Source organism: Nesterenkonia sp. AN1, from assembly GCF_000582475.1.
GTDB classification, from domain to species: Bacteria; Actinomycetota; Actinomycetes; order Actinomycetales; family Micrococcaceae; genus Nesterenkonia; species Nesterenkonia aurantiaca.
In genome coordinates, this window is sequence record NZ_JEMO01000008.1 from 1 (window position 1) to 52,947 (window position 52,947).

The following is a 52,947-nucleotide window of genomic DNA, read 5'->3' on the forward strand; positions in this document are numbered from 1 at the left end:
CCAGCTCAGCCTCCAGAGGTGCGATCAGGTCATAGGTGGGAAGGTTGGTGCAGCTGACCACGATCGCCTCGGCATCGGGCGTGTCCGCCTGGCGGATCAGTTCTGCGGTCTGCGCGTAGGGCACCTCCCAGATGTGCCGATCGAGCCCGAGCTCCGCGCTGCCGGTCACGCCGACGCCGTACTCGTTGAGGAAGGACTCCATGAGGAGCGAAAGTGAGGGCAGATAGGGCGTCGCCGTCGCGACGCGTCGGATCCCGAGGGCGCTGAGCGCTTCAACGACGGCGCCGGACGCGGTCACCGCCTCCCGCGAGCCGGCATCGTTCATCGCACGCACGAGCTCTTCCTGCCCTGCGCGACCGCGCACGAAGCTGCCAGAGGAGCAGGCGTAGAGGACCACATCCGCACGTCCGGCGGTGACGCTGCGAACGCCATCGGTGACGATTCCTGCCTGCGCGACCTCCCGCGCGAACTCCACCGTGACGACGTCGTCCAGGAACGGTGTCCGGGTCAACAGCAGATCGACGTCGGCGGGGAGCCAGCGCCACAGCTCGGCGTCGAGCTCCATGTCAAACGGGATGACGACGCCGAGCGCGCCGCGGGGAGCCGGGCCGAACAGCGGGCCCTGGGTTTCCGGTGTCATGTCTGCTCCTATAAATCGCATGATGTGGCGTGACAAATACGACATTCCTCAGAGGTGCGCCATGACGACTCAACCGCACTGGGTGTGATGGAAACTCCGACTATAGGGGGTTCCGGCTGCTTGTGGGGGCTCCACCCGCTCGGTGATTCTGGTGGTCGAAGAACACCGGCGCGCAGCTTCACATCAGTCCGTCTCGGCGCGGGCGAAGCTCAGGGTCTCCCCGCGAGCGCCACCCATCCAGACGTCCTGGCACGCGGCCGCGAGCTCCTCGAGTCCCTCCTCGATCGTGGCGAAGACATTGCCCGGAACCCACCCGACGTCACCGTTGATCAGCAGGTTGTTGCGTCCATAGAACACGGCCAGGTCGATCAGCAACCGGTTCTCGGCGGTCCCTGCGGAGGCGTCGTATCCGTAGGCGGGGTTGTCCAGCACGCCCTCGAAGGTGAAATAGCAGAGGTCCCCCGGGATCGGCGTGACCGTCTGATTCTCGGGGCCGGGTTCCTCGGCGGCGAAGGCCGGGACCAGGGCGTAGATCTCATTGCGCGCGAACTTGCCGTGGAACACCTGTCCGGCCTGAGGCAGGGCCTGCCACACCGCCTCCGCGGTGCGCGGGGCCTCGTCGTCGAGCAGTCGCGCCCGTGCGGTGACGCCGCGCTTCTCCAGGGTGATGGTGAGGTACCGGGTCATCAGTAGTCTCCATTCGGTGAGCTGCAGGCGCCAGGGAACGATCTCTTATGATTGTCTACAATCTACCTGTAGATTTCTTGAGGACGCACCACGCACCACGAGAGGGACCTCCACCACCATGTACACCCTCGCCATCCTCTACCCGGGATACAGCGCGGAGGACGAGTTCCCCGCCCTCGAACAGCTGATCCCCGAGACCTCGTTCCGGGTGATCCACACCTGGGAGGGCAGCACCGACCACGATGTCGACGCACTGCTGACCCTGGGATCTCGGGCCAACCTGGTGCCCTCCGCCGAGAGGGCCCGCAAGCTCTCCCCCGACGCGGCGATGTGGGCGTGCACCTCCGGCAGCTTCGTCTATGGCCGGGAGGGCTGCCGAGAGCAGGCGGGATGGATCGAAGAGGCCGCCGGTGTCCCGTCCTCCTCCACCTCACTGGCCTTCGCCGAAGCGGTGCACCACCTGGGACTGGACAGGGTCGCGGTGGCCGCGACCTACCCGGAGGAGGTTGCCGCCCACTTCGTGCAGCTTCTGGAAGAGGACGGGATCACGGTGACCGCGCTGTCCACCTACGACGTGCCCAGCGGCGAGGACGCGGGCCGGTTGGACGCCGAGTGGGTGCTCGAGACCGCCCGCGCCGCCGACCTGACCGGCGCGCAGTGCCTGCTGATCCCGGACACTGCGCTGCATACGATCGCCGTGCTGCCCCGGCTCGAGGAGGCCCTGGGGGTTCCCGTGCTCACGGCCAACCAGGTCACCGCCTGGCAGGCGCTGCGGCTGGCCGGCCACCCTGCTGCCGCCGAGGGGCTCGGGGCCCTGTTCAGCCGCTGAGCAGGACATCGGCGCCTCGCGATATGGAGGTGCTCAGTCGAACCTCAGGAACGCTCGGATCGGCCCACCCTGGAACTCATCGGACCTGGTGTAGCCCAAGGCCTCGTAGAACGCCCTCTGCTGAGGCTCATCATCGGTGATCAGGACCTTCTGACGGACATGCGGGTATTCGGCGAGCGCCCGCTGCGCCAACGCTCGGCCCACCCCGGCTCTGCGGTGTGAGGGCAGAACCAGGATGTCTTGGAGATAGCAGATCGAGCTTCCGTCCGAGATGACCCGGGCCAGGCCCACCAGCAGCTGGTCATCGTGGGCGGCGACCAGGGTCGATGACCCTTCTAGGGCATGCCGGAGACTCTGAGGGTCGTCCGTGTAGGCGGTCCACTGCACTGCCGTATAGAGCGCAAGCACCTGATGGAAGGCCAGGTCCTCGGCTGCTACTACCTCGGTGGTGATCATCTGCTCATCGAACCACACGGGGTGGACGGCTGACCTGGTTGCGGCAGCGACACGGGCCACGATCGCGAGTTCTAGAGCACCGCTCTTCCACACCAAGACCCCCGGCAGATCGCGAAGACTGCGATTTGAATCTAGACCACCCAGTTGTAGCCATGCCCGACCACGAACAGAGGAACGGACGGCTCGATGCCCCCACACAGATGAAACGGAGCCGGGTGCCCAGCATCTGCTGCGGCAGTGCTCGGAATGCGTACTCCTCCCCGGGCACGTTGCGGGGCACCAAACCAGCGGATCACCGGGACGAGCAAGATCGTCGAGACTCCGTCAATCGATGTGGGTCCCGGCTTGATCGCACCTTATGGGCTTAATCGCACCCCGGCATGCGCATGAACTCCTGTGCAGAGTGATTGCTGTCCTGCCCAGAAACGTCGTTCACTACGACCGTGTCCAGCTCCGGGACTTCTCGACAGGTCATATTGAAGAACCAGCGCCCCATCTGCTCCCGTTCTTCGTCAAACATGGCTTCCTGGACATGGACCCGGACTGTCGAGTCGGACATCGTTTCGATGTCTGAAATTGCGTAGTACGGCGGGAGCGACAAGTCGTACCCATCCTGACTCAGGAGACCGGTGAATGAATCAACGTTAAACCCGCGCAACGCCGCTTCCGTTACGCGTTCACCGAGGTCGCCACCATCGCTCTCTTGTTGTTCCGGGACTCGATCCTCACGTTCCTGCTCTTCCGCGGCTTCAGCTTGCTCAGCCTGCTCTCGACTCTGCCGTGCTTCCTCGGCTTCGGCCTCCGCACGCTCCGTCTCTTCTGCAGCTTCTTGCTCGGCATCCTCCGCTGATTGAAGATCCGCTTCTTCTTCGGCTTCTTGGGCAGAAGCATCAGCATCCTCGTCGGCAACCGGGCGGATCAGGTTGACGATCACCTCGTCCTCCTCTTCCACCTCTATGCCCGCCTCAGGGTCGGTGGACTCGACTTCCCAGTTCGAAGGTTGCCACACCGATGACTCTGCGGCCTCGAGAGATGGCTCGAGTCCAGCGGCTTCGATAAGGTCACGGGCTTCGTCGCCGGGGAGGCCAAAAACATCTGGGACCGTCAAAGGCTCATCCTCAGTTCCGCCGCAGCCAACCAGCGTTATTGAGAGCGCGAAAATGCCGACGAAGGAGAAGTTCTTGAGAGTCATGCATTTAAATATACACAGCAGCAATGTGCGGCCTATACCCAGCCTTTTAAATCAATGTCCTCCCAGGCTCCAACCGGCACCGCAAGCGAAAATTTTATCCCTATTCAAAGAAGAGGAGCTAGAACTCCGTGCTCACTCGGGCACTCCGCGCTCTGCGATGCCCACACGGAAGCGCGGGTCAGCCTAAGTGCACCGGCGTCCGAAAGAACATCGGGAGGGTCTGGGAACCTCGACAATGATGCTCCCCCGCTGCCCTCGGGGCTTTTCGGCAGCCCTGGTTGGAGCCGCTTCCACTTCTGCGCCCTCAACGAGATCGAGAAGGCCCTTACGCCTCATCCGTCGCATGGCTATGCCATGTCCCACCGCTATTTCCGTCCATAGGGATGGGACATGGCATAGGGATGCGACAAACGGGCTCGAGGGCCCGGTGGCTCGGGGCTCGGGGGCCGGGGAGCTCGACAGCCCTGGGGCTCACGGGCCCGGGGGCCTAGCTCAGTGCGCGGCCTCGTGCCAGGAGGAGCCCACGCCCACGTGGACATCCAGCGGGACATCAAGCTCGGCGGCGGCACCCATGTGGGTGGTCACCAGCTTCTCCAGGGCCTCGCGCTCCCCCGAGGCCACCTCGAAGATGAGCTCATCGTGGACCTGCAGCAGCAGCCGGGACTCCATGCCCTCGGACCGCATCGCCGAGTCCACGCCGATCATCGCCTGTTTGATGATGTCGGCCGCGGACCCCTGAATCGGGGCATTGAGCGCGGCACGTTCGGCCATCTGGCGCAGCTGCCGGTTCTCGCTGGAGAGGTCCGGCAGGTAGCGGCGCCGGCCGAACAGCGTGGAGGTGAACCCGTCCTGCTTGGCCTGGGTGACCACCTCACGGAGGTAGTCCCGCACCCCGCCGAAGCGTTCGAAGTACTCGTTCATCAGGTTCCGGGCCTCATCGACCCCGATGCCCAGCTGCTTGGAGAGCCCGAAGCTGGAGAGCCCGTAGGCCAGCCCGTAGCTCATCGCCTTGACCTTGGACCGCTGCTCGGGGGTGATCTCCGAAGCCTCGACCCCGAAGACCTTGGCGCCGACGAAGTTGTGCAGGTCCTCCCCTGCCCGGAACGCCTCGATCAGCGCCTGGTCTCCGGAGAGGTGGGCCATGATCCGCATCTCGATCTGGGAGTAGTCCGCGGTCAGCAGGGTCTCGTAGCCGGGGCCGACCACGAAGGCGTCGCGGATCTTCCGACCGGCCGCGGTGCGCACCGGGATGTTCTGCAGGTTCGGGTTCAGCGAGGAGAGCCGCCCGGTGGCGGCCACGGTCTGCGCGTAGGTGGTGTGGATCCGCCCGTCACCGTTGACCGCCTCCGTCAGGCCGGTCACGGTCTGGCGCAGCTTGGTGGAGTCCCGGTGGTTCATCAGGTGCACCAGGAACTCGTTCTGGGTCTTGATCAGCAGCGACTGCAGGGTCTCCACGTCGGTGGAGTAGCCGGTCTTGTTCTTCTTGACCCCGGCGGTAGGCAGCTCCAGCTCCTCGAACAGCACCGTCTGCAGCTGCTTGGGCGAGCCGAGCTTCACCTCGTGTCCGACCACCGCATAGGCCTCCTGCGCGGAGGCCTCGATGGCCGCGGCGAACTCCGCGTCGAGCGAGTCCAGCTTCTTCGGGCTCACCGCGATGCCGGTGAGCTCCATCTGCAGCAGGATCTCGGCCAGCGGGATCTCCATCTCGCGCAGCAGCTTCTCGCCGTTGCGCTCGACCAGCTGTTCGCCCAGCGCCTGGGAGAGCTGATGCAGCAGCATCCCATGCAGCGCGGCAGTGTCCAGGTCCTCGGCGGTGACCCCAGGGAGCAGGTCCTGGGAGGAGAACAGGTCCGGCCCCTGAGCGCCGGGGGCCTCGGCGTCCTCGGTGCTGTGACCGCCGAGGTAGGCGGCCGGGTCGGTGGAGACGCCCAGGTACTGGGTGACCAGCTCGGTGAAGGCGAAGTTCCGCCGGTCCGGCTGGATCAGGTAGCCGCTGATCAGGGTGTCCTCCACGGCGCCGCGCAGGTGCAGCCCGCGCCAGGCCAGCCGTTTGCCGGCGTCCTTGATGTCGTGGACCAGCTTCGGCGCCTCCGGGTCACCCAGCCATTCGGCGAGCACCGCGTCGGCGGCAGCGTCGAGCGAGGTCAGCGAGAGCGCCAGCGCGGGGATGCCGGTCGGCTCGGGAGCCGAATCGGCGTCGTCGTCGGTCTTCGCCGCATCGGCGGCACCTGCCGCATCAGCGGCATCGGCAGCATCGGCAGCATCGGCAGCACCAGGCACGTCCCCGGAAGCTGAGGGCACCAGCACGACGGCGAGGGCCTCGGCCACACGGGCGGCCTCGTCACGCTTGGGCTTGGTGGTCAGCGATTCGCCGCTGCGGTCCAGGCAGACCGCGATCGCCATCGGGGCTCCGGCGTGGGCCTTCAGGAAGGTGCTGAGCTTCTCGGCCTCCTCGGTCACGGTGACCTCGGGCAGCGCCTCGGTCGGGGTGGGAGCGACCACGGTCTCCGGGAAGCGGGCGGAGAAGGTCTCGAAGAGCCGCTCGCGGATCTGGTTGAACTGCAGCGCGTCGAAGAGCGGGTCCAGCACCTCCCGGTCGGGGACCTGCAGCTCTGAGTCCTCCAGGGCCACCGGCAGCTCCAGGTCGCGCAGCAGCAGGTTCAGCTCCAGGTTGCGCTCCACATCGGCGAGAGCCTCGCGCAGGTTCTCCCCGGCCTTGCCGCCGATCAGGTGGGCGTTCTCGATGATCCCGCGGGTGGAGCCGTATTCGGCGATCCACTTTGCGGCCGTCTTGGGTCCCACCTTGGGCACGCCGGGCAGGTTGTCCGCGGACTCCCCCACCAGCGCGGCGAGGTCCGGGTACTTCAGCGGCGGGACCAGGTACTTCTCCTCCACCGCGGCCGGGTCGAGCATCGCGACCTTCGAAAGCCCGGAGGTGGGGTACATCAGGGTGGTGCGCTCGGTGACCAGCTGCAGGGTGTCGCGGTCACCGGAGACGATCAGGGTCTCCCAGCCGGCGGTGTCGGCCCGGGTGGCGTAGGTGGCGACGATGTCATCGGCCTCGTAGCCCTCTGAGGTCACCACGGCGATGTTCATGCCCTCGGCGACCTGCTTGATCAGGTCGATCTGGCCGCGGAACTCCTCGGGAGTCTTCGCGCGGCCCCCCTTGTACTCGGCGTAGGAGGTGTGCCGGAACGTCGGGGTGTCCAGGTCGAAGGCCAGGATCACGTGGGTGGGGAGTTCCTCACGGATCAGCTTGAGCAGCATGTTCGTGAAGCCGTGCACCGCGTTGGTGTATTGGCCGGAATCCGTCAGGAAGCTCTCGGTGGGCAGGGCGTAGAACGCCCGGAACGCCATGGAGTGACCGTCGATGACCAGGAGTTTATTGGGCTTAGTTGACACGCCCTCCAGCCTATCGCGAGCCCCGGGTTCACCCCAGACCTGCCCCGGCTGAGATGCCGGGCGCTGCGCCCGCGGGCATCTAAGCTGGAGCCCATGACTTCTCAGCATGACGCCACCACCACGAGCCACCCGGACGCCTCCGGGGATCCCCTGGCGCAGAACCCGCTCTCGAACCACCCCGTCCCCGGCGCGCCACCCCCTTCCCTGAGGAGGAGGAGCGGATCGCCCGGATGGACGCTGCGAACATTCCCGAGGAGTACCGGAAGTGGACCGGCCCACACGGGACCACCCCGCTGGGCGCGAAGATGGGGCTGCGCTACCTGCAGATGGGCCCGGACAAGATGGTCGCCACCATGCCGGTGGGAGGCAACGAGCAGAACGTGGGCCTCTTCCACGGCGGCGCGCACATGGTGCTCGCCGAGACGCTCGGATCGATCGCCGCGATCCTTCACGCGCGGGTCAACTTGGGCATAGACAACGCCGTGGTGGGCACCGAGCTCGGCGCCACCCACCACCGCTCGGTCACCGAGGGCACGGTCACCGCGACCTGCACCCCGATCAACCTGGGCCGGCAGCTGACCAGCCACGAGATCGTGATGACCGACGACGCCGGCCGCCGCCTCTCGACCGCCCGGATGACGAACATGATCCTGCCCAATCGGGACTGAGGAGCCTCTTCCAGCCAGCTCCCGGTCGATTCGTCGCATCCCTATGCCATGTCCCAGCTCTCCGGAAGCCGCCGAGGATCCCTGACCCGCTCCCGACCGCGTCCTTCCAAAAGCTTTGTCCGCATCCCTATGCCATGTCCCATCGCTATATCCGTGCATAGCGATGGGACATGGCATAGGGATGCGACAAAGCTTTTGGAAGGACGCGGCGGGAGCGGGTCAGGGATCCTCGGCGGCTTCCGGAGAGCTGACCACGCCGTCGGCGGCCCCGGCAAGCTCCGTGCGCGGAGAATATTGCAGTCTTGCAATAGCCATATAGGCCTCCAGGAACCTGCATTTCCCAGCGGATCGATGAGCCGAGCAACTTTTTTTGAGATTTCACCATCCGATCCCGATCCGGCTCCGAACAGTGCCTACGTGGAGTGATCGAGACCACGTTTACAAGTTGCACGACTACATCACCTTGACGAGGAGTCCCTTATGCGTACCTCCAAATTCTTTGCTGTTCCCACACTCGCTCTTGGCGCGCTGCTGCTCAGCGCAGCCCCAGCCATGGCCCACTCAGACCACGGCGGAGCCTCCGACGGCGTCGCCACCGCTGACTCCAGCCAGTCCTGGTCCTTCCAGACCAGCCTGGACCCGCTGAACAACTCCGGCACCGTCGGCGACGTCCTGATCGAGGGCCAGGGCAACCAGGCCACCGTCTACATGACCGTCGACGGCGCAGCCGAGACCTTCATGGATGGACCTCCCCACGCCCAGCACATCCACTTCGGCGCCCAGGGCCAGTGCCCCGGACCCGACGCTGACGTCGACGGCGACGGCGCCATCAACGTCGAAGAAGGCGCACCCTTCTACGGCGGCATCGGCACCTCACTGACCACCGAAGGCGACACCTCACCAGACTCCGGCCTGGCCGTGGAACGCTTCCCCGGTGGTTCTAGCTACACCTACGAACGTGACCTCGAGATCGCCGATGACGTGCTGGCCTCCATCGTYGATGGCACCGGCGTCATCGTGGTCCACGGCGTGGACCCGACCCTGCTGACCGAGGAAGCCGCGAACAAGCAGTCCGAGCTCGATGAGTCCCTGCCCAACGCAGCGACCCTGCCAGCAGCCTGTGGCACCCTGACCGCCTCACAGATGGACGGGATGCCTGAAGGCGGCGCCGACACCGGCGTTGCCGGCGGGTCCCAGGGTGCAGGCATGGCCATGGCCGCCGGCGGCGGCGTGCTCGCCCTCGGCGCGATCGGAGCCGGCGCATACTTCATGCGCCAGCGCCCCACCGAGTCCTGATCACGAGACGCAGAACGTAGACCCTCTGATGGTGAACCAAGTCATCTGAGGCGAATCGAATAATCGCATGTACGAGGCGGTGGCCCTGTGAGACTTTGTCGTCCTGCAGGGCCACTTCCATGCCCGCAACTTCGCGGCATGCTCGCTGGTCCGTTGTCGAAACGTCCCTGACCTCAGCGCCTTCTGCCGAACTCCCCCGGCTGCTGAGCCCCTCAAGGCCCACATCAGAAGCTCATCATCACGGCGATGACAGCCCCCAGAATCATGGAAGGTCCAAACGGCACGTCCGAGGTCCGGTTCCCTCTCCCGCTGACCAGGATCGCCAACGCCACCACTCCGTTGATGACGAAACCAAGCACCGTGCCCACAGCAACTTCCGCCCAGCCGAACCAACCCAGGAACGCTCCCACCACGACTGCAAACTTCACGTCACCGAGCCCGAGCCCATTCGGCGCGATGAACGCCAGCAGGAAGTACCCGGCAAGAAGGACGACGGCGGAAAGTATGCTGCGACCGAACGAGGACCACTCATCTGTCATGGCGGCCGCTGACGCCAGCGGGAGCAGCAGCGCCACAGCCGTACCTGCCACCAGGACGTCGGGCAGCCGGCGCACCAGCAGATCGGTCACCACCAGAAGTGCGCACCCCACTCCGACGGCGGTGAAGGCGACGAGCTCCGAGGCATTGCCAGCGATGCTCGCGGCGCCGAGGCCCGCCAAGGCTGCAAGAGCCGCTGCAGGAACACGTAGAAGACACCCAGTGCGCTGTGAATCTTCCTCGAGGAACGGGTGCAGGATCGGGGTGAGCAGCCAGGCCGAAAGTGCGGAGACCAGTGCCGTCACCAGTGGACCCAGCAGAGATTCACTCATCACATGCCGCTGAGGGAGTCCACGATGTTGATCGCAGCCGGGCCCATGACCACGATGAAGATCACGGGCAGGATGAACAGCATCAACGGAGCCAGGACCTTCACGGGAATCTTCTGAGCCTTCTCTTCTGCGCGCTGGCGCCGCTTGAGCCGCATCTCATCTGCCTGGGTCCGGAGCACGCTTGCAATGGAGACCCCGTAGGCGTCCGCCTGGATCACGGCGCGGACGAAGCGGCGCAGATCCACGACGGTGGTGCGGACGGTGAGTGCTTCGAAGGCCTGCCTGCGCGAATTGCCCATCTGGATGTCCTGCAGGGTGCGGACCAGCTCATTGGCCAGCGGTCCCTTCCCGTTCTGTGCGGCACGCGCCATGGCGGAGTCGAACCCCAGGCCGGCCTCCACAGCGATGGTCATCTGATCCAAGGTGTCGGCGAGCTCAAGCTCGATCTGCTGGTTGCGCTTGGTCCCCTCACTGTTGAGCAGCAGCTCCGGCAGGAAATACACCACCACAAAGACGCCCAGTGTCATCATCGCAAGAAGAGGTGGAGGCCCAGAAAAGAGGATGAGAGCGCTGATCGCCCCGGCGATCACGAGCCAGCTCAGCTTGAGCGTGAGCAGCTTCTCCACGGTCCATGCGCCCGGTCGTCCGGCCAAAGTGTGCTGTCGGTCCAATACCCGCACGACGAGGGCCGGGGTCATCCGCTTCGCGAGCGCCGAGAGAGACACATTGGGTGCCGTGGTGGATTGACCGCTCGTCGCGGCGACCAGTGTCACTCCCCCGCGACGAAGATTCGCCTGGGCTCCGCGACGGACGGGGTCTATTCCGGTCCACGCCAACCAGATGCAGGTGCCCACGGCAAGGGCCGCACAGAGCGCTGCGGAAACGATGAAGGGATCAATGGTCATCAGAACTTGATCTCCACTACTTTGCGAAGCCACAGCCCGCCGATGCTGAGCATGACAATGGCAAGGATCATCAGACCATAGCCGATCGTGGTCTGGGTGAAGGGGGCGAGATATGCGGGGTTGCTCATCAGGAGGAAGCCGGCAAGTCCGAAGGGAAGCACCATCAGGATCAATGCAGAGAGTCGTCCTTCGGCGCTGAGGGTCGCCACTTGGCGACGGATCTCATTGCGCTGCCTGATGGTGTTGGCCACGCCGTCGAGCACCTCGGCGAGGTTTCCACCGACCTCACGGTTGATCGCGATCGCCTGGGTGATCCAGGAGAAGTCCTCACTCGCCATGCGGGCCGCGGTCATGTCCAGGGCGACGCCGAGGTCCCGTCCCACCCGGGTCTCGTTGACGATGCGCACGAACTCATCTGAGGTGGGACTCTCTGCCTCCTTGGCGACCGAGGAGAGTGCCTGCGGCAGGCTGTGCCCGGCGCGTAGATTCGAGGCCATCAGCTGCAGCGAATCATCAAGCTGCTCGGCGAACTGCTTCTGCCGCTTCGAGATCCGCATCCCGAGCAGGAACTTCGCGCCCAGCGGGACCACGGCGGCGAAGAGGACTCCCAGCAGTCCCCCGCTGAGCACGAGCCCCAGAGCGAAACCGACCACCGAGCCCACAAGGACCAGGAATACGAAGTCCTGCGGTCGCAGCTTCACCGCGGCGAGCTCCAGCGTCGAAGCGCCCACCGGGGTCCCCCGTCGGTGGATCAGCCGCTCGACCAAGGCCGTGGCGGCGCCAGCTCCGCGCTCCAAAGCGCTGGGCCTCGGGACATGTCCGGGTTGTCGGCGCTCCAATGGCACACGCACGGGACCAGGAGAGAGCAGCAGGTAGGCAAGGACGCCCACGGCCGATGCCACGATCAGTACCGCACTGGCGAGGAGCCCGTGCTCGGCGAAGAGGTCGATCACCGGACCGATCACGGCACCGTGCCAGTCTCTGGGCGGGAGAAGATTCCCGGGGAGACCGTGATGCCCAGATCGGCGAAGCGCTCGGTGAACCGCGGGCGGATGCCGGTGGAGACGGGTTTCCCGAGGAACTTGCCGTCGTCGTCGACTCCGGCCGCGTAGTCGAAGAGGAAGACATCCTGGAGGGTGACCGTCTGACCCTCCATGCCGTGGACCTCGGTGACCGCGGTGACTCGGCGCGTCCCGTCCCGAAGACGTGTGAGCTGCACGATCAGATCGACCGCTGAGGCGATCTGTTCCCTGATGGCTCGCAGCGGCAGATCCATTCCGGCCATCAGCACCAGCGTCTCCAGCCGGGCAATCGCATCGCGGGGCGAGTTCGCATGGACGGTGGAGAGGGATCCGTCGTGGCCGGTGTTCATCGCCTGGAGCATGTCGAGGCTCTCTCCGCCGCGGACCTCGCCGACGACGATCCGATCCGGTCGCATGCGCAATGAGTTGCGCACCAGATCGCGGATGCTGACCTCGCCCTTGCCCTCCACATTGGGGGGCCTAGACTCCAACCGGACCACATGGTCCTGCTGAAGCTGGAGCTCCACCGCATCTTCGATGGTGACGATCCGCTCGCCCTCCGGGATGAAGGAGGAGAGCACATTGAGCAACGTGGTCTTTCCTGAACCGGTGCCACCGGAAACGATGACATTGAGCTTGGCCGCCACGCAGGCGTCCAGCAGCTCAGCCATCTCCGGGCTGAGCGTGCCGAAGCGGACAAGGTCGGCCACCTTGAAGGGATCCTTGCTGAACTTCCTGATCGTCAGCGAGGACCCGTTGAAGGCCAGCGGCGGGATCACGGCATTCACGCGCGAGCCATCCAAGAGCCGGGCGTCGACCATCGGTGCGGACTCGTCGATCCGACGTCCGATCCGCGAGACGATCCGTTCGATCACCAGCCGCAGATGCTCCTCAGAGGCGAAGCGACTCGCTGCCCGCTGCAGCTGTCCAGACTTCTCGATGTAGATCATGTCCGGTCCGTTGACCATCACCTCGGTGACGGTCTCGTCATCGAGCAGCCGCTGCAGCGGTCCGTAGCCGAGCACGTCGTCCTGGACCTCGGCGGTCAGCCGCTTGCGCTCCTCGGTGCTCAGCGGAATGGAGGACTTCTCGATGACGGCGTTCAGCTCCGCCCGCACCAGGGCATGAAGCTGGCGCTCATCCAAAGACGGGTCATTGAGCCGGGCCCCGATCCGCTGGAACAACGTCGCGGCGGCGCTGTCCTTCAGGCGACGCAGCGCATCGTCGGGCTCCTCAGGACGGGCCGGAGCGGGAGGACGTTCACGGGCACTGGCGACAGTCCGGCGAGTAACAGGCTGCGCGGGAACCGGGGTAGGGGCCTCGTGGACGGGCGAAGGTTCCCTCACTGTCGGCGCAGGAGCGGCGCGGACCGGTTCAGCCTGGGACTGCTGACCCCCCTGAGCCGCTTTCAGCCGTTCAGAGAGGCTCATGTCTTCTTCCCCTTTGCGCGCAGCCGCCCACGCCTGTCCAGCGTGGTTCCTGCGGGGAGCAGCATGTTTGCCAGCGATACCAGCGATCTCACGAGCGGATCCCGTGTCTGTGACTGCAGGAGCGGGGCCCCGATGTTGATCGAGGCGGGTGCTCCCTTAGACCGAGGTATGGCGGTGCCCACCGGGACGCCCAGTGTCTGTTCCACATCCTTCAACGCGACCCCGTCGGCGGCATCAGAGTGGTTGACCACCACGTGATACCGCTCGGTGAACATCTGAAGCACCGACAGCGTGTCGACGATCTTGCGCAGCCCGCTGAGTGCGGGCACGCTCAGGGTGGTGAGCAAGAGCGGATCGGTGGTGTGATCCAACGCCCCCAGTGTGTGGTCAGCCAACCCTGGGGATGTATCGACCACCACGTAGGGGAACTCCTGGGTCAGCACCTGCAGCAGCTGACTGATCTGGGCGCTGGTAATGCCGTCGGCGGCGGCGGGATCCGCAGGCGCGGGCAGCACGTAGAGCCCGGTCTCGTGCAGCGTCAGACGGGTCTTGAGCGCAATGGTGTCTCCGGTCGCCACGCTCTGCAGCGCGTCCGGGAGGAAATGCTCCGGCGAGAGGCTCAGCGCCGTGGCGACATCGCCGAACTGCAGATCCAGGTCCACGATCACCGTCGAGTGCGGCACGGCCTGAGCCAGCGCGACAGCGAGGTTGGTCGTCACGGTCGTCTTGCCCACGCCTCCCTTGGCGGAGACGACGGTGATCACCCGGCCGCTCGGACCCTTGGGCGAGGTCTCGGCACGACGGGCCGCAAGAGCTTCGGCCTGTTGCTTCGCCTTGCCGAGGGCCCGACTGACCTGCGACAGGTCGGCCCCCGGGGAAAGCAGATCGGTGACCCCGGCGCGCATGGCCCCAAGACCGAGCGCTTCGGGCTGATCGGTGACCAGCAGCACCACGGTGTCCGGATGCTCAGTGTGGAATCGAGCCGCCAGCGCGAGGCAGAGATCAGGGTCGCGCCGGGAGTCCATCACCATCACGCCCGGAACCGAGCCTCCCTGGAGTCGTCCAAGCAGGTCTGCTGGATCCTCCGAATATGGAACGCGCAGAGAAAGGTATCCGGCCCCGGCTGCCTGCGTGTAGACGGCTTCGAGGTCGACATCCGCGCCGGAGAACGCGATGCGGATCATCGCAGCACGTCCTGGACTTCTGCGGAACCGGACTCAACTTCAGGGCCCGATTCGGGCTCAAGCGAGAGCCAGACTCCATGGAACTCCGCAGCGTGAGCAACAAGCCTGGCATCGCTGGCTTCCACGGCAAGGGTCACCATGAGAGTGTCTGCTGCAGGCGTGGTGGTCTCAACCCCTTCATCGTCGACGCCCTCGGTGACTCCACCGTCCACTCGGGTGACGAGGACCTTCTGCAGCGTCAACTGGGTCTCCTGGGGATCAGAGGCACTGACGAAGAACCCGACAGTATCTCCCGGCGTCAGGTGCCCGCCGATCACCCTCGTGGTGGGCAGTTGGACGGTGATCTCGTGGAAGCCCTCAGGGGCATCGACCTTCATCGGATCTTCGAGCTCTTCCGGCGATGCGAAGCGGCCCTCGACCAGCTGTTCGCCCGGGTAGAGCGTCGTGGTCGTCAGCTCTCCCGCCACATCCTCGAGTGAGCCGATGCCACCGGGGATGACGGCCGAGCTGGGCACCTCATCGGTGGACACAGAGTCGGTCATCTCGCTCACCGGGGTGCCTTCTGGGACCGATTCGGTCACCACCAACACGGACTCGGGTGACATGTCCGCCATCGCCCGTTCATCCGCAGTGTTGACATACCTGACCACCAACAGAGCGGCAAGACCAGCGAGGAGGACTGCAAGGACAGCGGCGATAAAACGACGGGACAATGAACAGCCCTTACTCGGTCAGGGCCACGACAGCAGCACCCATACGGGGCCCGCTGGGGCTGTAGTCGAAATTTTCGGTCAGGTCCACGAAACGGTCAAAGCTCCCCCGGATACACCGTTCGCTGCCGCCGCAGGGAGCTGGGGATGGATGACTGTACTGGCCAGCGAAGTAGTAACCGGAAAGGGTGAACGCCGCATACCAGAACACACGGTACTCACCGCTGTTGCCAGTTCCTCTGGTCTGATCAAAGATGGGCAGAAGAACAGTTTTGCCCAACCACTTCTGGAACTCGGCGTTGTTGCAGGGCGACGGGACGTTATTACCCGTGTCAGACCCCACCCACCCGCCGATGATGGATTCGGTTTTTCCACAGTTGGTGGAACTGGGCGTCAACCAACCGAAGCCACCTGGAACTGCATTGCCGGAAGGCCCCGTACACGTAGTGGCGGACGACTTGGTGAAATTAATGGTGCGCTGAGCGCTCGTTGACGGCATATTTACCCCGATCACAGTTCCGTTTGGATCCCGTAGAACCGTGATTCCAGCTTGTGCCGTCAAAGCACACCAGGAGAAGGCCACCGGAAGAACTGCGGTTCCCCCAGTGGGATACCCCCACCGGGCACCAGACTGGGCCTGCAGCCGAGTGGAGTTGATCCCGACGATTGGGGCGAACCAGTGCTCGCGGACGGCGCTTGTCTGGACTTTCACCTCGCCAGCGGTTTCATCCAAGGACTCGATCTCACCGATGGCACCGGCTGCATTGAGATTCGCCGAGGCCATGCTCTGGGCCGTGGCAGCCGTGGTGGCGCAGTCATCGCGCGCGCAGTCCTGGGCGACGGCGAGGGCCCCAGCATCGGCACCGGTCTGGAGTTGCTGCTGCTCGGCGTGCATCGCGCCGACGTCGATGGCCAGTGCTGCCAGGATCATGATCGGGACCATCATGAGCGCCGTGATGACCGCCGAGGCGCCCCGGTCGCGTCCCTTCTCCAGGCGACTCGTCAGGGTCGCGAACTGGGCCCTCAGCCGTTGCATCGCATAGTCCCCTTGCCCGTAAGTGTGACCGTTCCGATGCCGCCCAGAAGCTGCATCGGATAGCTGATCGTCACCGTGGCGGTACCTGGACCCGAGGTGCCAGCCGCCTCACAGGTGGCGGGGGTGATATTGATCTGCCCGGCGGAGAGACTCGCAGAAGGTGCTGCCGAGGCGATCGCGGTATCTCGGGCGGCTGTTCGGGGGTCAGTCCCGCCGGATGTGTCTTGCAGGGCCATCACTCGTACGCCATCACGGGCAGCATTGGACAGTGCGGACTGGACATGGAAAGCGTGACCGAACGCGATGATGCCAAGCAGCATCAGCACCAGAATCGGGGCAACGAGGGCGAACTCCACGGCAGAGGCGCCGCGATCACGCTCTCGTGCTCTCATGTCTTGCCCCTTCTGCGGGATTGACGCAACAGTGCCTGTAAGACCCAAGTTGCCGGTGGAACCCCCTGAGGGCGCCACCGGCAACTAGTCATGGGAAGCGGTTATTAGCCCCCGACACCTTCGAGATCGGTGTTCACGCCGGTGAAGAGGTCGTTTAGTGTGCCACCGAGAGCAAGAACAGCACCAATAATCACCACAGCGATCAGCCCCACCAGGAGCCCGTACTCCACGGCGGTGGCACCCTTGTCTTTACGTCCTTCGAAGCGATCAGTCATGAAGGACTGAAGAGTGGCAATGAGAGCGAATGTGCGAGTCATAACGATTCCTTACTTCAAGTAGGGCCTTTTGGCCTGATTCTGAGAGGCCCTCGTCCAACAGGAATCGGTGCCTGGAAATGAGTCTGACAGCACTTTGCAGGCTCTTCACACTTGGATCGCGAATCTCCCGACCCAGCCCGCACTCCCGTCTAGGCCGCCGCACCGCAGTTCGAATCACCAATGCGGCACATCATGTCAAGACTGCATGGCGGGTCAGCACGCGCAACTGAGCGCTCACCGCCTGCCTCTCCCGTGATGACTCTAAGAGTTTTGGCACCGGGGAAAGTTTCCCACTTGCAGGGAGCAACGTGCGCTCGTCTCGGCATGTGCACTGAATGCGCCTCTCACGCCCTAGTTTGATTGTTTCCGACCTGTCGGAAACGGTATCCTCTCCGAGATAGCGGCTGGCCTGCGGTCACCAGTCGCAGGCCTCAGGCGGAACCGCGCGCCGACGTAGTAGGCGGTAGATCGCATGAAGCTCCTCAACTTTTTCGGACGCATAGTCATCCGATACCCGGCCTGACGAACACCTGATCAATGATCGCGTGTCAACCTCAAGCACGTACGAACATCAACGGGGACGCGAAGGTGACAAGCGGTCTGTCGACGCGCTCCTCGACCTGTCTGCATGGAGAATCAACTCAGAAATGCACCGAATGACCGCTGCCATACCGGCTTGACTGACTGCTCCGCATCACCTCGGCCACTGAAGGATCTGGTCCAGTTACACCGGCGCATCCTGAAGCTGCGACTCAAAGACGTCCACCACCTGGATTTTGGATTTGAGTCTCAAACTTGCAAGATCCGATATATTTCGTTTTAGGAGTATTGCTATAGAAGAAGAGAGTTGGTCCCATATGACACCGGAGGCATCTTCTCGGCGAGAGGAGCTGATCGCCGGCGCGCTCACGGATGATCTCAGCGATGCTGAGTGGGAAGAGCTCAACGATGCCCGGACAGCAGACCCCTCGATAGATGTCGAGATCGCGGAGCTTCGTGTCATCGCCAAACGCCTGGATGGACGGAGCCTGACCTGGCGTGAGGAGAATCCCTCTCGAGACCTCGAAGAACGCATACGCGCCGCCACTTCCCAGACCGAACCCTATAAGGACAACAAGTAAGAGCTGCTGGCCGGATTCCACGGCGATCGGGCCACCGGCGTAATCCATGCCTGTAAGCCCCTCACTCCCCCAGCCTCACGGGGAACCCATCGGCGACTGTGGATACTCCATGCCGGTGGAGCAACCTGATGCCCTGGTGGAGAAGCTGCAGGTTCATCTCGCCAGCTCGGTTCAGTTAGAGGACATTCCCAAGACGTGGGTATCAGCTAGACGGTGCGAGAATGTCAAGAGCTCAGGCGATTCCGCTCTCGCAACTTTGTTTCTGAATGGACTCAAGCACACAGCAGTCACTGCGGTCCTGATCGGTCCCGAAACGGCCCATCGGGAATGGATGCAGTATGAGATCCGCTCCACCCTGAAGCGTGGCAACGGGTTGCTCGGCATCTACATCCACAACATCTCGGACCAAGACGGCAGAACAGCTCCCCAAAGGCCCAAACCCGTTGCCGCCCGGCACCCCACCTACGACCGGGTGTTCGACCACGGGAACCACAACCTGGGCAAGTGGGTCCAGGTAGCGCACTATTCACCCTGGGCCGCTGGAGTCCGGTTCGGTGTCGCGTTCTTGCTGTTCGGCCTTGGGCTGGCCGTCTACGGAATCTACGGCCGTCAGCCCCCTGAGATGGCCGGCAGAAGGGTCCGCGGACGGGACCCAACGCCACCCGCCGGAGCACTCACCCCCGCTTGGCGCGGGCGAGCAGTCGATCCAGCGCATCTTCGATCGCCTCGGCGTGCTTCTCCGCCGTGTAGCGCTCCCGCACCACAGCGAGGCTGGCCTCCCCCAGCTGACGCAGCTGGGCCGGCGCGGCCAGGAGCTCGGCGAGTACCCGGCGCAGCGAGCCGGCGTCGCCGGTCTGGTAATACCGGCCGGTCACTCCCTCGACCACGGCCTCGATCTCGGGGCTGGAATCGGGGTTGCCGTCCTCGGCGAGCACCGGCACCCCGAAGCTCATCGACTGGGTGACGTTCAGCCCGGCTCCGCCCACGGAGACCGCGAGGTCGGCCCGGGCGTAGAGCTCGCGCAGCTGCTCATAGTCATAGACGGCGCCGAGGAACTCCGCGTCCACCCCGTGTTCGGCGAACACCTGCTCGAGCCGGGGACGCTCGGCACCCTCCCCCACAATGAGCAGCTTCGGCCTCGCGGCGGCGGGCATGCCTCCCAGCGCTTCGGCGAGAAGGTCCAGACGGTGCCGGGTGGTGAGCCGGGAGCTGTAGATGATCGTCGGGTTTGCCCCGTCGTCGTCGGGGGCCTGCCCGGGGTGAGCGGCACTCTCCCGCGCCATGGTGGTCAGCGCCTCCGGGTAGATGCTGTTATAGATGACCTGGATCTTCTCGGCCGGGACCCCGTAGGAGCTGCCGAGCTCCTTGGCTCGGTCACCGTAGACCAGCAGTCCGTCAGTCAGTCGGTAGAAGGCGAGCCGGACCCGGCGTTTGAGCCCGTCCTCGGGCCGCTTCCAGCCGTGACCCCACATGATCAGGGTGCGTCCGCGCAGCGCGGCGACCGCACAGGCGGCCCAGGCAGAGACGGTGGGGATGCGTCCGGCGATCACGTAGGCGTCGTGCGCGCCCGCCCAAATCTCACGAACCTGACCATGCTCCCACCAGTATCCGCGTATTTTCGAGAACGTCAGCGGCCTCACCTTCGCGAGGACCTCGTCGGCGGCAGAATGGATCTCGTCGACAGCAGTAGATTCCGAGTTCTTGAACCGTCCGACCAGGTCAAAGTCATAGCGGGTGGATTCCAGCAGCCGGCGCAGCAGCGGCTCGCGGTAGTGCGCCACGGTGGGCTGGACCACGAAGTAGATCCGGGGACGCGCCATGGGTTCCTCACTCTCGAGCCGACTCTGCGGCAGATACACAAAAAGCCCCTCCTGCTGTGACCGAGAGGACCCGATCACCGGGAGAGGCTTGGAAGTGACTGGAGGGGATGACGGGAATCGAACCCGCATCGTTGGTTTGGAAGACCAAAGCTTTACCACTAAGCTACATCCCCGCTGAAGCTTGACGATGGCCTTTTCAAGCCGATTCATCGCCGCAACGAGACTTCACTCTAGCAAGCCGGACTGCCTGCACCAAACCCAACACGGCTCGGGATAGTGTCGGGGGGTGAATCTCCCAGACGACCCCTCCGCGCCCCTCGCAAGCAGCCCCGCCAGCGCCCCCGCAGCCACCTCTTCGGTCTCGAAGATCACGACGACGGCGGAGCAGGCAGCCCGGGCCCATGATCACGCCGCCCGGGAACTCTCCAGCTCAGCGCATCACGAGAAGCTCTGGGGGCCATTGGAGCGGGCGCACCGCGAGCGTGCGGCGGATCTGCGCGAGCGTGCGGCAGCGCCTTCGGCGACCCCCGACGCCCCAATGACGGCACCGCTCGCCGCGCCGTTGGCGGCTCGGTCCACCCAGGACGCGCTCGCTCTCTCCCGCACTGCGGCCGCACAGCTGCCCGCCACCGAGCCCGGCATCTCCCGGCCCACGCTGGACCTCCGGATCGGGATCATCTGCGACCGGTTCCTTTTCGACACCTACTCCGGTGCGGCCACGCTGATCCCGATCACCCCGGAGAATTGGCAGAACCACCTCGATGACGTGGACCTGCTGCTGGTCGCCGCGACCTGGCGTGGGCACGACGGTCGCGCCTGGGACTACACTGCCGCGGAGGCTCCGGAGCGCCGTCGGCTGCTGATCGACACGATCATCCCGGCCTATCGCGCAGCCGGCGCCCCGCCGGTCTATTACGGCAAGGAGGACCCGCCCGACTACCGGCAGTTCCTCGACGTGGCCCGCGCGTGTGATCACATCTTCACCACCGCCGCGGAGGTCCTCTCGAAGTACCGGAGGGACTGCCCCGGCGCGCACAGCATCGAGGTCTTGCCCTTCGCGGTCAACCCGCTGCTGCACTCACCGATCGGCTCGCGCAGCGCCCCGGCGGAGGCGCGTGAGCTGATCTTCTTCGCAGGCTCCTGGATGGGGAAGAAGTATCAGCAGCGAGCCCGCTACGCCGAGTGGATCCTCGACGGCGTGCTCGACGCGGGCCGGCCGTTGGCGATCGTGGACCGGTGGTGGAACGAGATCACCGCCCAGCTGGACTCCGAGCAGCCGATCCTCAGCCCGAACCAGCTGGTCCCGGTCAAGTACTGGCCCTACCGGGTGCCCGCCATGGACCATCACGAGCTGATGGACATCCAGCGCGTGGTGGACATCGCGGTCAACCTGAACTCCGTGGTCGACTCGCAGACCATGTTCGCCAATCGAGCGCTCGAGCTGCAGGCCGCCGGCACCCTGGTCCTCTCCAGCTATAACCAGGGCCTGAACTCTTATCACCCGCAGGTGCGGATCGCGAACTCTGCGGCCGACGTCGAAGAGAGCCTGCGTGGGATGGACCTGGAGGGGCTCCGTCGGGCGCAGGGCGACGGTGTCCGTGAGGTCTTCATGCGCCACCACGTCTCGGACCTGCTCACCCGAGTGGCCCGGACCGCAGGCAAGCAGGTCAAGTCCAGGCGGGAACTGGTGGTCGCCGTCGCGGAGAAGGTCACCGCGGAGCTCGCCCAGGACATGGCCGCGCAGAACCTCGCCGCCGCTGGGCACCCCCCGGTGGAGCTGCTGAGCTGGGAGCAGCTCGGCGCCCGGGCAGCGGATCCGCTGGCGCAGCCCATCGACGTGCTGCTGCCGCTGAGCGACCAGCACCGATATGGTCCGCACTACGGTGCGGATCATGTGGCTGCTTTCCGCTACCAGTCCGCAACGATCACCACGAAACTCAACGGCACCGCCGCCGAGACCGACCATCGGGCCCACGCCCATCAGCGCGGATTCGAGGACCTCGGTCTGACCGCCTGGTGGCGTCCCGAGGCCTCGGCGCTGGTGACTCCTGCTGTGCTGGCCGCGTCCGGGCAGGACGCGCGGGTCTACGCCGTCGACCACCTGGGGCGCTTCGCCTCCGCCGCGATCCAGGTCTCCGGGCTGGCCCCGGCCGCGCTCCCTCACACCGGGGATGACCTCTCCTCTGTGAAGGCTCAGGTGCGGCGCACCGCAGAGGCCGAGCGGCTAGAGCTCACCGTGATCGTGCCGATCTACAACAACGGGGATCATCTGCGGCACAAGGCGTTCGCCTCGTTGCGCCGTTCTCCGCATTTCCCACGCACCCAGGTGCTGCTGGTCGACGACGGCTCCACCGACCCGGTCACGGTGGCCACGGTCGAGGAACTGGCCCGGACCTATGCGAACGTCTCCGCGTTCCGGCACGGCACCGGTGGGTCCGGCTCGGCCTCGCGTCCGCGCAACACCGGCCTGGAGCTGACCGCCACCGAGTATGTCACCTACCTGGATCCCGACGACGAGGAGCTGGAGGCCGGCTACCACCTGCTGCAGCAGCGCCTGGCCGAGAAGCCCGAGGCGGACTTCGCCCTGGGCAACCAGGCCACCTGGACCAACGCGGCACCAGACCCTGCGCGTCCACGACTGGTATACCGGGATCGAGCTGCGTGACGGCCTGCGCTGGCCGACCCGTGACTCGCTGCGCGAGATCAAGTTCCGACCCGCGTCGATCGAGGGCATAGTAGCCCGCACCGCGTGGCTGCAGGGGCTGGGGCTGACCCAGCCGGTGGGCGCCACCGGGCAGGACACCTTCTTCTTCCAGCAGATGCTCTTCCACGCACGCGCCTATGTGCCGGTGGACCGGTCGGTCTACGTCTACTACGGAGCGGTGGACAACTCGATCGTCAACGTGGTCAGCCCGGCCTACTTCAGAAAGTACCTGATCCTGGAAGCGGCTCGCAGCTCCTGGCTGCACGAGGTCGGACTCCTGCAGGACTATCTGGACACCCGGTTCGAGCACTTCTTCGTCACCTGGTACCTGCGGAAGTTCTCCCGCGTGCCCTCCGCGGAGAAGGCTGAGGCAGCAGAGGTGCTCGCGGAGATCGCCGCCTTCTATGTGGAAGACCCGTATCACCACGCCTGGAAGACGCCTGAGGCGTTGCGGTTCTTCGGTGTGCACCAGCTGCCCTCGACAGAGAAGCTGCGCCCGCTGGCGGGACGGATCAAGCGCCGAGCACTCGATACCGCAGGGCTGCAGCTGGCCCAGCTCAAGCGCACCCGCCTGGGCCGCCGGGTCGGCGCGACCTACCGCCGAAGGCTCAAACCTCAGTCCAAGACCATCGATCGGGTGACCGCGCTGCGCGAGGTCTCCGCCGAGATTGAGCGGGTCCAGCGGCGCGAGGCCGGGCAGTGGGGCATCACTGCCGCGGAGGCGGCCTACACGTTGGCTGTGAAGGATCGCAGCAAGGCCGAGAACCCCGGTTGAGTCAGCGTCCGTATTCCTCGTAGCGGCGGCCGGCGGCGGCCTGGAGCATGCCCAGGCCCTCACGGTGATAGACGCTGTCCACATACCGCACCGGCGCGCGCTTGAGCCGGCGGGCTGTGGTCCGAGCCGCCCCGTAGCCGATGCGGACCAGCCCTTCGGCGCCGATCCGCAGCCGCAGCGTCGGGGTTGCCTGGTCCTGCTCGGCACGCCGGATGAGTTTGGTGGCGCGCACATGTCCGGCGCGGATCCCGCGCTGGCGCATCCAAGCCGGACTCAGCCGCTCGGCGGGCAGGTCCTCCTCGACCTGCGCCTCGGCGCACCACCAGGCCTGGGCGCCGGCGGCCTGCATCCGGCCGAAGAGGTCGGAGTCCTCACCACCGATGAAGCTGAACGCCTCATCAAATCGATACCCGGCGCTGGTGAACCAATGCGCGCGGACCAGCACGTTGTTCGTCGCGGCGCGGTGGTTCCAGGGTCCGGTGGGAAAGTCGATGCGCCGGATGAAACCGCTGGCCTGCAGCCAGGCCGGCGGGTCCTCCCCGAAATGGGTGATCACCGGACCCGAGACGGTGTCGGCCCCGGAAGAGTTGGCACAGTCGATCAGTGTGCGCAGCCAGTCCGGCGCCGCGCGCTCGTCGTCGTCGAGGAAGAGCACCGCTTCGGCATCCGCCGGCACAGCCTCCACCGCGGCGTTGCGCGCGGCGGCGATCCCGGGGCGCGGCTCGTGGAGGTACTGCGCACCCGGATACTGAGCGCGGACCTGGGCCTCGGCGTCGCCCTCGGGGCTGTTGTCCACCACGATCAGCTGCGGCAGCTCGCGCTCCGCCAGCACGCCCGATTCCCCCAGCGCGCGTGACTCCCCCACCGCACTCGACTCCCCCACCGGACCCAGTTCCTGGGCGCGCAGCGAGCTCAGCAGCTGTGCCAGCGGGCCGGGCCGGCGGTAGGTGCAGACGCAGATATAGGCGTTGGCGGCGGTGATCACCGGCCGACTCACCGGGCCCGCTCCTGCAGCAGCGTGCGCAGCAGGGCGGCGTAGCGGCGGCCAAGCCCCGGCAGGTCTGCGTATTCGGCGACCCAGTCGCGGCCGGTGGAATCCACCGGGGTGGAGTCCGGATCGGCGGCGAGCTCGGTGAGCCTGGCCGCGATCTCTTCCGAGTCTCCGGAGAGGAAGCTGACGTTGCGTGCGTGGCCGAGCACCCAGGCCGCCTCTCCGGTGACCGCGGCGGTGATGTGCTTGCCCAGGCCCAGCAGCTCGAAGGTCTTCGAGGGCACGGTCCAGGCGAAGGAGGCCCAGTCGGTGCGCAGGCTGACCAAGGCGGTGTCGGCCCAGCGGTAGTGCTCCCAGATCTCCTCGCCGTGCACCGGATCGAAGAACTCCACCGCACCGCTGTCCAGGGCACCGGACTCCTCCGCGACCTGGCGCAGCTGGTCCTTCTGGGTGCCGGAGCCGACCAGCCGGAGCTGTACGTCGAGTCCCTCGGAACGGGTGTGGTCCCCGTCGACTGAATTCTCCCGGGTGCGCGGGATCAGCGCCACGGCCGTGATGATGCGTCCCAGGGCCTGGCTCTCGCCGTGGTTGCCCAGGTAGGCGATGCGCAGCTCCCCGGGTTCGCGTGTCCGGTGCTCGAGCTGCGGCACCTGGTCCAGGGCGACGCCGTTGCTGATGGTCTCCACCCGGGAGACCCCGCGTTCGCGCAGCCGCTGACCAAAGCCCTCGGTGACGGTGACCACGAGCTCAGCCCGGCGCTGGACGCTGACCACGGCAGCTTCCATCAGCATCCCCAGCGGGCCGGCCTTCACCCCGGCCTCGCGGGCGAGCTCGGGCCAGGCGTCACGCATATCGACCACCAGCGGCACCCGGCGGCAGCGGCTGACCAGCCAGCCGGCGCAGATGGTGGGCAGGGCCGGCACCGTGGCGATGACCAGATCAGGCTTGCTCGCGCTGAGCGCCCGGGGCACCATCAGCACCGCGGAGGCCAGGTCTGAGGCGAAGCGCCCCGCGCGGGAATTCTTCAGCAGGATGTACGGGGTCCGGTGCAGCCGCTCCCCGGTGGGCCCCGGCGTGGGGCGCAGCCGGAATCTGCCCTGGCCTCGCACCTCCTCCGGGGTGTGGTGGGAGTTCACCGCGGGGGTGACGACGTCGACCGCCCAGCCGTCCTCGCGCAGCAGCCCACGAGGCGTTCCCAGCGGCGCTGCGGGGCCGTGCGTTCCGGCCAATAACTGTGTGTCAGGAGCTGAACCCGAGGGGTCACTGCTGCCCGTCCTGGGATTCTTGCAGCTCGATGTAGTCGATGAAGCCCTCCATGTTGTCGTTCTTCAGGGACCGTTGCAGCAGCTCGAGCATCTCCTCGTCCTTGAGGATCACCTGGGCACCGCTGGCGGTGGTGGCCATCTCCCCGGTGGGGATGGTGAACATCTCGATGTCCCCGGAACGGAGGTCGCGCATCTCCAGCGCGTAGGCGGCGATGGTGTTGGCGTCGAGACCGTCGTCCACGCTCAGGTAGGGGACGATGCCGTTGACCACGTCCATCACCCGCTGCGGATTGGTGAGGGTGTCGGAGGAGAGCAGCTGATCGACGATCCCGTTGATCACCAGCTGCTGGTTCTGCACCCGGCTGAAGTCTCCGTCGGGGAAGGACTTGCGCTCGCGGACGAACCGCAGTGCGTTGTCGCCTTCCAGGCGAATGGTGCCCTCGGGGTAGAACGCCGGGTTCTGCTGGCCGGCGGAGAAGGGCCGCGGGTTCTCCACGTAGACCCCGCCCAGGGCGCGGGTCAGGTCGGAGAATCCCTCGAAGTCAATGATCGCCACGTGGTCGATATGGGTGTTCAGCAGCTCCTCGACGGTGTCGACGACCAGCGGGTACCCGCCCACACCGAGCGCGGAGTTGACCCGGCCCTGGCCTTCGCCGGGCACGTCCACCCAGAGGTCCCGCACGATGGACATCACGTAGACCCCGGACCGGTCGGCCGGGATGTGCACGAACATCATGGTGTCGGAGCGTTCGGAGGCGTTGTCGCCGATCTCGCCGCGGTACTCCATGTCATCCTCGCCGCGGCTGTCGGAGCCGAGCAGGAGCATGTTCACCGTGCCGTCCTCGGTGCGACCGGCGGTGTCATCGCCTCCGAGGCCCAGATCCAGGACATTGCGCTGCTCGTCGAAGGTGGTGCGCAGCTGGTTGACGTAGAGCAGTCCGGCGCCCACCGCGACGACGAGCAGCACCGCCACGGCGATGAGACCGTTGCGGATCAGGCGGCGGCGTCGTGACGGGTCTTTGGGCGTTTCCTCCGCGGCGGCATCCTCGGCGCCGGAGACGGTGACGGTGGGTTCTTCGGTGTCATCGGGGTTGGTCGACTTCGAGGCTGCCGCCGGCCCGCCCGGGAGCCTTGCGGCCCTGCGGGCTCGGTGCGGCTGTGGCTCGGGCGAATTCTTGTCGGCCACACACCCTCCTCTACGCGTTCGACGATCCGATTCATGCTAGCCCACCGATCTGGGCACTCCCGCATCGACGCTGTTCAGAGAGCTCCCGGCCGAGTACGGCTAGGTGGCGTCCCAGAGGCGTCGGTAGTAATCGATCCGGTGCGCCTGGGGCTCGATCCCGTAGGCGTCCCAGAACACCGCCTCGTCGTAGCCGGAGAAGTTCCAGGCCAGGGACATCGACATCACGGCGAGATCGGCCCACCGATCCGCCACCCCGAGGCGAGCCAGATCCACGTGGGCGAGGAACGAACCGTCGGCAGCCAGCAGCGTATTCGGGGCGCAGGGATCGCCCTGGCACAGCACGAGGCGATCCAGGCTCGGCGCGTCCTCGGGCAGCTGCGCGGCAGGGCTCGACGTGCGACCCGACGTGCGTCCCGCCGCGCGCAGCCGATGCTCCACGCCCCAGTCGAAGGGGCAGTCCTGAGGTTCCAGATCGTGCAGCCGGCGCAGACCGGTGCCGAGGGCCCGCAGCGCGAGATCGGGATCAGCCTTCCACCGTGGGGAGACCGCCGACTCGCCGGACAGCGCTCGGGTGAGCAGCACCTCCTCGGGGCCCTCCACGATCAGGTCCACCACGGCCGGTGCGGGGTGGCGTCCGTGGATCCAGCGCAGCCGCTCGGCCTCCTGCGTGAGCGATTCCCCGGCGCGTCGGGGTTCCATTTGGCATAGAGCTCGATCGGAGCCGCGGCACCGCCGCTGGCGACGGAGAACGTCAGACCGCCGGCTCCGTTGCGCCAGACCGGGCGGAGCTGGGCTGCACCCAGCCCGAGCGCCTGCAGCGATCGCTGTAGGAAGGCCGGAACCGGGGTCTCGGCCGAGGGCGTCCCGGCCAGAGCCGAGGGCAGGCTCATGGACGGCCCGAGGCGGGCGGCCGGGCGGCCCGCGGCCCGGGCTGGCACTTCGGGCAGAAGTGCGATCCGCGGTTCATGAACGTCTCGCGCCTGACCTCGGTGTCACACCGCGGGCACGGCCTGCCCTGCTGGCCGTAGACGTTGAGAGACCTCGAGAAGTACCCGGAGGCGCCGTTGACGTTGACGTAGAGCGCATCGAAGCTGGTGCCGCCGGCTTCGAGTGCGGCCAGCAGCACGGTCTTGACCCCGCTGAGCAGCCGGGCGGACTCGGCGCGGGTGATGGTCTGGGTGGAGCGCAGGTAATGCAGCCGGGCGAGCCAGAGCGCCTCATCGGCGTAGATGTTACCGATCCCGGAGATCATTCCTTGATCCAGCAGCGCGCGTTTCAGACCGGTCTTGCGGCGGCGCAGGGCGCGGAAGAACGTCTCCTCGTCGAATCCGGGCTCCAGCGGGTCCGGTGCGATGTGCACCGCGGCGGCCGGCACGCTGCCGCTGGGGTGGGTGGAGGGAACCAGCTCGGAGATCTGCATGCCGCCGAAGATGCGCTGGTCGATGAAGCGCAGCTGCTTCGGAGCGGAGCCTTCCCCGCCCAGCTCCAGCGTGATCTTCAGGTGCTTCTGCGCCGGGGCGGAGGGCTCATCGATGAGCACCTGCCCGCTCATGCCCAGATGGATCAGCAGCGACTCCCCGACCGGTTCTGTCCCCGAGCCGGGCTGAGCAGCAGTTGCAGGCGCTGCTGCTCCCGCAGGCATCAAGCCCTGGCGCAACGGGATCCAGAGGAACTTGCCGCGGCGCTGCGGTGCCAGCAGCCTCTGGTGGGTCAGCGCGTCGGTGAAGGAGCCCAACCGGGCCGGTTCATCGAGTGCGGCGCCCAGCGCGTGACGGCGCAGGCTGCGCGGATCGTGGACGGTGACGGATTCTACGGTGCGTCCCGTGGCCCAGCGGCTGATGCCGCGGCGGACCACTTCGACCTCGGGCAGCTCGGGCATCAGCTGCTGGCGGGTGCGGTGTCCTCGAACCGGTCCAGGACCAGGGTGAGGATGTCGCCCTGTTCACCGCGGCCGGCGGTGAGGGTCTCCACGGTGACCCGAGCGGCTTCGCGCTCGGCCTCCTTCTTGGAGGGCCCGGAGCCGGAGCCGTGGGCGGTGCCGCCGATGACCAGGGTGGCGTTGAAGGACTTGTGGTGGTCCGGGCCGAAGTCGGTGATCTGGTAGCGGATCTCGCCCATGTCTTTGGCGGCCGCGATCTCCTGGATCGTGGTCTTCCAATCCTTGCCGGCGGTCATCGCGTCCTTGTCGCTGAGCAGCGGGACCACGAGGCGCAGCACCAGACGGCGGGCCGTCTCGGTGTCGGTGGAGAGGTAGGCGGCACCGATCAGCGCCTCCATCGTGTCGGCAAGGATCGAGTCCTTGTCCTGGCCGTTGGTGAGCCGCTCGCCGGCTCCCAGGCTGATGTAGGGCCCGACGCCGAGGCCGCGGGCCACCCGGGCCAGGGCGCGGGTGCTCACCAGTGCGGCGCGGAGCTTGGCGAGGTCACCCTCGGCCAGATCCGGGAAGGTCCGGAACAGGTAGTCGGTGACCGCCAGGCCGAGGATCGAATCCCCGAGGAACTCCAGCCGCTCATTGGTGGGCAGGTTGGAGTTCTCATAGGCATAGGAGCGATGGGTCAGGGCAAGACGAAGAGTCCCGGGGGCAATATGCACCCCGAGACTCTTCACAAGCTCTTCGTGATCGCTCACGTGCGATGTCGTCATGTTCGACGACTCAGGCGTCAGCGACCTTGCGACCCTTGTACTCATAGAACAGCGGCGAACCGGCGGAGTCGGTGACCAGCTTGGCCTGGTGAGGCTGGCTGTAGACGACGCGACCGTTCTCCACGGTCTTCACCAGCTTCGGCACAGAAGCCTTCCACTGCGAGCGGCGGTTGCGGGTGTTGGATCGGGACATCTTCCGCTTTGGAACAGCCACGGTGTCTCTTTTCTCTCTAGATGATGGACAGAGTCTTGGTCAATCAAGTTCTGCGATGGTCAAGTTCTGCGATGTTCAAGTTCTAGGTGCTGGAGTCGGACTTGGAGTCCGGCTCCGGCAGTCCCGCGGCCATGTCTTTCAACGCGGCCCAGCGGGGGTCGAGCTGCTCGTGGTAGTGCTCGAGGTCGTCCTCCATGCGGAATCCGCAGACGGAGCACAGACCCGGGCAGTCCTCGCGGCAGACCGGCTGGAACGGCAGCGCGGAGACCATCAGGTCTCGCAGCACCGGCTCCAGGTCGATGGTGAGGTCATGGCCCATCGGGCGGGTGTCCTCATCCTCTTCCTCGGCCGGATCCTTCCGCGTCTTCTGGGGCCAGCTGAACAGCTGCATGATGTCCACGGTGAGCGGGTACTTCAGCTCATCTAGACACCGGCCGCACTGTCCAGTGACCTCGCCGACGGCGGTGCCGGTCATCAGCACACCTTCATGCACCGATTCCAGACGCAGATCCACCTGCAGCTCGCTGCCCTGCGGGATCCCGATCAGGACCGTTGCGAAGTCCTCCGGGGCAGGGACAGTTCTATGCATCTCGTGCTGGGTTCCGGGCTTGCCCCGGAGCTCCTGCACATCTACGCGTAGAGCAGTCATTGCTGAACCACTCCTCAATGATCTAGACCGACGTGCCACTCTACCAGTCACGGCGGCTCGGGTGCGAACCCCCGATCAGATCTGGCCGACGAACTCTTTCAGCCACTCGCGCAGGTCTGGTCCGAGGTCCTCGCGGTCCACGGCCAGGGTGACCACGGCCTTGATGTAGCTGAGCTTGTCTCCGGTGTCGTAGCGACGTCCGCGGAAGATCACGGCGTGGACTCCGCCGCCCTCCTCGGCGGATTTGCCCGCCATGGCCTGCAGCGCGTCGGTCAGCTGGATCTCGTTGCCGCGCCCGGGCTTGGTCTGCTCCAGCTCAGCGAAGATCGCCGGGTGCAGCACGTAGCGACCGATGATCGCCAGGTTCGACGGCGCCTCATCCACGGGGGGCTTCTCCACCAGGGCGTGGACCGGCACGACGTCGGCGGGCTGGCCGTTCTCGGCGGCGACCTTGTCCTGGCCGTTGGCATCGATGACGCCGTAGGCGCTGATGTTCTCTTCGGGCACCTCCATCACGGCGATGACGGATCCGCCGAGCCGCTGCTGGGTCTCCAGCATGGTCGAGAGCAGCTCGTCGCGCTCATCGATCAGGTCGTCGCCGAGCAGGACCGCGAAGGCCTCGTTGCCGACGTGGCGCTTGGCGCAGAGCACGGCGTGACCGAGGCCCTTGGCCTCGCCCTGCCGGATGTAGTGCAGGTCGCCCAGCTCGGTGGCCTGCCGGACGGCCTCGAGCTTCTTGGTGTCGCCCTTGGCCTCCAGGGTGGCCTCGAGGTCGGGGACCCGGTCGAAGTGGTTCTCCAGGGACCGCTTATTGCGGCCGGTGATCATCAGAATGTCATCGAGCCCGGCCTTCGCGGCCTCGGCGACGACGTACTGGATCGCGGGCTCATCCACCACCGGGAGCATCTCTTTGGGCATGGCCTTGGTGGCCGGAAGGAATCGGGTTCCCAGACCCGCAGCCGGGATGACAGCTTTGCGAATAGACGTTGTTGAACTCATGTGCCCACCTTATCGTTTCCTGGATGCCTGTTCAGACGAATCTATGAAGTTTTCTGAGGTCGCGCTCAGCGGCGACGGTCCTGGAGCCGGCGCTGCACCGCACGCGGGATGAACTCCGCCACGTCCCCGCCGAGCTTGTGGACTTCCTTGACCAGCGTGGAGGACAGGTGAGTGTAGCGGCCGTCAGCGGCGAGGAACACGGTCTCCAGCCCGGAGAGGTGCCGGTTCATCGTGGCCATCGGGGACTCGTAGCCGAGATCCTTGGGATCGCGCAGGCCCTTGACCAGAGCGTTGGCTCCGACCTCGCGGCAGAAGTCGGTCAACAGCCCGCTGCCCAGCGGCTTCACGCTCACCCCGCGCACATAGGAGAAGGTCTCCTGCGCCATCGCGATGCGCTCCTCGACCGAGAACATCGGGTTCTTGTGCATATTGGGCGACACGGCGACGATCACCTCGTCGAAGAGGTTCGAGGCACGGGCGATGATCTCCACATGACCGTTGTGCAGAGGGTCAAATGATCCGGGGCACACTGCTAGCTGCATGGTCTGACAGTACTTCAGGTGGTCAAGAACCCGACGTCAGGCGCGCAGGACACGCTGCCGATCGACGGGCTGTCTACGATGGAGTCCATGTCCTCTCATCGCTCCCCCAGCCCGGATCCGCTCGCCCTCGATCAGCCCTGGGCCCGGACCGCGGCCGGGGCCAACACCTTGGGCTTCGAAACCTCATCGAGCACCCCGCCGAGCACCCCTGCGGTGATGCCCACCATCTACGAGCGCACGACGGCGGCGGCCATCGCCCACGACGCGGTCAATCTGGGCCAGGGATTCCCCGACACCGAGGGCCCGGACTGGCTGCTGCAGCTGGCCGCGCGGGCGATCACCGAGCCCGAGACCGGCCCGCGCAACCAGTACGCCCCGGGGATGGGACTGCCCACCCTGCGCGAGGCGATCAGCGACGCCCAGGCCCGGCGTCAGGGCGTGCAGCTGGATCCCGCCACCCAGGTCATGGTGACCACCGGCGCCACCGAAGGGATCTCCGCGACGATCCTGGCCTTCGCCCGGCCCGGCAGCGAGGTGCTCACCTTCGAGCCGCACTATGACTCCTACGGGGCCTGCGCCGCGCTGGCCGGCGCCCGGCTGGTGGGCGTGGCGCTGCGCGGTCCGGAGTTCCGCCCGGATCTGGACGCCTTCGAGGCCGCCATCACCGAGCGCACCTCGATGATCCTGCTCAACACCCCGCACAACCCCACCGGCACGGTCTTCAGCACCGAGGAGCTGACCCGGATCGTTGCGCTCGCGGTCAAGCATGACCTGCGGATCATGTGCGACGAGGTCTACGAACATCTGGTGCTCTCGGATGCGCGGCTGCCCCACCGCAGCATCCTAACCATCCCCGGCGCCGAGGAGGTGGCTGTGGCGGTGGGCTCCGCCGGGAAGTCCTTCTCGGTCACCGGGTGGAAGGTCGGCTGGGTCACCGGAAGCGCCGAACTGGTCAGCCAGGTCCGCGGGGTCAAGCAGTTCCTGAGCTTCTCCTCCGGCCCGGCCTTCCAGTGGGCGGTGGGCCACGGGCTCCAGGACGACCAGGGGTTCTTCGCGCAGAACACCGCCGAGCTGGAGGCCGGCAGGGATCTGCTGCGCGCCGGCCTCGAGGAACTCGGGTTGGCGCCGAATCGCGCCGAGGCCGGGTACTTCGTGCTCGGCAACGTCTCTGGCATCACCTCGCTCTCGGCCGCGCAGTTCTGCCGGGTCCTCGCCGAGGAGGTGGGGGTGGCCGCAATCCCGGTCTCTGCCCTGACCATCCAGCACCGGGCCAGCCCGAGCGACGAGCTGGAGCATCTGGTGCGTTTCGCCTTCTGCAAGGACCACGCCACCATCGAAGAGGGGCTGCGTCGGATGCGTGAGCATCTGCCCGCCGCGCTGGCCGGCCACCCGCCGGTCGACGCGCGGCCTGCCAACGCACGGCCTGCCACCGCGCGGCCGGCCAGCGCGGCGCCGGTCACCGCACCCGAGACGCTGGCGGCGGCCGGCACCGGAACCCCCTGATGCGCCAGCGCGACGCCTTGGGCCTGCCCCGGAGCCAGCGGCTCTCCTTCTCCGGGCAGCTGGCCGAGCTCGTGAAGGACGACCTCACCGAGGACGGCGTGGTGCTGAGCATCGGCGGGGCCGAGCAGTCCCATGTGGAGCTCGGGGATCCCGACTATCTGCTCCACGACTACCTGTTCCGGATGGGTACCGTGCTGCAGACCTGCGCCCGCGAGCGCCTGGGAGGAGCCCCCGCCGCCGGCATTTCCTCTGCAGCAACCGGTGCGCCGCGCGTGCTGCACCTGGGCGCCGGAGCGCTGACCCTGCCGCGCTTCATCGAGCACCACTGGCCCGCGGTGGAGCAGACCGTGGTGGACATCGAACCTGAGCTGGTGGAGTTCGTGCTGGCGCATCTGCCGATGCGCAGAAGCCCTCGCAATCTGGTCGCCGACGCCGCCGCGGTGCTGGGCCCCGGTGGAGCCCTGGAAGGGGTGAGCTTCGACGTCGTCGTGGTGGACCTGTTCAACAGTGCGGCCGCACCAGAGCACCTGCGCAGCCCGGAGTTTCACCGGGCAGTCCTTGAGCAGGTGGTCCCGGGCGGGCTGCTGCTGGTGAATCTCGGGGATGAGCCGCCGATGGACTTCGTCCGGGCGCAGGTGGTCTCGCTGCTCGACGCGGCGGCCACGCTGATCCCCGACGCATCAGCCATCCCCGACGCCTCAGGCACCCCGGGCGCCTCAAGCACCCCGGGCGCCGAGCAGGCGGCGCGCTGCGCGATGCTGAGCGCGCCCAGCGATGTGCTCGAGGCCCGGGCCGAGGGGAACCTGAGCTTCGCCGCGCGCGTGGTGCGGCGCTGGCGCAGACCGAGCTCAACGCGCTCTGGGCCGCGGGCCCGCACCCCGGCGACGTGCTCAGTGCGGAAGAGCTGCTTCAGTGGGCTCGACCATGAAGATCTGCGTGCTGCCGTAGGACTTCTCGCTGAAGATCTCGAGTCCCTCCGGCAGGGAGGGCGCGCCGCTGCCGGCGTCGCGCTCGATCACCACGGTGGCCGCCTGATGCAGCTGCTCCCTCGCGGCGCTCAGCACCTTGAACAGCTCGGCGTCTCCGAGGCTGTAGGGCGGGTCCAGGAAGAGCAGCTCGATGGGTGGACCGCTGCGTGAGCCGAGGTATCGCAGCGCGTCGGCCTTGTGCACCGAGATCTCCCGGCGCAGCGCCGGCGGGGCCTCGGCGCCGAAGAACTCGGCGTTGCGGCGCAGCGTGCGCACCGCGGCCTCGGCCTTGTCCACGGCCTCCAGGCTGCGCGCACCGCGGCTCAGCGATTCGAAGCCCAGCGCGCCCGAGCCGGCATAGAGATCCACCACGACGGCGTCGCGGAGGGCGTCATAGCCCTCGAGCCGGGAGAACAGCGACTCCTTGACCCGGTCGCTGGTGGGTCGGGTGGCGTCGGTGGGGACGGCCACGAGGCGGCGTCCCTTATGCGTGCCGGCGATGATCCGTGCCATCTCACACTCCTGTCTCAGGGCCCTGCTGTCGGACTGCTCAGCCGCGCTGGATGAACTCGTCGGCGCCCTCGTGGAGGTCGCGGTACTCCCCCACGGCGGTGCGCAGTCCAGGGTAGTCCGCCCAGCTGGGATCCTGTGCGCTGATCTCGCGCAGCAGCTCGGAGGCGCGGACGATGATCTTCTCGTCTCGGATCGTGCGCAGCAGCTTCAGCGTGGAAGCCCGGCCGGCCTGGGCCGCGCCGAGCACGTCGCCCTCACGCCGGCGCTGCAGATCCAGTCGGGCCAGGGTCATCCCGTCGGAGTGTTCCGCCACCTGCTCCAGCCGCTCCAGGGACGGGTGCCCGTCGGGCAGCCGGGTCACGAGCAGCGCGAGCCCGTGGGCGCCGCCACGGCCGATCCGTCCGCGCAGCTGGTGCAGGGTAGAGACTCCGAAGGCGTCGGCGTCGAGCACCGCCATCACTGTGGCGTTGTGCACGTCCACGCCCACCTCGATCACCGTGGTGCAGATCAGCACGTCGATCTCCCCGCGCTCGAAACCGGTCATCACCGACTCCTTGGCGGCGGCGTCCATTCTCCCGTGGACCACGCGCGCCGGGTCCTGCTCAGCAGCGGATGCTCGGCCAGGCGCGCAGCGATCAGCTCCACCGAGGCGTCCTGGTCGGTCTGCACCCCGGTCTCCGGGTCCTCGCGCGCATCGGCCTCGCTGATCTTGGGACACACCACGTAGACCTGGTGCCCCGCGGCGACCTCTTCGGCGATCCGTTCCCAGACCCTGCCGATGAACCGCGGGCCCTGAACCGTGCGCACCACATGGGTGACGATCGGCTGCCGGCCGCTCGGCAGGCCCTCCAGGGTGGTCAGCTCCAGATCCCCGAAGACGGTCATCGCGACCGACCGTGGGATCGGGGTGGCCGACATGACCAGCATGTGCGGGGTGAGCTCATAGCGGGTGCGCAGGGCGTCGCGCTGCTCCACCCCGAACCGGTGCTGCTCATCGACCACGGCCAGGCCCAGGTCCACGAAGTGCACCTGCTCGCCGAGCACAGCATGCGTGCCGACCACCAGCTCGGCGGTGCCGGAGGCGATGTCGAGCAGGGCCCGACGGCGATCGGCGGTGCCCATCGAGCCGGTGAGCAGAGTGAGCCCGACCTCCTCAGCGAGGCCGCCGAGCATCCGGCGCAGCGAGCGCTCATGCTGGGCGGCGAGCACCTCGGTGGGCGCGATCAGCACGGCCTGTCCCCCGGTCTCGAGCACCTGCAGCATTGCGCGCAGCGCGACCAGGGTCTTGCCGGAGCCCACCTCGCCCTGGAGCAGCCGGTTCATCGGGTGCTCGCGGTCGAGCTCGGCGCCGATGAGCTCCCCGCAGCGGACCTGACCCTCGGTGAGCGTGAACGGCAGTCCGGCGTCGAACCGGGTGAGCAGGCCGGCCTCCTGCGCCGGCCGCGGCAGGGCCCGTCGGTGCTGTTCCTGGGCGCGACGCAGGTGCAGCAGCCCTTGGAGCAGGAACGCCTCGTGGTAGCGCATCCGGCGCATCCCGCGTTCCGGGTCCTCCATGGTCTCGGGCCGGTGGATCAGCCGGTAGGCCTCACCCAGCTCCGGCAGCTCCTCGGAGGCGCGGACCTGCTCCGGCAGCGGCTCGGGCCAGGCGGCGAAGTCGATGAGGTCCAGCAGGATCTCGATGCAGTCCAGGATCCGGAAGCTGCTGATCCCCGAGGTGGCCGGATACAGCGGGACCGGGGTCTTGCCCCGGTTCAGTGCGCGCGGCAGCGCAGCGGCGCCCAGCGGGTCCGCCTCCGGGTCCACCTGGTCGGTGATGGTCTCCGGGTCGGCGTCGACCAACACGGTGAAGTCGGGGTTGTTCAGGGTGGGGCGGTCGCGGTAGCTGCCCACCTTGCCGTGGAAGATCGCCCGGGCTCCCTGGGTCAGCTGGCGGCCCACGCTCCAACCGTTGAAGAACGCCATCTTCAGCGAGTTGCCCTCGTCATCGGTGACCCAGACCTCGGCCAGGGAGCCGCGCCGGTTCGCCATCTTGCGCACCGAGACCCCGGTGACCTCGGCGATCAGGCTGACGTGTTCCCCGGCCTCGGGGAGGTCGCGGAAGGAGGAGAGCTGGCCGAACTCGATCCAGCGGCGCGGATAGTGCTGCAGCAGCTGCGCGGCGGTGGTGATGCCCAGCCCCTGCTCGAGCGTCTTCGCCGATTCCGCGCCGATGATCCGGCTCAGCTCGGTGGAGGGAAGCACGTCCACGCGGGGATCACTCCTGGTCTCGGGCCGGCGGGGCGTGGGTGGTCTCCGCCTGGGCGGCGGGACTGCGGTCGGGACTGGGGTGCAGCGCGGTAGCGGCGTAGGACTCCACGGGTCCCGCGGCGTGCACAGTGGTGCAGGTGCGCGGCTCCTCGAGGGTGTGCACGTGGATCCGCCAGCGGTAGGTGCCCTCTTCGTCGGGGTTCGCGTCGATCGGGGTCACGATCACCGAATCGCCGAGATCATCGAGCTGGTGGCGCAGCGAGGCGGCCCCGAGCGGATCCAGCCGCACGGTGCACATCACCTCGGATCCGTCCGGCGCTGGAGTCTCGGTGAACGGTTCAGCCGCCGGCGAGCCGGTCTCCGGCGTGCGCTGCTGGCCTCCGGGCTGCTGATCTGCAGCGTGGTGACCCGCGGGGGGCTGCTGCCAGCCGGGCAGGCTCTGCAGCGGCGCGAAGTCCATGGCGATCCCGGTGATGGTCGAGTGCAGCGCGATCAGCACCACCAGCAGTCCGGCTCCCCCGGAGTCCACCACGTTCGCGCGCTGCAGCGTCGGCAGCTGTTCCCGGGTGGCCTGCACCGCGAGGAAGGCCCGGGAGACCACGTAGGGCATGGCGGCCTCCAGGGCCGCCCGGCTCTCGGGCTCCTCCGCCTGCAGCGCGCGGTGGTGCACCTCGGAGTGCACCGCATCGAGGACCGAGAGCATGGTCCCGGCGACCGGGTCGGTCAGCGCGGACCAGGACCGGACCTTGGCCCGTTCCAGCGCGCGAGAGAACCCGGAGATGGTCAGACGCTGCTGACCATGCAGCGGTTCGGCCAGTCCGGAGATCAGCACCGCGAGCAGGGTGCCGGAGTTCCCGTAGGCCTCGGACATCGCCCGGGAGCCGGCCGCGGCGAAGAGCTCGCCCAGGTCCTCGGTGGAGGAGGCCTCCACGCTGGCGCGGCAGGCTCGGATCGTGGCCAGCATGTTCTCCCCGGTGTCCGAGTCAGGGATCGGGAAGACGTTGAGTCGGTTGAGCGGCTCGACGTTGCGCTCCAGGGCGGCTTCGGCGAGGAGGAACCAGCGGTGCACCGCGGCAGCACCCTTGACCTTGCCCCGAGCCGAGGACTGCGCTCGAGCGTGGCCTGGCAGTGGCCTCAGCGGAGGTCGCGAGCTCGGCTCATCGCGATGCTGCATAGTCGTCCAGCGTGCTGTCCGCGATCGCGTCGGCGATGTCCTCCATGGCCTGCTGGTCCTGATAGAAGATCCACTGGCCGTCGTCGGAGTAGCTGCTCTCCCCGGTCGGGACGGTGAAGAACTCCACGTTGTTCACCGCGCCGCGCAGGTTCCAGCCCAGCGAGGCCACGGTGCCGGAGCTCAGGGTGTCATCGACGATCAGGTGCGGGGAGAAGGTCTCCACCAGGTCCCGGACCCGGCCGGGGTTGCTCAGGTTCTCCGGGGTGACCGTCTGGTCGATCACGGCCTGGATGAACGCCTGCTGGTTGCGCACCCGCTGGAGGTCCCCGTCGGGGAAGCTCTGCCGGTGCCGGACGAAGGAGAGCGCCTCCTCGGAGTTCATCTCCTGCTCACCGGGCTGGAAGGTGAACCCCTGACCGGTGGTGAACGGCTGGTCGTAGCCCGAGTTCACGGTGACCCCGCCGAGCGCGTCGACCAGGCCGGTGAAGCCGAGCATGTCCACCGCGGCCACATGATCGATCCGCACGTCGAAGAGCGATTCGAAGGTGTCGATGGTCGAGGGAAGCCCGCCCAGGCTCAGCGCGGCGTTGATCTTGTGCTCGCCGTGACCCGGGACCTCCACCCAGAGGTCACGCGGGACCGACATGATCTGCACGCTCTCGCGGTCGCTGGGGATGTGCATCAGCATCATGGTGTCCGAGCGGCCGCCCTGCGGCACCCGGGACAGCTCCTCGGTCTCCCCGGAGCCGCCGTTCTCATCGGATCCCAGCAGCAGGATGTTGATGGATTCGTCGTCCTCGGCCTTGACCGGGCGACCCTCCTCCTCGGGGAAGCTCTGCTCGAAGGTCTGCGCATTATCTTCATAGGCGCTGCTCAATGAGTTCAGGTAGACCATGCCCGCCACCAGGGCCCCGACGACGACGACGGCCACCACGCTCACAATGATCAGCGCGGCACGACGCCCGCGCCGCTTCCGGCGGGGCTTGTCGTAGTCGACCTCATACGTCATCTGGTGCTCCTGGAATGGGCAAGTACTTAGGACTTCATACAGAATATGTCATGTGTCTATCAACTCCGGCGACCGCCGTGCTCGCGTCCGCAATGTCCTGCTCACAGTGCTGGGACTGGGGCTGATCAGCGGCTGCGCCTCCACGGCGACGGTGGAGGCGGCTCCGGACGCAGCGAATCCGGACTGCGCCGACGTGATGCTCGCGGTGCCCGAGGTGATCGGGGACCACGAGCTGCGGCCCACCACCTCCCAGGGCACCGCGGTGTGGGGCGACCCCAGCGAGGTGGTGATGCGCTGCGGCGTGGTCCCGCCGGGGCCGAGCCCCGAGCACTGTGTGGGCGCCGACGGCGTGGACTGGCTCGCCCTGGAGGAGGATGAGCAGACCTGGCGGCTGGTCACCTATGGCCGGGATCCCGCCGTGGAGGTGCTGCTGAACCTGGATCAGGTCGCCTCCTCCACCGCGATGCTCGGCCTGGCGCCCGCCGTGCAGCAGGTGGAGCAGACCCGCGCCTGCACCACCACCGATCAGGACATCGAGCAGACCGAGGACGCCCAGGACGTCCAGGAGGGCGAGGCGATCGAGCCGCAGGGCTGAGCCGCTCAGCCCGGTGGAAGGCTCAGCGCTGTTCTGGAAGGCTCAGCGCTGTTCTGGAAGGCTCAGCGCTGTTCTGGAAGGCTCAGCGCTGTTCTGGAAGCTCAGCGCCGAGAAGGAGAGCCAAGGGCCGCCCGGGGAAGGCTCAGCGCAGGCCGGCGGGGCGCTGCAGGGCCAGCGAGATCAGCTCGGTGATCAGCTCGGTGTAGCCGATCCCGGTGGCCTTCCACATCTGCGGATACATGCTGATCGGGGTGAAGCCGGGCATGGTGTTGACCTCATTGATGACCACGTCCCCGCCGGTGGTGTAGAAGAAGTCCGCCCGGGAGATCCCCTCGGCACCGAGAGCTTCGAACGCGAGCACGGCCTGGCGGCGGATCTCCGCGCTGACCTCCTCGGGCAGCTCGGCCGGGCAGGAGAGGTCCGCGGCTGCGGCGTCGGTGTATTTGGCGGTGAAGTCGTAGAACTGGTGCGCCTGGGAGCCGTCGTGGACCACGATCTCGCCCAGCAGCGAGGCCCGGGCGGAGGCACCGTTCTGGGATCCGAGCACGCCGCACTCGATCTCCCGACCGTCGATCCCCTGCTCCACGATCACCTTGGGATCGTGCTTGCGCGCTTCGGCGATGGCGTCCTGGAGCTGGGCGTGGTCCTCGACCCGGGTGATCCCCATGGAGGAGCCGGCCCGGGAGGGCTTCACGAACACCGGCAGGCTCAGCTCGCGGATCCGTTCCAGCGCCTCGGCCGGGTCCTGGGTCCACTGCCGGTCGGTCACGGTGACCCAGGGCCCGACGTGGAGTCCGGCGGCGGCGAAGGCGATCTTCATATAGTGCTTGTCCATGGCCAGCGCAGAGCTGAGCACCCCGGCGCCGACGTAGCTCAGACCGGCGAGCTCGAGCAGCCCCTGGATGGTGCCGTCCTCCCCGAACGGGCCGTGCAGCAGCGGGAACACCACGTCCACGTGGCCCAGGGCGGTGGAGCTGCCGTCGGCGTGGACCTCGAGGAGCTCGGCGCGGCGCTCGGAGGATCCCGCGGCGCCCGAGTGCAGCTGGACGGTGGACTCGGTGGGCAGCACCCGGGGCAGCTCGTCTCCGCCGAAGCCGTGGCTGCGCGGATCGGTGACCGGGCGGGTCCACTGACCGGTGGCGGTGATGCCGACGGGCACGACGTCGAACGCCTCGGTGTCGATGGCGCCCAGCACCCCGGCGGCGGTCACGCAGCTCACCGAATGTTCCGAGGACTGTCCGCCGTAGAGCACGAGGACGCGAGGTTTCAGGGCAGGATCAAGCTCGACCATGGGTCATCTTCCTTCGGCTTTGAGGTCACGGGCCAGCAGCAGCGAGGAGAGCCGGTCCACCGGCAGCACGCCGTCCAGGACGGCCACCACGGCTTCACAGATCGGCATCTCCACCTGGTGCTGGCGGGCCAGCTCGACCACCGCGGAGCCGGACTTCATGCCCTCGGCGGTCTGGGAGAGCCTGGCGGTGGCTTCTTCGGCGGTGAACCCCTCGCCCAGGAGCCGGCCGGCGCTGCGGTTGCGCGAGAGCGGGGAGGCGCAGGTCGCGACGAGGTCCCCGAGCCCGGCGAGGCCCGAGAAGGTCTCCAGGCGTCCGCCCAGCTCGGTGGCCAGCCGGGTGGTCTCGGCGAGGCCGCGGGTGATCACCGAGGCCTTGGAGTTGTCGCCGAGCTGCTGCCCGTCGCAGATGCCCACGGCCAGGGCGATGACGTTCTTCACGATCCCGGCGATCTCCACCCCGATCACATCGGTGTTGGTGTAGGGCCGGAAGTAGGCGTTGTTGCACAGCGCCGCGACGCGCTCGGCGGTCTCGGTGCTGGTGCAGGCGACCACCGAGGCGGTGGGCTGCTCGCGGGCGATCTCCATCGCCAGGTTGGGTCCCGAGACCACCACGATCCGGTCCGGCGCCACGGCGAGCTCGGCGCCGATGACCTCGGACATCCGCAGGTCGGTGCCGCGCTCGAGACCCTTGATCAGTGAGACCAGGATCGCCGAGTCGTGCAGGTTCTCCCGGACCACCTGCAGCTGGGAGCGCAGCGACTGGGCCGGCACGGCGAGCACGACCACCTCTGCGTCGCGCACCGCCTCGGCCAGGTCGGTGGTGGCGGTGATCATCGCCGGCAGGCGGGTCTCCCCGAGGTAGGTGGTGTTGGTGTGGGACTCGGTGATCTCGGCGGCCACCTCGGGGCGGCGCGCCCAGAGCACGACGGCGGGCTCGGCGCCGCCGACCACGGCGGAATCGGCCATCACCTTCGCGAAGGTGGTGCCCCAGCTGCCGGCGCCCAGCACGGCGATCTTGGTCACGGCTGATCCTCCTGCGCCTCGTCGGGCTGGTTGGTCTTGGGCTGGTCGGTTTTGGGCTGGTCGGTCTTGGGCTGGTCGGTCACGGGCTGCGGCGTCGCGGCACTCCCAGCGCGGGGTGCGCGGCGGGGCTGTCTGCGCGGCACCCGCTGGCGCAGGCTGCGATCCCAGATCTGCTCGGGGGGCTCCTGCCCGCGCAGCGAGGCCACACCTTCGGTCAGGGCGGTCTCGATGCGTTCGGTGGCCTCGGTGAGCACCGAGCGGGTCATCGGGCCCCCGCGCAGATCGCTCAGGTCGATCGGCTCCCCCACGGTGAGCTGGTAGCGCTTGCGCGGGAAGAACTTCGGGACCTTGGCGTAGGTGCCGAAGAGCTCCTGGACACCCCAGTGAGTGATCGGGATCAGCGGGGCTCCGGTGGTCAGCGCCAGCCGGGCGGCGCCGGTCTTCGCGCGCATCGGCCAGCCCTCGGGGTCCCGGGTGAGGGTGCCCTCGGGGTAGATCATGACTGCGCCGTCGGCAGCGAGGACCTCCTTGGCCGCATCGAGCGAGCGGCCGGCGTCGGTGCGGCTGTCCCGCGAGACCGGAATCTGCTTGAGCCCGCTGAACACCTTGCCCAGCACCGGGATGCTGACCAGCGAGTCCTTGATCAGGAAGTGGAAGGTGTGGCCGCTGCGGTAGACGGCATGGGCGACGACGAGCGGATCGACCTCGCTGACATGGTTCGCCACCACGATGAACCCGCCCTTCGGCAGCGTCTCCAACCCGTGCCAGCGCCGGCCCAGCGCCAGGTTCAGCACCGGGACGCAGACCGCGGCGGCGGCGGAGAAGCCCAGCCGGGTGCCGCGACCCACGGTGTAGTCGGTGGTGTCCGGCCCTGCCGGCGCGGGGCGCTCAGACCGGCGGCGGCTCGAGCCGGATCTGCGGCGGCTCGAGCGGCCTCGGCCCTCGACGGGTGCTGGGTCGCTGCTGTGATCGGTCACAGGGATAGACCCTACCGGCCCGACTCAGCGTTCGGACATCACGACATCCGCACCCAGGTCGCCCAGCTTGTCCATGAAGTGCTCATAGCCGCGGTTGATGACCTCGATGCCGGTGACGGTGGAGGTGCCCTTCGCCGCCAGCGCGGCGATCAGGTGGGAGAAGCCGCCGCGCAGGTCCGGGACGTCGATCTCGGCGCCGTGGAGCTCGGCCGGTCCGGAGATCACCGCGGAGTGCAGGAAGTTGCGCTGCCCGAAGCGGCAGGGGCTTGAGCCCAGGCACTCGCGGTGCAGCTGGATCGAGGCACCCATGCGCTGCAGCGCCTCGGTGAAGCCGAACCGGTTCTCATAGACGGTCTCGTGCACGATCGAGACGCCGTGCGCCTGGGTCAGCGCGACCACCAGCGGCTGCTGCCAGTCGGTCATGAAGCCCGGATGCACGTCGGTCTCGAGCACCAGCGGCTTCAGGGCATGCCCGGCGTGCCAGAAGCGGATGCCGTCGTCGTCGACCGAGAACTCGCCGCCGATCTTGCGGTAGGTGTTCAGGAACGCGGTGAGATCCCGCTGCGCGGCGCCCTTGACGTAGATGTCGCCCTGGGTGACCAGCGCGGCCGAGGCCCAGGAGGCGGTCTCGTTGCGGTCGGTGATCGCCCGGTGGCGGTAGCCGGAGAGCCGGTCCACTCCCTCGATGCGGATGGTGCGGTCGGTGTAGACCGTGATGATCGCGCCCATCTGCTGCAGAATCGCGATCAGGTCGTGGATCTCCGGCTCCACCGCGGCGTTCTCCAGCTCGGTGATGCCCTCGGCGAGCACGGCGGTGAGCAGCACCTGCTCGGTGGCACCCACGGAGGGGTAGGGCAGGGTCAGCTTCGCGCCCTTGAGTCCGCGCGGCGCCGAGATGTGGATCCCGGTGGGTGATTTGTCCACCACGGCGCCGAAGTTGCGCAGCACCTCGAGGTGGTAGTCGATCGGGCGGTCACCGATCCGGCAGCCGCCGAGGTCGGGGATGAACGCCTCGCCGTGCTGGTGCATGAGCGGGCCGCAGAACAGGATCGGGATCCGGGAGTCCCCGGCATAGGCGTCGATCTCGGAGTGCGCAGCGCTGTAGGAGTCGCGCGGGTCCAGGGTCAGGTCATTGGTGATCGGGTCGGCCTCGACCTTGACACCGTGGATCTGGAGCAGATTGGTGACGATCTCGACGTCTTTGATCGCCGGGACGTTGCGCAGCTGGGAGGGCTCACTGCCCAGCAGGGCGGCCACCATGGCCTTCGGCACGAGGTTCTTTGCGCCACGGACGTGGACGGATCCCTCGAGTGGCTTTCCACCTTGGACGGTGAGCAGCTTGGCCATTGGACTGGCGGTCCCTTCTTCGACAAACGTGGAATGTAGCTTTGCCACTGTAACCACATCTGCTGGGATCCCTTCCCAGTTCCGCCGGCGGCGCAGGCAACAATTCGGTCAAGACCCCGCCGCCACCAGGTGGCATCGGGCGTGGTCAGACCTTCGCTGGCAAGGTTTTCGGCTTGAATCCGGGACGCTTCGCCTCGAACGCGTCGACGTGTGATTCCTCGCGCAGTGTGAGCGAGATATCGTCGAGCCCCTCCAGCAGCCGCCAGCGGGTGTAGTTGTCGATCTCGAAGCTGGTGTCCACCGAGCCGCAGCGCACGGTGCGGTGGATCAGGTCCACGGTGACCTCGGTGCCGGGGTTGTTCTCCAGCTCCTTGAAGATCAGCTCGACGTCGGGCTGGGCGACCTTCGCGGCCAGCAGACCCTGCTTGGCCGAGTTGCCGTAGAAGATGTCGGCGAAGCGCGAGGAGATCACGGCACGGAAGCCGTAGTCCTTCAGCGCCCAGACGGCGTGCTCCCGGGAGGACCCGGTGCCGAAGTCCGATCCTGCGACCAGCACCGAGCCGTGCTTATAGGCCGGTTGGTTCAGCACGAAGTCCTGGTTCTTGCGCCAGGAGGAGAACAGCGCATCTTCGAAGCCGGTCTTGGTGATCCGCTTCAGGTAGACCGCGGGGATGATCTGGTCGGTGTCCACATTGGACTGCCTCAGCGGGACGCCGACGCCGGTGTGCGTGGTGATGGGTTCCATGGTGACTTTCTGTCGCGGGCGGTGCGCTTGCGGTGCGCGTGCTCAGGCGGAGACGAGGAGGTCGGCAGGGGCGGAGAGTGTGCCGCGGATCGCGGTGGCGGCGGCCACCACCGGGGAGACCAGGTGGGTGCGGCCGCCCTTGCCCTGCCGGCCCTCGAAGTTGCGGTTCGAGGTGGAGGCGCAGCGCTCTCCGGGGGCCAGCTGGTCCGGGTTCATGCCCAGACACATCGAGCAGCCGGCGAAGCGCCACTCGGCGCCGAACTCCTTGAACACCTTGTCCAGCCCCTCGGCCTCGGCCTGCAGCCGGACCTTCGCCGAACCCGGGACCACGATCATCCGGATCTCCGGATCCTTCTCGCGTCCGGCCAGGATCTCCGCGGCGGCACGCAGATCCTCCATCCGGGAGTTGGTGCAGGAGCCCAGGAAGACGGTGTCCACCCGGATGTCCTTCATCCGGGTTCCAGGTTCCAGGTCCATGTAGGTCAGCGCGCGCTCGGCGGATTCGCGGGCGACGTCGTCGGTGAAGTCGGTGGGCGCCGGGACCGCGCCGTTGAGGCTCACGCCCTGGCCCGGGTTGGTGCCCCAGGTGACGAAGGGGTCCAGGGTGTCGGCGTCGAGGATCACCTCGGCGTCGAAGACCGCCCCATCATCGGTGCGCAGCGAGTCCCAGTACTGCACCGCGGCGTCCCAGTCCTCGCCCTGTGGGGCGTGCGGGCGGTCCTTAATGAACTCATAGGTGGTCGCGTCCGGGGCGATCATCCCGGCTCGGGCGCCGGCCTCGATGGACATGTTGCAGATGGTCATCCGCGCGTCCATGGAAAGCTCCTCGATGGCGCTGCCGCGGTATTCCAGCACATAGCCCTGACCGCCGCCGGTGCCGATCTCGGCGATCACCGCGAGGATGATGTCCTTGGAGCTGACTCCGGGGCGCAGCGAGCCGTTGACCGTGATCGCCATGGTCTTGAACGGCTTCAGCGGCAGGGTCTGGGTGGCCAGGACGTGTTCGACCTCGGAGGTGCCGATGCCCATGGCCAGGGCGCCGAAGGCCCCGTGGGTGGAGGTGTGGGAGTCCCCGCAGACCACGGTCATGCCGGGCTGGGTGAGTCCGAGCTGTGGTCCCACCACGTGGACGATCCCCTGATCGGCGTCGCCCAGGGAGTGGATCCGCACGCCGAACTCCTTGGCGTTGGCGCGCAGCGTGTCCACCTGCTTGCGCGAGATCGGGTCCGCGATCGGCTTGTCGATCTCCAGCGTCGGGGTGTTGTGGTCCTCGGTGGCGATGGTCAGGTCCGGGCGGCGGACCGGTCGCCCGGCCAGGCGCAGACCCTCGAAGGCCTGCGGGCTGGTCACCTCGTGGACCAGGTGAAGGTCGATGTAGAGCAGGTCCGGAGACCGCTGACCGTCAGACTCCTTGCCGGGGACGACGACGTGATCGCGCCAGACCTTCTCAGGCAGCGTGAGTGGCTTGTTCGCCATGGGATCCTCCTGGTGGGCTCACTCTCTACAGAAGCACCATTGGGCGGAGGCTTCTATACCGCCAGGCGCAGGTCTCATTATCTGAGATCGTGGGGGCGATTACCAGTATCATGGGCCTATGCCAGCTTCGCCCTATTCTCCCCGGCCCGGTGAACAGTACTCGCCGCAGACCGCACGTTCCGCCGCCGGTGCAGCCGGTGCTCCGCGACGAATGGTGGCGCAGAAGCTGCCCCCCGCCGATTCCGGGAGCAGATCAGGCCCCACGCTGCCCCCGGACCCGCCGCGACCGCTGCATTCGCCCTCCGGGATCGGGGTGGTGGACAAGTCGGTGATGATCATGGACGCCCTGGAGGCGGGGCCGGCCTCGCTGGCCCAGCTGGTGGAGTGCACCGGTCTGGCCCGGCCCACCGTGCACCGGCTGGCCAGCGCCCTGGTGCACCACCGGTTCCTCAGCCGCGATGTGCGCGGACGCTACGTGATCGGGTCTCGGCTGGCCGAGCTGGCCTCTGCCGCCGGCGATGACCGGCTGGTCACCGCGGCCGGACCGATCCTGCTGCGGCTGCGCGACGCCACCGGGGAGAGCTCGCAGCTCTACCGCCGGCAGGGCGACGCCCGGGTCTGTGTGGCCTCCGCCGAACGACCGATCGGTCTGCGCGACTCGATCCCGGTGGGCACCCAGCTCTCGATGAAGGCCGGCTCCGCCGCCCAGGTGCTGCTGGCCTGGGAGGATCACGAACGCCTGGTGGAGGGTCTGCAGGGCGCCCGGTTCACCCCCACGGTGCTGGCCGGGGTGCGACGCCGCGGCTGGGGTGAGTCCCTGGGTGAGCGTGAGGCCGGGGTCGCCTCGGTCTCAGCCCCGGTGCGCGGACCTTCGGGACGGGTGCTCGCGGCAGTCTCGATCTCCGGGCCGATCGAGCGGCTGACCCGTCAGCCGGGGCGGCAATACGCCGGCGTCGTGGTGCAGGCTGCGCATCAGCTCACCGAGCTGGTGCGCAAGAACCCCGACGCCGCGGAGCACGGTCTGGGCGAGCACTAGTCCAGGCACACCGACCTGGGCGCATTTCCCAGGAATCTCGATCCGACGCCTAGTATGAAGGGCGTGATTGAGAATATTAGTGTCATCGGAACTGGCTACCTCGGCGCCACCCATGCGGCATGCATGGCAGAGCTGGGCTATAACGTCCTGGGTGTGGACATCGACCCGGAGAAGATCGATTCGCTCTCCCGCGGCGAACTCCCCTTCCACGAACCCGGCCTGCCGGAGCTCATCCGCAAGCATGTGGACTCGGGCCGGCTGCGCTTCACCACCGACCTCGACGAGGTCGGCGCCTGGGGCGACGTGCACTTCATCGCCGTGGGCACCCCGCAGCAGGCCGGCGGCACCGGCGCGGACATGACCTTCGTCAACGCCGCCACCCGATCCCTGGCCCGGTCGATCAGCAAGGACGCCCTGATCGTGGGCAAGTCCACCGTCCCGGTGGGCACCGCACGGCGCCTGGCCGCCCTGGTGGAAGAAGAGTCCGCCGAGGGTGTGCGCGTGACCCTGGCCTGGAACCCGGAGTTCCTGCGCGAGGGCTTCGCCGTGGAAGACACGCTGCGCCCCGATCGACTGGTCGTGGGCACCTCCGACGCCGCCGACGAGGCCGTGCTGCGCGAGGTCTACTCCGAGGCGCTCTCCAGGGAGACCCCCTGGATCAGCACCGACTTTGAGACCGCGGAGCTGGTCAAGGTCGCCGCGAACGCGTTCCTGGCCACCAAGATCTCCTTCATCAACGCCTTCGCCGAGGTCACCGAGGCCGTGGGCGGCAACATCACCACCCTGGCCGACGCGATCGGCCACGACACCCGGATCGGGCGCAAGTTCCTCAACGCCGGGGTCGGCTTCGGCGGCGGCTGCCTGCCCAAGGACATCCGCGCCCTGCAGACCCGGGTGGGCGAGCTCGGCCTGGACCACACCATGCGGTTCCTCGACGAGATGGACCAGATCAACCTGCGCCGCCGCGAGAAGGTGGTCACCCTGGCCGAGCAGATCCTGGACAACGAGCTTGCCGGCAAGCGGATCGCCGTGCTCGGCGTGGCGTTCAAGCCGCTCTCCGACGACGTCCGGGACTCCCCCGGCCTCGACGTGGCGGTCCGGCTGTTCAGCTCCGGCGCCGACGTCGCGGTCTATGACCCCGAGGGCAACCGCAACGCGGCCAAGCGCTTCCCGCGTCTGGGCTATGTGGACTCGCTCACCGAGGCGGTCACCGGCGCGGACCTGGTGGTGCTGACCACCGAGTGGAACGAGTTCAAGGCGCTGACTCCGGGCGACCTCGAGTCCCTGGTGGCGCAGAAGCAGTTCATCGACGCGCGAAACGTGCTGCCTGCCCAGGAGTGGGAAGGCGCCGGTTGGCGCTTCGCCCAGCTGGGCAGGTTCTTCCACCAAGCCTGATCCGGAGACCGCCCGCAGGGTCAGCCCTGCAGCGAATCCCAGCCCTGATCATCGATGGCGCCCGTGAGGAGAACCTCGCGGGCGCCATCGGCGTCTGATCCCGCGTGATCGGCGCGTTCGAGGATCTCCCCCACCTTGATGAACCCCTCCGGCAGCCTCGCCTCGGCGCCGAAGCTGGCCAGCAGCTCGTAGTCCTCTCCCCCGGCGGCGACCCAGCGCAGCGCCTCGGCCTGCGCCTGCGCCTCCGGAAGCCCCAGGGCCGCGGCCGCCGGGAGCAGCGCGGCGGCCTGTTCGGTGAGCGCGGCCAGATCCAGACGGACCCGCACGGCCGAGGCGCGGGCGAGCCGTCCGGCGTCGCGCAGCAGCCCGTCGGAGAGGTCCAGCCCGGCGGTGGCCCCGCAGCGCAGCGCCTGGGCGCCGGTGCGCAGCCTAGGAGCCGGAGCGATCTGGGCGTCACGCAGCCTGGAAAGCTCCGGCCCGGGGCACGGATGACCGACCTCGAGCAGCGCCAGTCCGGCCGCGGCCGCGCCCAGCGGGCCCGAGACGGCGAGCTGATCTCCGGGCCGGGCACCGTTGCGGCGCAGCGGCGCATGCCCGGCCGGCAGCCGGCCGACGGCGGTCAGGGTCACCGACGATGCCGGGTCCGGAGCCGAGGTCCCCGCCTGCGATGTGGCAGTGCTCGGCACCCTCGCGACGCACCGCCTCGGCGAGCCCGCGGTAGAACCCGCGCACCCAGTCCAGCGAGGTGGTCGCCGGCAGCGTGAGGCTGACCAACAGCGCGATCGGGGTCGCGGCCATGGCGTTGAGGTCAGAGAGGTTCTGTGCGGCGGCCTTGAGCCCGACGGCGCGGCCCATCGGGGCGCCCTGCTGCTGCGGGGTCCACCATCCGGGCCGGAAGTCCTGGTCCTGGCTCAGCGTGTCGGTGCTCAGCACGATGCGCGCCGGGGCGCCGTCCTCGGGCAGCTCCAGCACCGCCGCGTCGTCGCCGGCGGGCACAGTGAGCGCGGCCAGGGCGGTGCCGGCGCGGTGGAGCTCGCCGAGCTCCGCGACGATGACGGCGAGGACCGCCTCCTCACCGGAATCCCCCACGCTGCGCGGGGCTGGGTCAGTCGACATGCGGTTCAGTCGACTTCGGGCAGCGCCGCGGCCGTGATCGCCTGGCCGGCGTCGTCGCGGATCTCCAGGCGTTGCACGTCTTCACGCAGCACCGCCCCGTTCATCCGGCAGTCCACGGGGACCTCGGAGCCCAGGAAGGAACCGGACTCGATCTCGTCACCGTCGGCGCCGACCAGGACCACGGTGAAGGCCTCTCCGGGGGCGAGTCCGTCGATCTCCAGGACCGTCTCGGTGCCCCAGGTGTGCGCGACCAGGGCCCCATCGACCTCGACACCGGCCCCTGGATCGCTGAAGCTCACCGGTTCCTGCGCGCCGAGCTCGCCGGGCGGACCGAGCGGCTCCTCGGCCACCAGCCCGTCGGTTGGCTCGCCGGGGGCGGCCTCGTCGAGTGCGGCCTCCTCGGGGTCCAGGATCGCCTGCACGCCCATGGTGCCGACCACGCCGATCGCCACGCAGGCGGCCACGCAGGCGGCCAGCGCGAGGCTCTGCCGCAGCCGGGCCCGGCCGCTTGGGTTCGACGCTGGGGTGGGGGCGGAGCCGGGGGCAGAAGCAGGGTCGGAGGCGAGGGTGTGCCGGGCGGGGGGCTGCCGAGCGGGGTCCTCGGGCACCGGTGAGGAGGCGTGTGAACCTGCGTCCGCGGGTGACTGTGGGGACGCGGGTGACTGTGGGGACGCTGCTGCCGGCCTGGACGCGGCTGCCGAGGCGCCCTCTGTTGACGCCTGCGGGGCATGGACCTGGGCGATCACCTGCTCGCGCAGGCTCGGAGGTGGAGTCATAGTGGTCCAGGAACCGAGGTTGCCGCGCAGCGCGCTGCTGAGCTCACGCAGTTCGCTCAGCTCTCGGGCAAGCTCGAGATCCTGGGCGCACATCGCGTCCAGCTCCTGGCTCTCGGCCGGGCTGAGGTCATGGGCGGATGCGGCGCCGAGCAGCTCGGCGCGACGATCGACTGCGGAGGCGGAAGCGGATCCGGAGCCAGGACGTGGGTCGGCGTCGTCGTGGTGTGTGCTCATGACTCAGCCTCCATCTCTTCCATCGCGCGGCGCAGAGCGCGCAGTCCGTAGTAGGTCCGCGTGCGCAGGGTGGTCACCGGCACCTGCAGCGACTCGGAGAGTTCAGCGTAGGTGAACCCGAGCACGTGCACCGCGATGACCGACTGGCTGTGTTCGAGGCTGATCATTCCCAGCGCCTCGACCAGAAGCATAGTCTCGGTGGGATCCGTGGTGTTCAGATCTGAGGCCTCAGGCGCTGTGATCTCCGGCTCCATCGGGATCGGGATGCGCCGTCGGGCGCGGAACTCATCCCGCACCACGTTCCGAGCGATGGCGAAGAGCCAGTTGCGCAGACTTGAACGGGCCGGATCGAAGCGGTCCAAGGCCTGCCAGGCCCGCACGAAGGTCTCCTGGACGCATTCCTCGGCGGCCCCGTGGTCCTGCAGCGCGTTGGCCGCGAATCCGAACAGCGCCGCGCTGTGCTGATCGTAGGCAGACTCGATGCTCGGCACTGCGACGGTGGTGTGCCGTTCGGTCCGCATCCGCTCAGCCACCTCCATCAGTCCTTGTCGGAGCCCTCGAACGGTACGTCGAGGGCTGCAGAATTCGGTTCTACGATACACATCCCGGACCTGGCGGCATGCGTGAGACATGTGAGATGTGTGAGACGAAAATAATTCGAGAAACGGTGAACGCCAAAGGCCTCTGCTACGTATTACTTAGTGGTGGGCCGAAATTCGGTAAACCAACGCTCTCGAAGGAGTCACCACGGATGATGAAACAACGACGCAGAACCATCGGCGCCGGCGCAACTCTGGGTGCAGCGGTGTTGCTGCTCTCGCCGACCATGGCACAGGCCAGCACCGAAGCCGGCACCGAGGTCGAGTGGCCCGAGGAGTTCACCAGCGCCTACACGGTCATGGCGACTCCGGATGAGGTCATCAACTCCGACGGCGAGGTCTCACCGGGTGAAGAGGGCGCGACGGGCGACTTCATGTTCTGGATCAATTCAGAGGAAGAGGTCATCTGTTACGAGATCACACTCGAAGGCGTCACCGGCGGCTACGAGAGCCCGGCTCTGACCGCCACCCACATCCACGAGGCCGCCGCGGGCGAGCCCGGGCCTCCGCGCCTGGCCTTCCCGGACCCAGCCCCGATCGGTGACGAGCCGCGCACCTCCACCGGCTGCATGGCCGGACCGTTCATGACCGGCGTCGAGGGCGACGACGATGCCGACACCGGCGAGGGCTTCAGCCTGGCCGAGATCGAGGCCGACCCCGCCGGCTTCACCGCTGACTCCCACACCGAGGAGTTCGCCGACGGTGTGGTCCGCGGCCAGCTGATGCAGGTTCCGCTGGACGGCGTGGAGACCGGCGGCGGCGGCATGCAGCAGTCCTCCAGCCAGATCGGCGTCTTCGCCGGGGCCGGCGTGCTCGCTCTGGCCGGCGCCAGCGCCTTCATGCTGATTCGGCGCAACCAGACCACATGATCCGAAGCCCTCACCGGCGGGTCGAGGTCAGGGTCCGGCGGCTGCCCCTCGGGGTGGCCGCCGCCCTGGCGCTCGGGCTGAGCCTGGGCGCCTGCGGCGCCGCGGGTGAG

50 protein-coding genes, 1 tRNA gene and 2 pseudogenes are annotated in these 52,947 nt (G+C 67.5%); 13 read left to right on the plus strand and 40 right to left on the minus strand.

The genetic code is table 11. From position 1 onward, the window contains the following. Together BG28_RS05660 and BG28_RS05665 are read right to left on the minus strand one after the other, a co-directional pair. Window positions 1-640 (minus strand): hypothetical protein (locus BG28_RS05660; RefSeq protein ID WP_036474796.1); only part of this gene is annotated, 640 nt, incomplete at its 3' end. A gap of 183 nt (window positions 641-823) precedes the next feature. After that, window positions 824-1,327 (minus strand): DUF3830 family protein, encoded by a 504-nt coding sequence (locus BG28_RS05665; protein WP_036474797.1) that lies wholly within the window; start codon window positions 1,325-1,327, stop codon window positions 824-826. A gap of 118 nt (window positions 1,328-1,445) precedes the next feature. Between BG28_RS05665 and BG28_RS05670 the strand changes: the two genes are divergently transcribed. Beyond that, on the plus strand, window positions 1,446-2,156 hold the full coding sequence (locus tag BG28_RS05670) for a maleate cis-trans isomerase (RefSeq protein WP_036474800.1): 711 nt from the start codon (window positions 1,446-1,448) through the stop codon (window positions 2,154-2,156). A gap of 33 nt (window positions 2,157-2,189) precedes the next feature. Here BG28_RS05670 and BG28_RS05675 read toward each other — a convergent pair whose 3' ends face one another. From BG28_RS05675 to polA, 3 genes are all read right to left on the minus strand, one after another. After that, window positions 2,190-2,612 carry a GNAT family N-acetyltransferase gene (locus tag BG28_RS05675; protein ID WP_051501056.1) on the minus strand — a complete coding sequence of 141 codons (423 nt, stop codon included), beginning with the start codon at window positions 2,610-2,612 and terminating at the stop codon, window positions 2,190-2,192. 364 nt (window positions 2,613-2,976) lie between these two features. Beyond that, window positions 2,977-3,804 (minus strand): PASTA domain-containing protein, encoded by an 828-nt coding sequence (locus tag BG28_RS14280; RefSeq protein WP_152539227.1) that lies wholly within the window; start codon window positions 3,802-3,804, stop codon window positions 2,977-2,979. 492 nt (window positions 3,805-4,296) lie between these two features. Next, window positions 4,297-7,161, minus strand: a complete 2,865-nt coding sequence (polA, locus tag BG28_RS05690; protein ID WP_036474805.1) for a DNA polymerase I — start codon at window positions 7,159-7,161, stop codon at window positions 4,297-4,299. Between the two features lie 275 nt (window positions 7,162-7,436). Here polA and BG28_RS05695 point away from each other — a divergent pair, with 275 nt between their 5' ends. Next, the gene (locus BG28_RS05695; RefSeq protein ID WP_051501058.1) at window positions 7,437-7,874 is read left to right on the plus strand and encodes a hotdog fold thioesterase; all 438 of its coding nucleotides are present in this window, start codon (window positions 7,437-7,439) and stop codon (window positions 7,872-7,874) included. 480 nt (window positions 7,875-8,354) lie between these two features. Then, the gene (locus BG28_RS05700) at window positions 8,355-9,170 is read left to right on the plus strand and encodes a hypothetical protein (protein ID WP_036474808.1); all 816 of its coding nucleotides are present in this window, start codon (window positions 8,355-8,357) and stop codon (window positions 9,168-9,170) included. Between the two features lie 224 nt (window positions 9,171-9,394). Here the strand turns inward: BG28_RS05700 and BG28_RS05710 are convergent, their stop codons facing one another. The 9 genes from BG28_RS05710 to BG28_RS05750 all read right to left on the minus strand — a co-directional run bounded on the left by BG28_RS05710 (window position 9,395) and on the right by BG28_RS05750 (window position 17,035). Continuing rightward, window positions 9,395-10,039, minus strand: coding sequence for an A24 family peptidase (locus BG28_RS05710; protein WP_036474811.1), 645 nt, complete (start codon window positions 10,037-10,039; stop codon window positions 9,395-9,397). Further along, on the minus strand, window positions 10,039-10,944 hold the full coding sequence (locus tag BG28_RS05715; RefSeq protein WP_036474812.1) for a type II secretion system F family protein: 906 nt from the start codon (window positions 10,942-10,944) through the stop codon (window positions 10,039-10,041). The genes BG28_RS05710 and BG28_RS05715 overlap by 1 nt, the downstream gene beginning before the upstream one ends. After that, window positions 10,944-11,909, minus strand: coding sequence for a type II secretion system F family protein (locus BG28_RS05720; RefSeq protein ID WP_235180991.1), 966 nt, complete (start codon window positions 11,907-11,909; stop codon window positions 10,944-10,946). The genes BG28_RS05715 and BG28_RS05720 overlap by 1 nt, the downstream gene beginning before the upstream one ends. Beyond that, on the minus strand, window positions 11,906-13,396 hold the full coding sequence (locus BG28_RS05725) for a CpaF family protein (RefSeq protein WP_036474814.1): 1,491 nt from the start codon (window positions 13,394-13,396) through the stop codon (window positions 11,906-11,908). The genes BG28_RS05720 and BG28_RS05725 overlap by 4 nt, the downstream gene beginning before the upstream one ends. Beyond that, entirely contained in the window at window positions 13,393-14,580 is a 1,188-nt protein-coding gene (locus BG28_RS05730) for an AAA family ATPase (protein WP_036474815.1), read from the minus strand. The genes BG28_RS05725 and BG28_RS05730 overlap by 4 nt, the downstream gene beginning before the upstream one ends. After that, complete coding sequence (gene cpaB / locus BG28_RS05735) at window positions 14,577-15,293, minus strand: Flp pilus assembly protein CpaB (protein WP_036474817.1); 717 nt, start codon at window positions 15,291-15,293, stop codon at window positions 14,577-14,579. Before cpaB ends, BG28_RS05730 begins: the two co-directional genes overlap by 4 nt. A gap of 10 nt (window positions 15,294-15,303) precedes the next feature. After that, a complete protein-coding gene (locus BG28_RS05740) occupies window positions 15,304-16,326 on the minus strand; it encodes a TadE/TadG family type IV pilus assembly protein (RefSeq protein ID WP_036474818.1) in 1,023 nt (340 codons plus the stop codon). After that, window positions 16,314-16,682, minus strand: a complete 369-nt coding sequence (locus BG28_RS05745; protein WP_235180992.1) for a TadE family protein — start codon at window positions 16,680-16,682, stop codon at window positions 16,314-16,316. Before BG28_RS05745 ends, BG28_RS05740 begins: the two co-directional genes overlap by 13 nt. A gap of 140 nt (window positions 16,683-16,822) precedes the next feature. Then, the gene (locus tag BG28_RS05750) at window positions 16,823-17,035 is read right to left on the minus strand and encodes a Flp family type IVb pilin (protein WP_036474822.1); all 213 of its coding nucleotides are present in this window, start codon (window positions 17,033-17,035) and stop codon (window positions 16,823-16,825) included. 857 nt (window positions 17,036-17,892) lie between these two features. On the opposite strand from BG28_RS05750, the gene BG28_RS05755 reads away from it, so the two are divergent. Both BG28_RS05755 and BG28_RS16745 read left to right on the plus strand, forming a co-directional pair. Beyond that, entirely contained in the window at window positions 17,893-18,156 is a 264-nt protein-coding gene (locus BG28_RS05755; RefSeq protein WP_036474824.1) for a hypothetical protein, read from the plus strand. A 109-nt stretch (window positions 18,157-18,265) separates the two neighbouring features. Continuing rightward, window positions 18,266-18,574 (plus strand): annotated as a pseudogene (locus tag BG28_RS16745) (TIR domain-containing protein); the annotation flags it as partial. Window positions 18,575-18,830: 256 nt separating this feature from the next. Here the strand turns inward: BG28_RS16745 and BG28_RS05760 are convergent. Next, complete coding sequence (locus BG28_RS05760) at window positions 18,831-19,976, minus strand: glycosyltransferase family 4 protein (protein WP_161634804.1); 1,146 nt, start codon at window positions 19,974-19,976, stop codon at window positions 18,831-18,833. Window positions 19,977-20,075: 99 nt separating this feature from the next. After that, window positions 20,076-20,149 (minus strand) — tRNA-Gly (locus BG28_RS05765). 113 nt (window positions 20,150-20,262) lie between these two features. On the opposite strand from BG28_RS05765, the gene BG28_RS05770 reads away from it, so the two are divergent. Beyond that, window positions 20,263-22,641, plus strand: coding sequence for a glycosyltransferase (locus tag BG28_RS05770; RefSeq protein WP_084479494.1), 2,379 nt, complete (start codon window positions 20,263-20,265; stop codon window positions 22,639-22,641). 115 nt (window positions 22,642-22,756) lie between these two features. After that, window positions 22,757-23,455: a hypothetical protein gene (locus BG28_RS05775; protein WP_036474828.1), complete on the plus strand. Its 699-nt coding sequence runs from the start codon at window positions 22,757-22,759 to the stop codon at window positions 23,453-23,455. A gap of 1 nt (window position 23,456) precedes the next feature. Here the strand turns inward: BG28_RS05775 and BG28_RS14285 are convergent, their stop codons facing one another. From BG28_RS14285 to coaD, 10 genes are all read right to left on the minus strand, one after another. Next, window positions 23,457-24,452, minus strand: coding sequence for a glycosyltransferase family 2 protein (locus tag BG28_RS14285; protein ID WP_051501060.1), 996 nt, complete (start codon window positions 24,450-24,452; stop codon window positions 23,457-23,459). Then, window positions 24,449-25,675 (minus strand): glycosyltransferase family 4 protein, encoded by a 1,227-nt coding sequence (locus tag BG28_RS05785; RefSeq protein ID WP_051501061.1) that lies wholly within the window; start codon window positions 25,673-25,675, stop codon window positions 24,449-24,451. Before BG28_RS05785 ends, BG28_RS14285 begins: the two co-directional genes overlap by 4 nt. Window positions 25,676-25,706: 31 nt before the next feature. After that, complete coding sequence (locus BG28_RS05790) at window positions 25,707-26,897, minus strand: LCP family protein (RefSeq protein ID WP_084479496.1); 1,191 nt, start codon at window positions 26,895-26,897, stop codon at window positions 25,707-25,709. A 99-nt stretch (window positions 26,898-26,996) separates the two neighbouring features. After that, entirely contained in the window at window positions 26,997-27,596 is a 600-nt protein-coding gene (locus BG28_RS05795) for an aminoglycoside 3'-phosphotransferase (RefSeq protein ID WP_051501062.1), read from the minus strand. A 187-nt stretch (window positions 27,597-27,783) separates the two neighbouring features. Beyond that, window positions 27,784-28,776 carry a bifunctional DNA-formamidopyrimidine glycosylase/DNA-(apurinic or apyrimidinic site) lyase gene (gene mutM, locus BG28_RS05800; RefSeq protein ID WP_036474829.1) on the minus strand — a complete coding sequence of 331 codons (993 nt, stop codon included), beginning with the start codon at window positions 28,774-28,776 and terminating at the stop codon, window positions 27,784-27,786. Continuing rightward, window positions 28,776-29,525, minus strand: a complete 750-nt coding sequence (rnc, locus tag BG28_RS05805; protein WP_084479497.1) for a ribonuclease III — start codon at window positions 29,523-29,525, stop codon at window positions 28,776-28,778. The genes mutM and rnc overlap by 1 nt, the downstream gene beginning before the upstream one ends. A 25-nt stretch (window positions 29,526-29,550) precedes the next feature. Beyond that, complete coding sequence (rpmF, locus tag BG28_RS05810; protein WP_036474831.1) at window positions 29,551-29,754, minus strand: 50S ribosomal protein L32; 204 nt, start codon at window positions 29,752-29,754, stop codon at window positions 29,551-29,553. Window positions 29,755-29,836: 82 nt separating this feature from the next. Then, window positions 29,837-30,403, minus strand: a complete 567-nt coding sequence (locus BG28_RS05815) for a DUF177 domain-containing protein (RefSeq protein WP_036474832.1) — start codon at window positions 30,401-30,403, stop codon at window positions 29,837-29,839. Window positions 30,404-30,478: 75 nt separating this feature from the next. After that, window positions 30,479-31,402 (minus strand): UTP--glucose-1-phosphate uridylyltransferase GalU, encoded by a 924-nt coding sequence (gene galU / locus BG28_RS05820; protein WP_036474833.1) that lies wholly within the window; start codon window positions 31,400-31,402, stop codon window positions 30,479-30,481. Between the two features lie 65 nt (window positions 31,403-31,467). After that, on the minus strand, window positions 31,468-31,944 hold the full coding sequence (gene coaD, locus BG28_RS05825) for a pantetheine-phosphate adenylyltransferase (RefSeq protein ID WP_036474835.1): 477 nt from the start codon (window positions 31,942-31,944) through the stop codon (window positions 31,468-31,470). Window positions 31,945-32,031: 87 nt separating this feature from the next. On the opposite strand from coaD, the gene BG28_RS05830 reads away from it, so the two are divergent. Together BG28_RS05830 and BG28_RS16165 are read left to right on the plus strand one after the other, a co-directional pair. Further along, window positions 32,032-33,447 (plus strand): aminotransferase class I/II-fold pyridoxal phosphate-dependent enzyme, encoded by a 1,416-nt coding sequence (locus tag BG28_RS05830; RefSeq protein ID WP_235180993.1) that lies wholly within the window; start codon window positions 32,032-32,034, stop codon window positions 33,445-33,447. A 182-nt stretch (window positions 33,448-33,629) separates the two neighbouring features. Further along, a pseudogene (locus tag BG28_RS16165) lies at window positions 33,630-34,082 on the plus strand (spermidine synthase); the annotation flags it as partial. Between the two features lie 255 nt (window positions 34,083-34,337). Here BG28_RS16165 and rsmD read toward each other — a convergent pair. The 5 genes from rsmD to BG28_RS05855 are packed head-to-tail and all read right to left on the minus strand — an operon-like array spanning window position 34,338 to window position 39,358. Further along, window positions 34,338-34,928, minus strand: coding sequence for a 16S rRNA (guanine(966)-N(2))-methyltransferase RsmD (gene rsmD, locus BG28_RS14895; RefSeq protein ID WP_084479499.1), 591 nt, complete (start codon window positions 34,926-34,928; stop codon window positions 34,338-34,340). Window positions 34,929-34,965: 37 nt separating this feature from the next. Next, entirely contained in the window at window positions 34,966-35,472 is a 507-nt protein-coding gene (locus BG28_RS16750) for a helicase-related protein (RefSeq protein WP_369797197.1), read from the minus strand. Next, the gene (locus BG28_RS05845; protein WP_369797198.1) at window positions 35,472-37,175 is read right to left on the minus strand and encodes an ATP-dependent DNA helicase RecG; all 1,704 of its coding nucleotides are present in this window, start codon (window positions 37,173-37,175) and stop codon (window positions 35,472-35,474) included. The genes BG28_RS16750 and BG28_RS05845 overlap by 1 nt, the downstream gene beginning before the upstream one ends. Window positions 37,176-37,182: 7 nt before the next feature. Further along, on the minus strand, window positions 37,183-38,349 hold the full coding sequence (locus tag BG28_RS05850; protein ID WP_084479500.1) for a DAK2 domain-containing protein: 1,167 nt from the start codon (window positions 38,347-38,349) through the stop codon (window positions 37,183-37,185). Then, the gene (locus BG28_RS05855) at window positions 38,333-39,358 is read right to left on the minus strand and encodes an LCP family protein (RefSeq protein WP_036474837.1); all 1,026 of its coding nucleotides are present in this window, start codon (window positions 39,356-39,358) and stop codon (window positions 38,333-38,335) included. The genes BG28_RS05850 and BG28_RS05855 overlap by 17 nt, the downstream gene beginning before the upstream one ends. A gap of 52 nt (window positions 39,359-39,410) precedes the next feature. On the opposite strand from BG28_RS05855, the gene BG28_RS05860 reads away from it, so the two are divergent. Then, window positions 39,411-39,953, plus strand: a complete 543-nt coding sequence (locus tag BG28_RS05860; RefSeq protein ID WP_235180994.1) for a DUF3515 domain-containing protein — start codon at window positions 39,411-39,413, stop codon at window positions 39,951-39,953. Between the two features lie 142 nt (window positions 39,954-40,095). On the opposite strand, the gene BG28_RS05865 is transcribed toward BG28_RS05860, so the two are convergent. From BG28_RS05865 to leuC, 6 genes are all read right to left on the minus strand, one after another. Beyond that, complete coding sequence (locus tag BG28_RS05865) at window positions 40,096-41,244, minus strand: D-alanine--D-alanine ligase family protein (RefSeq protein ID WP_036474839.1); 1,149 nt, start codon at window positions 41,242-41,244, stop codon at window positions 40,096-40,098. A gap of 3 nt (window positions 41,245-41,247) precedes the next feature. Beyond that, a complete protein-coding gene (locus BG28_RS05870) occupies window positions 41,248-42,267 on the minus strand; it encodes an NAD(P)H-dependent glycerol-3-phosphate dehydrogenase (RefSeq protein WP_036474840.1) in 1,020 nt (339 codons plus the stop codon). Continuing rightward, window positions 42,264-43,244, minus strand: coding sequence for a 1-acyl-sn-glycerol-3-phosphate acyltransferase (locus tag BG28_RS05875; protein ID WP_235180995.1), 981 nt, complete (start codon window positions 43,242-43,244; stop codon window positions 42,264-42,266). Before BG28_RS05875 ends, BG28_RS05870 begins: the two co-directional genes overlap by 4 nt. A 24-nt stretch (window positions 43,245-43,268) precedes the next feature. After that, window positions 43,269-44,591: a UDP-N-acetylglucosamine 1-carboxyvinyltransferase gene (gene murA, locus BG28_RS05880; RefSeq protein WP_036474842.1), complete on the minus strand. Its 1,323-nt coding sequence runs from the start codon at window positions 44,589-44,591 to the stop codon at window positions 43,269-43,271. 145 nt (window positions 44,592-44,736) lie between these two features. Continuing rightward, window positions 44,737-45,336: a 3-isopropylmalate dehydratase small subunit gene (leuD, locus tag BG28_RS05885; protein ID WP_036474843.1), complete on the minus strand. Its 600-nt coding sequence runs from the start codon at window positions 45,334-45,336 to the stop codon at window positions 44,737-44,739. A 42-nt stretch (window positions 45,337-45,378) separates the two neighbouring features. Then, window positions 45,379-46,812 carry a 3-isopropylmalate dehydratase large subunit gene (gene leuC, locus BG28_RS05890; protein ID WP_036474845.1) on the minus strand — a complete coding sequence of 478 codons (1,434 nt, stop codon included), beginning with the start codon at window positions 46,810-46,812 and terminating at the stop codon, window positions 45,379-45,381. 118 nt (window positions 46,813-46,930) lie between these two features. On the opposite strand from leuC, the gene BG28_RS05895 reads away from it, so the two are divergent. After that, window positions 46,931-47,848, plus strand: coding sequence for an IclR family transcriptional regulator (locus tag BG28_RS05895; RefSeq protein WP_369797199.1), 918 nt, complete (start codon window positions 46,931-46,933; stop codon window positions 47,846-47,848). Between the two features lie 54 nt (window positions 47,849-47,902). Further along, window positions 47,903-49,243 (plus strand): UDP-glucose/GDP-mannose dehydrogenase family protein, encoded by a 1,341-nt coding sequence (locus BG28_RS05900; protein WP_036474846.1) that lies wholly within the window; start codon window positions 47,903-47,905, stop codon window positions 49,241-49,243. Window positions 49,244-49,696: 453 nt separating this feature from the next. Here the strand turns inward: BG28_RS05900 and BG28_RS14300 are convergent, their stop codons facing one another. Genes BG28_RS14300 through BG28_RS05915 form a run of 3 tightly spaced genes read right to left on the minus strand, consistent with a single transcriptional unit; the run spans window position 49,697 to window position 51,908 of the window. Next, window positions 49,697-50,359: a thiamine-monophosphate kinase gene (locus BG28_RS14300; protein WP_051501067.1), complete on the minus strand. Its 663-nt coding sequence runs from the start codon at window positions 50,357-50,359 to the stop codon at window positions 49,697-49,699. Between the two features lie 5 nt (window positions 50,360-50,364). Further along, window positions 50,365-51,369 carry a hypothetical protein gene (locus BG28_RS05910; protein WP_036474847.1) on the minus strand — a complete coding sequence of 335 codons (1,005 nt, stop codon included), beginning with the start codon at window positions 51,367-51,369 and terminating at the stop codon, window positions 50,365-50,367. Next, entirely contained in the window at window positions 51,366-51,908 is a 543-nt protein-coding gene (locus BG28_RS05915) for a sigma-70 family RNA polymerase sigma factor (protein ID WP_036474849.1), read from the minus strand. Before BG28_RS05915 ends, BG28_RS05910 begins: the two co-directional genes overlap by 4 nt. Before the next feature lie 212 nt (window positions 51,909-52,120). Here BG28_RS05915 and BG28_RS05920 point away from each other — a divergent pair, with 212 nt between their 5' ends. Further along, the gene (locus BG28_RS05920) at window positions 52,121-52,837 is read left to right on the plus strand and encodes a CHRD domain-containing protein (RefSeq protein ID WP_036474851.1); all 717 of its coding nucleotides are present in this window, start codon (window positions 52,121-52,123) and stop codon (window positions 52,835-52,837) included. Window positions 52,838-52,947 lie beyond the last annotated feature (110 nt).

Coding starts and splice junctions, on each gene's coding strand:
- BG28_RS05795 (WP_051501062.1), bottom strand. CDS start 27,596: ATGGAACCCCGACGCGCCGGGGAATCGCTCACGCAGGAGGCCGAGCGG.
- BG28_RS05910 (WP_036474847.1), bottom strand. CDS start 51,369: ATGAGCACACACCACGACGACGCCGACCCACGTCCTGGCTCCGGATCC.
- BG28_RS05725 (WP_036474814.1), bottom strand. CDS start 13,396: ATGAGCCTCTCTGAACGGCTGAAAGCGGCTCAGGGGGGTCAGCAGTCC.
- coaD (WP_036474835.1), bottom strand. CDS start 31,944: ATGCAGCTAGCAGTGTGCCCCGGATCATTTGACCCTCTGCACAACGGT.
- BG28_RS05670 (WP_036474800.1), top strand. CDS start 1,446: ATGTACACCCTCGCCATCCTCTACCCGGGATACAGCGCGGAGGACGAG.
- rsmD (WP_084479499.1), bottom strand. CDS start 34,928: ATGGCACGGATCATCGCCGGCACGCATAAGGGACGCCGCCTCGTGGCC.
- BG28_RS05730 (WP_036474815.1), bottom strand. CDS start 14,580: ATGATCCGCATCGCGTTCTCCGGCGCGGATGTCGACCTCGAAGCCGTC.
- BG28_RS05920 (WP_036474851.1), top strand. CDS start 52,121: ATGATGAAACAACGACGCAGAACCATCGGCGCCGGCGCAACTCTGGGT.
- BG28_RS16750 (WP_369797197.1), bottom strand. CDS start 35,472: ATGACCGGTTTCGAGCGCGGGGAGATCGACGTGCTGATCTGCACCACG.
- BG28_RS05740 (WP_036474818.1), bottom strand. CDS start 16,326: ATGCAACGGCTGAGGGCCCAGTTCGCGACCCTGACGAGTCGCCTGGAG.
- BG28_RS05710 (WP_036474811.1), bottom strand. CDS start 10,039: ATGAGTGAATCTCTGCTGGGTCCACTGGTGACGGCACTGGTCTCCGCA.
- BG28_RS05865 (WP_036474839.1), bottom strand. CDS start 41,244: ATGGTCGAGCTTGATCCTGCCCTGAAACCTCGCGTCCTCGTGCTCTAC.
- BG28_RS05830 (WP_235180993.1), top strand. CDS start 32,032: ATGTCCTCTCATCGCTCCCCCAGCCCGGATCCGCTCGCCCTCGATCAG.
- murA (WP_036474842.1), bottom strand. CDS start 44,591: ATGGCCAAGCTGCTCACCGTCCAAGGTGGAAAGCCACTCGAGGGATCC.
- BG28_RS05850 (WP_084479500.1), bottom strand. CDS start 38,349: ATGCAGCATCGCGATGAGCCGAGCTCGCGACCTCCGCTGAGGCCACTG.
- BG28_RS05750 (WP_036474822.1), bottom strand. CDS start 17,035: ATGACTCGCACATTCGCTCTCATTGCCACTCTTCAGTCCTTCATGACT.
- BG28_RS05755 (WP_036474824.1), top strand. CDS start 17,893: ATGACACCGGAGGCATCTTCTCGGCGAGAGGAGCTGATCGCCGGCGCG.
- BG28_RS14300 (WP_051501067.1), bottom strand. CDS start 50,359: ATGTCGACTGACCCAGCCCCGCGCAGCGTGGGGGATTCCGGTGAGGAG.
- BG28_RS05715 (WP_036474812.1), bottom strand. CDS start 10,944: ATGACCATTGATCCCTTCATCGTTTCCGCAGCGCTCTGTGCGGCCCTT.
- BG28_RS05695 (WP_051501058.1), top strand. CDS start 7,437: ATGGACGCTGCGAACATTCCCGAGGAGTACCGGAAGTGGACCGGCCCA.
- BG28_RS05760 (WP_161634804.1), bottom strand. CDS start 19,976: ATGGCGCGTCCCCGGATCTACTTCGTGGTCCAGCCCACCGTGGCGCAC.
- galU (WP_036474833.1), bottom strand. CDS start 31,402: ATGAGTTCAACAACGTCTATTCGCAAAGCTGTCATCCCGGCTGCGGGT.
- BG28_RS14280 (WP_152539227.1), bottom strand. CDS start 3,804: ATGACTCTCAAGAACTTCTCCTTCGTCGGCATTTTCGCGCTCTCAATA.
- leuD (WP_036474843.1), bottom strand. CDS start 45,336: ATGGAACCCATCACCACGCACACCGGCGTCGGCGTCCCGCTGAGGCAG.
- mutM (WP_036474829.1), bottom strand. CDS start 28,776: ATGCCCGAGCTGCCCGAGGTCGAAGTGGTCCGCCGCGGCATCAGCCGC.
- BG28_RS05855 (WP_036474837.1), bottom strand. CDS start 39,358: ATGACGTATGAGGTCGACTACGACAAGCCCCGCCGGAAGCGGCGCGGG.
- BG28_RS05915 (WP_036474849.1), bottom strand. CDS start 51,908: ATGGAGGTGGCTGAGCGGATGCGGACCGAACGGCACACCACCGTCGCA.
- BG28_RS05665 (WP_036474797.1), bottom strand. CDS start 1,327: ATGACCCGGTACCTCACCATCACCCTGGAGAAGCGCGGCGTCACCGCA.
- BG28_RS05815 (WP_036474832.1), bottom strand. CDS start 30,403: ATGACTGCTCTACGCGTAGATGTGCAGGAGCTCCGGGGCAAGCCCGGA.
- BG28_RS05900 (WP_036474846.1), top strand. CDS start 47,903: ATGAAGGGCGTGATTGAGAATATTAGTGTCATCGGAACTGGCTACCTC.
- BG28_RS05895 (WP_369797199.1), top strand. CDS start 46,931: ATGCCAGCTTCGCCCTATTCTCCCCGGCCCGGTGAACAGTACTCGCCG.
- leuC (WP_036474845.1), bottom strand. CDS start 46,812: ATGGCGAACAAGCCACTCACGCTGCCTGAGAAGGTCTGGCGCGATCAC.
- BG28_RS05675 (WP_051501056.1), bottom strand. CDS start 2,612: ATGATCACCACCGAGGTAGTAGCAGCCGAGGACCTGGCCTTCCATCAG.
- polA (WP_036474805.1), bottom strand. CDS start 7,161: ATGGCGTTCCGGGCGTTCTACGCCCTGCCCACCGAGAGCTTCCTGACG.